We start from the raw sequence: 57,671 nt of genomic DNA on the forward strand, positions 1-57,671 counted from the left end.
TGCGTTCGGCTCGTGTAGCAGCTGTCGAGCCTGCGAGGCTGCGTTCGGCTGCGCAGCAGTCGTAAAACCAGGCACTGCGGTCTTCCAGACAAACCGTGTCAGCAGGATTTACGACTGCTGCGCAGCCGAACGCAGGCTTCGCCAGCTGCTACGGTTCTGCGGTCGCGCGCTCCCTTGTCACAGAACCCGATCACTTATCTGATGCGGCGCGGGGCAGCCCCTGATGCCAGTCAGTAAGGCATTTCAGATTCAGCACTGTCCCCCGTAGCAGTTGCCGAGCCTGCGAGGCTGCGTTCGGCTCGTGTAGCAGCTGTCGAGCCTGCGAGGCTGCGTTCGGCTGCGCAGCAGTCGTAAAACCAGGCACTGCGGTCTTCCAGACAAACCGTGTCAGCAGGATTTACGACTGCTGCGCAGCCGAACGCAGGCTTCGCCAGCTGCTACGGTTCTGCGGTCGCGCGCTCCCTTGTCACAGAACCCGGTCACTTATCTGAACGTCGTCGGGCATGCTGAAGCGTTCGCGGGGTGGGTACAGCTGCTCTTTTTCCAGAGCAATAACAGCAATCGAGGTTACAGATCGGCCCGATCGGCTTGGCCATCAGGTGCAGCCCCTGGGACGGGGCTTGGGGAGGTAAGAATGGCCGGTTCTCGCGTACTGTGCAGACCGTTGCGCAGGACGCGGGCCTTAACCCTGCTCGGCGTAAAGCCACTTTCGGTTGCGGTACAGATAGGCAATCAGGCGGAAATAGGTTTCCGGCATCCAGCGTTTGAGTCGCCACGCCCATTTGGCGTCAGGCTGGGTCATGACGTAGAGGCGGCCCTTTTCGAGCGCGTGAATTACATCATCGACTATGTGCTCGGAGGTGAATCGGGACTTTTTCAACTGGGCCAGCAGGCGCTTCTCCATGGCGCGCTCGCTCTGGAGCGAGTCGCCCAGCGAGGTCGCGAACACGGTCGGGCAAATCACCGTAACGCCGATATCAAAGCCGCTGAGTTCGGACTTGAGGGTCTCCGACAGGGACACGACGCCTGCCTTGGCCACGTTGTAGGGAGACATTTCAGGCCCGGACAAGGTACCGGCGCTCGAGGCGGTATTGATGATGCAACCGCCGCCCTGAGCCTTGAGCAAAGGCACGAATGCCCGGCAGCCATAAATCACACTCCACAGGTCGACGTTGATGACTTTTTCCCATTCTTCCAGGGGAAGGTCATCGATTGCGCCTGCTGACGCAATGCCGGCGTTGTTGAACACCAGGTCGACTCCGCCCCACAGTTGTTTGACGGTGTTGGCGGCCTCCTGCAAGGCCTCTTGCCGGGTGACATCCAACACCATGCTGAAGATCTCGGCGCCGTATTTGCGCAACTGCGCCTCGGCCTGGTCCAGTCTTGTCGCGTTGATGTCGGCGATCAGCAGTTTCCAGCCCCTGCTTGCGAGATGCATGCAGATGGCCAGGCCGAAACCGCTGGCGGCACCCGTCACAAAGGCACGTTTTGCCGGGTATTTCTGTTCGAGTTTCATGATTGCTCGCAATGCCGTTGTCGTTATTGAAATGAGCGGTCGTTGACGGGCGGGTACTCAGTGCACAGCCCTGGTCTTGCCCTGCCAATACGCTTTACGCAGTTCGGTTTTCAGTACCTTTCCCGCCGGGCTGCGCGGCAACTGCTCGGTGAAATCGACACTCTTCGGTGTCTTGACGCTCCCCAGCCTTTCCTTGACCAGCGCAATCAGGTCGTCTCCCGTGCAGCGCTTGCCAGGCTTGAGCTGGACAATCGCCTTCAGCGCTTCGCCCCATTTGTCGTCAGGAATACCGATCACAGAGCAATCCTGAACGGCGTCATGGGTTGTCAGTACCTGTTCGATCTCGTTCGGATAAACGTTGAACCCGCCGGTGATAATCATGTCCTTCTTGCGGTCGACAATCGTGATATAGCCGTCCTCGGCCATGACCCCGACGTCACCCGTGTGGTGCCAGCCCTGCTGACGGACTTCGGCAGTCGCCTGGGGATTCTTGTAATAGCCCGGCGTTACCAGATCGCCGCGAATGCAGACTTCCCCCGCCTCACCGCGCGCCACTTCCTCGCCTTCGTCATTCAGGATGGCCACGGTGTTGAATACACAAGGTCGGCCAATGGATTGCAGGCGTGCTTCATTGATAGTGCCGTGCGCGTCGATGTAGTCCCAAGGTGCCTTGGCGGTAATCGCGGCCGGTGCTTCGGACTGACCAAACGCCTCGGACATGACCGGGCCGAACACCTGCACGGCTTCCTTCAGCTTCTCCAGTGACGTCGGCGCAGCGCCGACCAGGAAATGCTTCAGCGAGCGGTAGTCCCGCTGGCGGATGTCAGGCAACGCCAGCAGCATGTACAGCACAGTCGGCGGCAGAAAAAGATGGGTGACCTTGTATTTCTCTATCGCATCGGCAACCGCTTCAGGGACTGCGCCGGCCATGATCGCGTTGGTCCCGCCGCGCGCGAAGTGCAGGCAACCGGTGAGTCCGGCGGTGTGCGTCATCGGCGCCACCACCAGATGGCAAGTGCTGTCGTGATAGGAAAAGTGCGCGTAGAAGTTGCTGAAGAAGGTATGGATGTTGCGATGGGTGATCATCACCCCCTTCGACTTTCCGGTCGTACCACCCGTGGGGTACAAGGCAAAGGTATCGTCCAGGCTGCCCGTTCCCATAGCGGGGGTATAGTTCGCCGGTGCCGCTTTCGACCACGTCTCCAGGGAAGTCCCCACGCCGCAATCGCCGTCAATGCAAACGAGTTCCCGAAGGGCGGGGCACCGCGCCTTCAGTTCAGCCGCCTCATTGGCGTAGGTGCTATGGAACAGCAGCAGCTCGCCCTCGAAGTCATTGAACAGGTCCGCATTGGCCGCCACCGTATTGCGCGGATTGACCGGCAGCCAGACACAACGCGCGCGAAACAGGCCCAACAGCGCCAGGAAGGCGACAGTGCAATTGGGCGCCAGAATGCCGACATGACCACCGCCGCTGAATCCGTTGTGGGCGATCGCCCCGGCAATGGCCTGCGTCACCGGTGCCGCCTGGGCATAGGTCAGTGCGCTGGCATCGTTGCCGACGTCGACGAAGGCCAGATTGTCCGGGTAAAAACGTACCGCGTTATCGAAGTGGTCGATGATCCGCATGGCCTATGCACTCCATTAAACAGGTTTCCACAACGACTGGCTTTTTGAGGCACAGCGTTATCCTCGGGGCTGCACCTGGCAGCCCGGAAATGTGGTTGATTGGCTCGTTGGGGGAATCAGTTGGCGCGCTGGTACGCGCGGCTCAGCCAGCGCATGGCCTTGAGCTTGAGCACGTTGGTTTCGCCATCCTCGATCATCGATGCCCGTGCGTCGCGCATGAGCTTCTCGATCGGGTACTCCTTGGTCAGGCCATTGCCACCGAAGAGCTGCAGCGCTTCACTGGCCACCTGGAACGCGGTCTCGGTGACATAGGTCTTGCTGGTGATCGAGGCCAGCAGGTGAGGGCCCTTGTCGCTGTAGTTGTAGGCGAACACGCGATGCGCGATAGCCCGAGAGAGCTCGACCTTCTGCCACAGGTCGAAGGTCCGCAGCTGCACGCTCTGATGGTTGATGATCGGTGTGCCGCCTTGCTTGCGCTCATGCACGTAGGCCAGCGCATGCTCGTAGGCCGCGCGGGCCACTCCGGTGAAGGTTGCCGCCATTTCCATGTTGCCGAAGGTCAGGGCGCCGAAGAAGCTGGTGATGGCCGCTTCACCCTCGGCGAGGGCATATTTCCTGGGCACACGGACTTCGTTGAAGTAGATCTCACCCTGCGGCAGGGCACGCTGGCCCAGTTTTTCCAGCGGCTTGCCCTTCGAGACGCCAGGCAGGTCGAGCGGGATGAGGATGGCGATGTGATTCAGCCCGGCGCCATTTTCCTGGGCCAGGCCATTGCCGTAGTCGCAAGGGATGTAGGCCAGCGCAGTCTGGGCCAGCGGCGCATAGGAAATCCACGCCGAGGACTGGCCGTGAATGATCACCTCATCGCCGATGACCCGCGCGTGAAGGTTGCCGCGCGATTGCCTGGCTCCGGGCTGGACCAGGTCTGCGTCCATGTCGACGATATCGCTGCCGCGGTCGGGCTGGGTCGCCAGCCAGCAGCCAGGGAGCGCGCCAAATCGCTCGATGAGTTCCGGATTCCCGCTATTGTGCGCCGCATACGCCGGGAATGAGGACGCCAGCGTGGCGATGGCCAGCCCCGAATCGCCCCAGCCCAGTTCTTCGAAGATGATCGGCATGATGCGGGATTTTTGCTGGCTATCCATCGCCGCCAGCGCGCCCAGATCGAGAAGCCCCGAATCGTGCACCTGGCGCATGTAGTCGAACAGGGGAGAGCCCGGCGCGACCACTTCCTCGGCAGTCATTTTGTCCAGCTTGGTGCCGATCGGGCGCATGACGTCCTTGGCGAAGTTGTGCGCCACTTCCTGAATGGCTCGTTCTTCTTCCGTCAAGTCGCTTTCCAGACCGCAAAGGCCCAGTACAGGCTCGACAATTCTCTCCAAATCAAACATCGACGATTCCTCTTGTTATTATCCCGTTGCGATACGGTGATGGATCCGGATTGATCGTCGCGAAACGACTGTCCGGCCCGTGAAGTAATTGGGAGGCGTCCCGGAAAATGTCGGCCTTCAGGTTCGCCAGCGCATTGATTGAGAGTAATCCGTTACGAAAACTCCGACTTATCGAATCGGGCACAGCGCTTGTCCCTGCGACCCTGATTTGAGGGAGCTCGATAGGCCAAGGTCAGGACGATGGGGTTACGGCTTCACTTCCTCGATCTCGCCTGGCCGCCAGGTCTTGTTGAACCACGGTTCCAGCGGGCCGTAGAGGCGCAGCAGGGTGTTCCAGCCTTTGCCCGGCGTGGTTTGTACCCAGTTGCTTTCCTTGCCGGGCGGCGCTTTGGGGCCGAAGTACAGGTCCACCGAGGTATCGGGGTTCATGACGATGCCTTTGCGCTGGCTGCCGATGCTGGGGAACTGCTGGTCGGTCTGCAGCATCGAGCGCGTCTGGTTGTCGTAGAGCACGATCGACCAGAAGCTCTTCGCCGGAATATTGGGCGGCAGGTGCAGCCGGTAGGTTTTGGCTCCGTCGAGGGGCTGCCCGTTGGCGTCCACGAATGCCGTTGCGTATTGCGATCCAACGCCCACCATTTTGACTGTCATCGCCGGTGTGTTGCCGGTGGCGTAGAAGTAAAAATACGTGCGTGCGTCGAGCAGGCGGATGCCGTCATGCTCGAAACGATGGCTGGCGCCGATGAACGGCGTACCCCAGGCGCTGTCCGGATAGAAATAGGAATCCTTGATGCGCGTGCGAAAGGTGAGGGTGCGCGCCGTGGCGCTGCCGACGGCTGCAGCCTCGGTGAGGATCTTTTTCATCCTCGCGTCAGGTGCGAACGGCTTGCCTTTCTCTATGCCGATGGCGGCCAGCAGGCCGAGCGTTTCAGGGTCCATCGCCGCGTTCGGTTCTTCCTGCACCACTTCGTTGACCTCGTCGAAGTAGGTGATGTCCAAGGCGTGGGTGGTATTGAATGCCTTGCCGGAGACATTGACGAAGGTCGTTGCCGGCGGGTTGGCGGCCTGCGCCAGCGGATAGATACGCAGGTGCTGCTTGATGTTCTCGACGCCAGGTTTCGTGTCGCCATTGACCTGAAACCCCCGGGTGAGGAATACGTTGCCGAAGGTTGGCGAGCGGTACACGAAGTAGCCTTGCGGAACAGGGCCATCGTATCCCGGCGGCAGCAGCAGATACTTGCCGCCCTTGCCCTTGTCGGGTCCGGCGTTGCCGAGGTCGCCGACGTAACGGAACCAGAAGTCGTCGACGATGCTCAGTGTGTTGGGTGGGCTTTCGATGACAATCGGCCCGTCCTTCAGATCGATCCACGCCCATCCGTAGATGTTCTCGCTGTTGCCTGTCAGGAACAGCGACCTGGCGTCCATCAGGTTTTCGAACAGCGCCACGGTCTGGTTGGCCGGTCCGAACCCGGTGATGCCCTTGCGTATCGCTGAAAGCGAAGCCGCCGGCATGGCCGTGAGGAATGCCTGCACGCCGCGCTGGAAGTCGAGGTTGTCGTAGACCTTCTGGACCGTCGCATCGTCCGGAAAACCATCGGTGAACCTGAGGGTGCCGAGCCGCGTCTCGAGGACATCGGGTGTCACGATCGAAGGCGGGATATCCGTTTTGTAGGTTTGGGCGAATGCCGACGAAACCATGGAGGCACCGAGCAGCATCAGGATCGCAAGTCTGTTGTTCATTAATATGTTCCTTACATTGTCCGCGCCAGGGGGTCACTGACCTCTTCGATTTCACCCGGTTTCCAGGTCTTGTCGAACCAGGCATCGAGCGGACCGTAGAGGCGAAAGAGGGTGTTCCAGCCTTTGCCGGGAAGGGTCTGCACCCAATTGCTTTCTTTGCCGGGCGGTGACTTGGGGCCGAAATACAGGTCGACCGAGGTATCGGGGTTGATCACGATGCCCTGCTTCTGGCTGCCGGTACTCGGGAACTGCTGGTCGGTCTGCAGCATCGAGCGCGTCTGATTGTCATACAGCACGACTGACCAGAAATTTTTCGCCGGGATGTTTGGCGGAAGATGCAGCCGGTAGGTCTTGCCCCCGTCGAGTGGCTGGCCTTTGGCGTCGACAAATGCCGCCGCGTATTGCGAGCCGACGCCGACCATCTTCTTCACCAGAGCGGGTGTATTGACAGTGGCATAGAAGAAGTAGAACAAACGGGCGTCGAACTGGCGGACGTCGTCTTGCAGGAATCGATAGTCACCGCCGGCGAACAGCTTGCGCCACGCACTGTTGGGGTAGTGATAGGTATCCTGCGAACGGGGCTTGGAGGCAATTGCACGGGCCGTAGCACTGCCGACCGACGCCGCTTCGGTGAGAATTTTCTTCATCCGCGCGTCGGGCGCGAATGGCTTGCCTTTTTCGATGCCGATGGCGGCGAGCAATCCGAGTGTCTCAGGATCGAGCGCCGCGTTCGGCTCCTCCTGCACCACCTGGTTGACCTCTTCGAAGAACGAGAAGTCCATCGAATGGATGGTGTTGATCGTTTTGCCGGAGATGTTGACGAAGGTCGTCGCCGGTGGATTGGCGGCCTGCGCCAGCGGATAGATGCGCAACTGCTTCTTGAAACTCTCGACCGCAGGTTTCGGGTCACCGTTCACCACAAAACCACGGCTGGCGAACCAGTTGTTGAAGGTGCGAGATTTGAATACGTGGTAACCCTGCGGCACTTCCCCCTCATAGTCTGGAGGAAGCAACAGGTACTTGCCGCCCTGGCCCTTGTCGGGCCCGGCGTTACCGAGGTCCGTAACGTAGCGGTACCAGAAATCATCGACGAAGCCGAGTGTATTGGGTGGGCTTTCGATCACGACCGGCCCGTTCTTCAGATCGATCCATCCCGACACGTAGACACTCTCGCTGTTGCCCGTCAGGAACAGCGATCTGGAGTCCATCAGCGTCTCGGTGATGAACAGCGTTCCGTTGTCTGGACCGAGCGACCTGATGCCTCTGCGCATTGCCACCTGCGATGCAGCGGGAATCGTCGAGATGAACGCCTGCACGCCGCGTTGGAAGTCGAGGTTGTCGTAGACCTTCTGCACGGTCGCCTCGTCCGGGAAACCATCGGTGAAACGCAGGGTGCCGAGCCGTGTCTCGAGGGTGTCGGGAGTCACGATCGCCGGCGGGATGTCGGTCTTGTAACTCTGGGCAACTGCCGTCGAAGCCACGAGTAAACCGAGCAGTATGAAGAGGGAAGATTCAAGTCTGCGTGAGATTCCTGTTCTTCCTGCACGGCTCATTTGGGGCAATGTCATTCTTGTTCTCCGTTGATGCGGGCGAAGTCATCCAGCCGATGTTGGCTGGCCTATTCTGAGAACTGCGCCGGGTCAATGGTTTGTTAATGCACGACAAACATTTGTGATTGGCTGTCACCTTGCCAGAGGCGCGGCCGAATGGACTCGGCGCCAGGCACTGGGCGACATCCCATACCAACGCTTGAACGCGTGGGACAACGAACTTTGTTCGGCATAACCGAGCAATAAGGCCACCTGAGAGACTCGCAGCATCGGATCACTGAGATACAAGGCAGCACGCTCGCGGCGGATATCGTCCACCTGTTTCTCGAATGCCAGCCCCTGGTCATCCAGGCGACGCTGCAGGGTACGTACGCTGACGAAGTAATGGCTGGCGATGGTGTCGAGCGTGCAACGGCCGGTCGGCAGCAGTTTGCGAATCAGCGCGTCCATCTGATGGTCGAGGTCGAGTCCGGACGCGTCTGCAATCCGCTCCAGATAGTCGGTGACGAGCGCCTTCATCTCTGGATCGTTTCCGTCCATCGGGCGCAGGGCATCACTGGCAGAAAATTCGATGCCAAAAGCAGCTTGCGAAAATTTCACCGGGCAGCCGAAAGTGCGGGAATAGAAGTCCTTCGACTGCAAGGGGGCATGGGTAAAAAAAATCGCCCGCGGCCGAGCATTGGCACCGGCCAGTACCTGAAAAATCTTCACGCCCGCCGTGAGGCACCATTGCTCGAATTGCCCCACGATGCCAATTCTGGGCACTTTGATCTGATAGGTCAGGCGCAGCCCGCTGGCGATGTTCCTGGATTGCAGTTCCACGGCCGGATTCAGCAGGCTGATGAAACGCGCAGCCGCCCCGATCGCCTCGCCCACGGTTGCGCAGTGGGTCAATGCCAGCATCACCGGGCCGAGCGGAGCGCGGCCTTGCATCGTACCGAGGCGAATGCCGAAGTCGGGGCATTCCAGGTCGTCGGCGCATGCCTCCATCAAGCGGATCAGCGCGGAGCCAGGGATCGCCGCGTCGCTTTGATCAAGACCGCGCAGCGGCAGTTGGAAGCGTTTCTCGTAACCCGCCACATCGCCACCCAGTTCCTCTATCAGGTTCGCGAAGCCCTGGAGCACCCAGCCGCGCATATACGGCGTCATACACTGCTCCTTGATCACGTGGCTGCCAGAAATGGCATTCAATCACAAATACTTGGCGTGTAATAACAAAATTGCCGCCTGAGTCGGTGCCTAAAATGGTCGCTGTCAGTCGAGGCGCCAGCGCTCGTTGCCGAGTGGGACCATCAGAGGTTTTTACATTGACGATAAGCAATGAGTGCAGCGATGCGATTGAAGCGCATCGGACCCTGAAAGACGGCTTTGCGCCGGACACTCCAAACCGTGGTTCATCGATCATTGGGGCCTATGCAATTGCGATTGCTGAAGCGCTAGAAAATCAAGGTGCTTGCGCGGATCAAGTGTTTCTCTCCTGCGGGGTGATGTTGCCTGCAACCACCGATCCGATGCTGCGCATCGATAATCAAACGATCGCAAAGCTGTATGTCGCGGCCGTGCAGGCCACAAAAGATCCGTGTTTCGGCCTGCGAGCCGGGGAAACCTTACGTCCCGCCAATCTCCATGCGATGGGCTTTGCTCTGCTGGCCAGCATTTCGATACGGGACTTCGCGCAGCGGTTGAGTTCGCTCTACCGGATCATTTCGCAGAATGCCAGCATCCGCGTAGAAGAACGAAACAACACCTTCCTGCTCATTACTTCAAGCGTACCGGGTGCGCAGGTGTGCCATGAAACACACGACGCCTACATATCCTTGATCTTTACCCTTCTGCGGACCATTTCCGGCAATCGGTTCCGGTTAAGGAAACTTGAGTTGATTCGACCTGCTTCTGAAAGCATGGCACAGGTCTTTTCCGAGTACTTCCAATGCGATGTCGAATTTGGCCGCCCGGAGATCGTGATGGCAATGGATCTCGAGCGGGTGGACAAGAGGCTTCCGGGTGCCAACGAGGAGCTTGCATTGAGCCATGACCGCACGGTGATGGAGTACCTTCAGCGAATTGAGCGAGGGGACATCGTCAATCGCGTCCGGGCAATTGTCAGTAGCGAGTTATCCTCGCGTACGCTGAACAAGGATCGAGTGGCTGAGCGGCTGCACATCAGTACCCGCGGCTTGCAATTGAAGCTCGCTGCCAGGGATACCAGTTTTCAGGAAATCCTCGACCATACACGGCGTACCCATGCTCTGGCATTCATGTCGCGCAGCTCGGTTTCGGTGACTGAGGCAGCCTTTTCGCTGGGCTTTTCCGAAGTCAGCAATTTTACCCGTGCATTCAAGCGATGGACCGGCATGGCACCGAGTCAATATCGCCAGAGCCTTGGGCTGGAGCGCTGATTGGCGATTCATCTGCGTAGCAGCTGCCGAGCCTGCGAGGCTGCGTTCGAGCCGGGGTCGCGCTCGACCGAAGTCCTCGCAAAGCCTGCGTCCGCGGTTTACTTGAAAGAACCCGTTGCCTGATTTCACGACTGCGTAGCAGCTGCCGAGCCTGCGAGGCTGCGTTCGAGCCGGGGTCGCGCTCGACCGAAGTCCTCGCAAAGCCTGCGTACGCGGTTTACCTGAAAGAACCCATTGCCTGATTTAACGACCGCTTCGCGGTCGAACGCAGCCTCGCAGGCTCGGCAGCTGCTACGATACCGCTACCGCTACCTACGCTCCTGGTTTTCAGGGGCGTACCTTCGCCTGCATCAAGGGTTTGCAGTGAAGAATACCGAAGAGCAGGGTCAGGACGAGGCTCGTTCCCAGCGATCCTGGGTAGCGCTTGACGTACTTGAACATGGCTATTGCCTCAAGCACATGGGCGGCCAGCAGTACGGCTGCAATCGTTTTCCAGAATGACCACGCATCGGGCAGCAAGCCCGCAGTGCTTGCGGCGCCGAGGACATAGACGCCGAGGCACAAGAATTTCAGTAATGCTGTCAAAGTGAGTTCCCCTTATTGCTCGTGGCCCGACCGGGCGGCAGACGCGCGACCTTCATTGCGCGCGTATCTGCGACTCAGTCAGGGGCTTCAGTATTTCTTCAGAATGTGCACGAATCCCGCGCTGCCCAGTCCGCCGTTGTGCTGCAACGCGACCCTTGCACCAGGAACCTGCCGTGACCCAGCCTGGCCGCGTAGTTGCCAGGTAAGTTCCGTCAGCTGAGCCAACCCCGTCGCACCCAGCGGATGCCCCTTCGCCAACAGGCCGCCCGACGGGTTGATCACCCATTGGCCGCCATAGGTGCCGCGACCAGACGCGACAAAATCGTTCAACTCTTCCTGCTGGCACAGCCCCAGCGCGACGTAGGTGGCCAATTCGTTACTGGCAAAGCAGTCGTGCAGCTCGATGACGTCGACATCCGTCGGACCAATGCCGGCATCTTCATAGGCTTTGTTGGCCGCATTGCGGCTCAGTGCCTGAAACATGACATCCATGACGCTGCCTTCGAAAAAGCTCCGCTGGTCACTGCTCCAGCCCTGGCCGGCGAGGCGAACGTCGGCGCGGATGCCATGAGCGCGGGCAAATTCCGCTGTGCAGACAATCACCGCGGCGGCGCCACAGCTCGGTGGGCAGGCGAAATTTTTCCGCAGTCCGCGAAAGATAGGTTTCGTCGCGAGGATTTCTTCGACCGTCAACGGCGTACGAAAGATGGCGTTCTCGTTGTTGGCGGCGTGCTTGCGCGAGTTGACGCACACCGCGGCCAAAGTCTCCTCGGTCACGCCCATCTCCAGCATGGCGTCGACCTGGGCCCCGAACATGCGGACTGCCGGCGGTGTATCGCGCTCCTCAAAGCTCAGGTTCATGATTCTGGCGATAGTTTCCGAGTGCCGCGCGAGTGGGCTGACCTTTTCAGGAAAGACCATATCGATCGCGCCTGCGGGCATCTGTTCGAATCCAAGCGCCAGTGCGCATTCGACTTGCTGCCCCCGGACGGCCTGGACCGCCAGGGCAAAAGCCGAGGAGCCACTGGCGCAATTGTTATTGACGTTGAAAATCGGGATGCCGCTGATATCCACCCGATAGAGCGCTGCCTGCCCTGCGCAGCTGTCCCCGTAGACATAGCCACAGAAGGCCTGCTCGATCAGCGCGTAGTCGATCCCGGCATCCTTGAGTGCCGCCCGCGCGGCTTGTTCTCCCATGACATCGTAGCTTTGCGATTGACCCGGCTTGCGGAAGGGCACCATGCCCACTCCGGCGATAACAATATCGGTACTCATAGCGACTCCCCTGCCAACAGGCTGGCAAGTATCCACAATGCCCAGGGTTTTTGATTGCAAGGGGAGCAACCTGATAACAAGTCAGGCACGCAGGGACAAATCCGCCTTGTTCAGGCGGCGCCAAGGCGTTCTGTATTCACTGCGAAGTTGCCAGCTCAACTGGATTGGGGGCGGGCGAGCACAGCAAAGCAAAGGGGGCAATGCTGCTGCTCCATCTTGTGCCAGGGACAAGACTTCTGCCTGCAAGGACAAGCCCATGGGCGGGCGGCGGGATAGGTTGACGGTGAACGAGAAAGCCCATTTGGCATGAGTGAGGAGAGTTACCGTGGATTTTACTGGAAAGGTTGTCATCGTTACGGGCGCTGCCAACGGCATTGGTCGTGCCAGCGCAGTCCAGTTTGCCCGCCTGGGTGCGAACCTGGTGCTGGCGGACGTCGATGAACAAGGGTTGCAGGAGACCCTGGAAGTGATTGGCGACAACGCGATCGTTGTTCCCACCAATGTCGCGGATGAAGCAGCCTGTCAGGCGATGGTGGACAGTGCAATCAGAACGTTCGGACGGGTTGACGTGCTGTTCAGCAATGCCGGCATCTGCGGGGTTCGCGGACGGACGGCCGACGTGTCCGTGGTCGAGTGGCGCCGTGTCATCGACATCAATCTGAACGGTGTGTTCTTCTGCGCCCGGGCAGCGATTCCGGCCATGCTGGCCAACGGCGGTGGGGTCATCATCAATACGGCTTCGGTGGATGGCCTGGTGGGCATGGCGACACTGCCGCACTACACGGCCGCCAAGCATGGCGTCATCGGGCTGACCAAGGCCTGCGCACTGGAACATGGACGGCAGAACATTCGCAGCGTCGCCATCGCCCCCGGTTATATCCGCACAGCCATGACCGAGGATAACCTCAGCAAGAACGAGCAGGTCATGTTAGAGGCCATGGTTCCGCAAGGAGGCCGTGCGGGTTCCCCGGAGGATGTCGCCAACCTGGTGACATGGCTGGCCTCGGACAAGGCCGCCTATATCAATGGTTCGTGCCATACCGTGGACGGAGGGCTGACCGCAGGCTTTGCGCTGCCGGATTGAGTTCGAAGGAGAGAAAATCAAGCTGCGCAAGCCGTTCCGGGGCTATTGTCTATTTGCGGGACTGTAGAGAGGCATCGCCAACGTGGATCGCATAGAGCCTGAACTGGTGCTCAAGACAACCCCTCCGCGCAGCCAGAGGGGAGCACAGTTGCGCAATCGACTGAGCATTGATGCCCCCGAGCTGGCGGACAAGGTGGCGATCAGCGTGCAGGGCCCGGCCGGCTTCGGCAAGACGATGCTGCTGGCGCAATGGCGCCGGGAGTTTTTGTCCCGCGGGGCAGTGGCTGCATGGCTGACCCTGGATGCGCGTGACGATGTCAGCCGTTTTGTCCAGGGGCTGGCGGCGGCCATGGCCCTGGGGAGTGGCCGGCAGTCCTTTGCGAGCGCCAGCGAAGGCATACCCGGCAATGGCCGCGACGAACTGGAAGGGCTGACCGACTGGCTGGCGCAAGTGACCGACCTTGGCGGCGAGGTGGTGCTGATCCTCGACGAGGCGGACGCGTTGCCCGAGCCCACCCTGCGCCATGGTCTGACTTACCTGCTGCACAATGCCCCGGCCAACCTGCGTATCCTCATGTCCTCGCGTCGGCGCTTGAGCCTGAATACCGCGGACCTCCTGGCCAGCGGGCGCTATGTGCGGATCGCGGTGGATGCCTTGCGATTCCGCGCCGAGGAGACCGTTGCGCTGCTCAGCAGCCGCTTCGGCGCGCGCATCGACGCCGATCTCTGCCTGCGCCTGCATGAAATCACCGAAGGTTGGCCGCTCGGGTTGCAACTAGCGATTGCGGCGATCGAGAAGAGTGCTCATTTGGTGACCGCCGTCGAGGAACTCTCGGGTTGTTCCGGTGATATCCAAGTTTATTTCGTCGATAAACTGGTCACCCGTCTATCTGCAGAGCAAGTCGATTTCGTTACCTGCATCTCCCTGCTGGAAATGATTAATCCCTCATTCTGTGCCGCTCTTACCGGCAATGAACGGGCAGGCGAACTACTGCATGGGTTGTGCGCCTCGACGCCGATCTTCGCCGAGGGGGTCGACAGCGAATGGGTGCGCATCCATCCCCTGGCCAGGGAATTTCTGCAGAGCCGTTTTCGCGACCTCCCGCAGGCGCAACGCCAGGCCCTCCATGAGCGGGCAGCGAGCTGGCTGGAAGCCCATGGCTTTTTCGAGGAGGCGGCGCGTCAATTCCTGCTGGCCGGGCAAGCCACCCAAGGCTACCTGATGATCGAACAATGTCTCTACGAGATCATGCTGCGTGGTCAATTCAGCCGGGTGCTGGAATGGATCGAAGAGTTGCCTTCCAGGGAAGTGGAGTCCCGTCCGCGTCTGTGCCTGGCGGCGGCCTGGGCCTTGGCGATGGGCGAGCGGCATGTGGAGGCGGCCAGGTTGATCGCCTGCATCGAACAGGACCCGGCTGCGGATGAGGAAACACGCTGCGAAGCGGCGGCGATAGCGGCCGCCGCAGCCTACTTTGCCGACCAGCCAGACGAGTCAATGGCACTGCTGGCCCCCTGGATGGACAAATTGTCTTCCGGTTCGATCAAGCTGCAAGCCATCGTCGCCAACCTGGTCGCCCGCATAACGCTGTTCCAGGGGCAACCAGAAAAAGCCCGGCGCATCTTTCAGCGCGCGCCGCACTATATATGGACTCGGGGGCTCGATGGAATCCGCGGGTATGGTGAGTGGGTCGTGGGCATGACCTACTTGTCCGAAGGGCGTATGCCACCGGCCGAGGCCGCTTTACGCAAGAGCTTGCTGCATGCCGAGCAGGACATCGGTCGGCGCAGTCCGGTGGCGGTGATGCTGGCCTGTGGTCTGGCCGCTGTGCTTCTCGAATGCAATAAGGTACAGGAGGCGACGACGGTGCTCGCCAATCGGCTGGATGTCGTCGAGCGCCTGGCGTCACCGGATGCGATTGTGATGGGCTTTCTAACTGCCTCACGTCTGGCTGTGCTGCAGGGGCAGACCCATCGTGGCTACGACTTGCTGGCGGCGTTGTTCGCCCTCGGCGAGGAGCGTGGCATCGCGCGTTTCTGCATGGAGGCCCTGGGTGAACAGATCCGCCTGCATGCGCTGCATGGCCGGGGCGATACTTGCCAGGCACTCTGGCGCCGGCTGGATGAGCTGATGCCAGACGTCGCTCGCCAGCAGCGCGGTCTGCTGGGACAGGAACTGGCCCTGTCGGCCGGGCTGAGCAACGCCTACGTCTACCTGGTCCAGCGCGACTGGCAGGCCATGCTCAGCGTGCTCGCCGTGGCTAACGAGATTGCCGAGCGTCTCCAGCGTGGCCGTGAGATCGTCCAGGTCAAGTTGCTCAAGGCATTGGCGCTCAAGGATTCGGGAGGGGACGGCCTGTCCTGCTTGCTCGAAGCGATCAGCCTGGCCGATACATACGGTCTGCAGCGCATCCTCCTGGACACCCATCCTGATCTCGTCACGTGGGCGCAGGAAGTCCGCCACAAGAATGCCCGGCCGCACACGCAGGCACCGAGCCCGTCCGCCCCGGTGCCACGACCTGAACCCGTGACAACGGGCGTTTCACCCAGCCGACTGCTGACGCCCAAAGAGCGCGAGGTATTGCAGTTGCTGGCACGCAACCTGACGAACAAACAGATAGCCCTGGCCCTGAATGTCGGCGATGAAACCGTGAAGTGGCATCTGAAAAACCTCTACGGAAAATTTCATGCAGGCACCCGCAGGCATGTCGTGGACCGCGCCTACATGCTGGGCATCCTCGAGGCGTCTGGTTGAGCGATGCCAGCTCGGGTTACCAGAGCTAGTCCTGAACTCCTGCCCATGGGGCATAGGTATCTACACATCTCGTAGCAGCTGCCGAGCCTGCGAGGCTGCGTTCGACCGCGGAGCGGTCGTTAAATCAGGTAACGGGTTCTTTCAAGTAAACCGTGTACTCAGGATTTGCGAGGACTTCGTCCTCGGACGCAGCCTCGCAGGGCTCGGCAGCTGCTACGGCATTGGAGCGGGCGAGGAAAAGTAGTGGGCTTGCGGCAGCGGGGCGTTTTAGCCTGGCAGGAGCACGTGGGCGCGCATGCGCGCGCCGCCGTGTCGAGGACAGTGTGTCGTTGCGCGAGGGGCTCCTGCACCGCTGATCAGAGCTTGGTGACCGTGGCACGAGCCAGGCCGCGCTCTTCACAGAAGCCCAGCAGGTAGCGGTGACCGAATGCCTTGGAAGCGGAAGCGAAGCCGACCTTGGCGGTGTCGCCGTCGAGCAGCTTGATCACCCCGGCCACTTGCAGTGCACCGGTGGCAATGTAGGCGGTGGTGCCAAAGACCTCGGCGCGCACGGCCGAGAGCTGCCCGCGACCGATCGCGGTGTCGACCGTACGCATCAAGGTCGTGCGCTCGCGTGGCGGCATCGCCGGGGTCGTCGCCTGGACGATGTCCTTGAGTACCTGGTCCTGGGTTTCGGGCGGGAGATGCTTGTATTCGGCTTGCCATTTCTGGTTGAGCGAATGCACCATTTTCATCGCGTCGTTGTCGTAGAAACCGACGCACGAGACGCAGGACCGTACGCGCGGATCATTCTCGAAATACACCGGCAGCGAGGTGCCGCCCCACGGCAAGGCGAATACCGGCTGGATGAAGTGGGGCGAAGGGATCATGAACGAGGCATCGACCGGGTGTGGCACCAGTTTCTTGTCCCACAGGTAGCAATGCTCGGCGCGGTACATCTCGAAGATCGAGGCGGTGGAGCCCACGGTCACACCGGCGCCGATGCCGCGCTGGCCGCGGCATAGCGCCGAGGTTTCCAGTGAGTCGATTCCGGGGTGTTCGAGCGCCAGTTCGGCGGCGATCTCGGAGAAGGTATTCATGTAGGCCAGCGATGGCGAGACCAGCAGGCCGGCTTGAGCGTAGAGCTCGCCAAACCGGTCGCGGACATTGCGCACGTAGGACTGTTCGCCGGTGGTGTCCAGGTGATGGCAGCCGGCCTTGAGCGCGGCTTCGACAGCGATGAGACCGAACTTGGCGAACGGCCCGACGGTGTTGCAAACGACCTTGGCACCCCTGAATGCCTGGGTCAGCGATTCGACTGTGTGGTCGGCCTCGATGATTTCGTAGGTGGCCGATTCCAGTCGCATCACCCGCTGCGCCATCATTTCACGTACGCGCCCGGCATTGCGCGCCACAGCGGTAAACGGAATGTTCTGATCGATCAGCCAATCCATGGTCAGCATGCCGGTGTAACCACTGGCGCCATAGACAACGACGGGATACTTAGCCATTTTCGTTTGTTCTCTTGATGTTGTTGTTGGGTATGCGAGACAGACGCGGTAATGCCCTGGTCAGCGCAGAGAAGTAGCGTTGTTCAAAATAGTGAGTTCGAACCCCTTGACGACCCCCCGCACCGGGGGGCATTGAAATGTCTGGATAATTCCGGGCACACCCATAGGACTGGACCTACCGCCCGGCAATGAGATGTCGAGAACTGATGCCGGAGCCGGCACCGGTGATGAGTAGCCCCCCCGTCCACGAGGGGGACGAGAGCAGTTTCAGTGGAAATGCCGGGTAACTCGCACGCTTTCCAGCAAGGGTGTGACGTCATGCACAGTGCCGGGCTGTTCCGGCGCGTGGGTGATTTTTTCGTCGAGGATGCTCATGTATTCGACCAGTGCCGACTGGGTCGAGCGGTCGGCGAAACAGCGCACGGTCGAGGTCATCTCGATGGCCAGCGCGTGGCGCAATCCAGTGTCTTGTCCGGCATGTACCGCATGCTTGACCGAGGCCACCGCGATCGGGCTGCGCCGGCTCATGCGTTCGGCGAAGGCCTGGACCTGTTCCTTGAACGACGCTTTGGCAAAGTGCTCGGTGATCAGGCCGTTATGTTTGGCCTGTTCCGCGTTCCACTGGTCGCAGCCGAGCATGAATTCCAGCGCCCGGGCCTTGCCGATCAGCCGTGGCAGGCGTTGCGTACCGCCGCCGCCGGGAATGATGCCGACCAAGGCTTCCGGCTGGCCGATGGTGAAACCGGCATCGCCGACCATGAAGCGGAAGTCAAAGCAGGCGGCCATTTCCGTGCCGCCGCCGTTGCAGTTGCCATTGATCGCGGCGATGGTGATCTTGCTGCTGTGCTCGATGGCAAAGTAGGCCGCCATCATCTGGAACCACAGGTACAGCGTCGAGCAGCGCCCGCGCAGCCGGCGAGTCAGCGCCAGCACGGCCCGTTCGCTGAACGGCAGCTTGTCCATCAGCCACAGGCAGAATGCGCTTTGCCATTCCATCAGCTGGCTGCCGATGCGCGTGCCGCAGATCCGGTCGAGCAGAAAGGCCCGATTGTCGGCACTGATCTTTTGCAGCTCGGCAATCGAGAAGTGGAAGATGAAGGTGTCTTCGAGGCCACCGGTCAACACCATCACTGCGATGCTGCTGTCCTGCTCGGCGGCCTTGAACACCTGGTGCAGTTCGGTGCAGATATCGACCGTCAGGAAGTTGGCCGGCGGGTTTGCCAGCTCGATCCATAGCGTGCGGTCGAGTTGGGTGGTTTTCAGGTAGTGCAGTTCCATGACGGTTTTTACCCCTATCGAGTACTGCTCAAATAACGCCAGAACAGCATTTCAAGCCCATGCCGAAAAGGTCAAGCGGGATTTCGGCCAGTGGGCTTGTGCTAAATGAGCAAAGTCACTCTTTACTCAGAATGTGAATGGCCACCGCCGCTTCCTCGATGCCCTGCAAGCCGCCACCGTTTTCCTGAATGGCGTGGCGTGCACCCTCTACCTGGCGTTTGCCGGCTTCGCCACGCAACTGGGTGACCAGTTCCCAGAGCTGGCCGATGCCGGTGGCGCCGAGGGGATGGCCTTTGGATTCCAGACCGCCCGAGGTGTTGACCGGAATTCGCCCGCCAAGGGTGAATTCGCCGCGTTCGGCTGCAGGTCCGCCCTGGCCGAGGGGAACGAAACCAAGGTTTTCGACCTGGATGATTTCACCCATCGCCGACGCATCGTGGACTTCGGCCACATGCATGTCCTGAGGGCCCAGGCCGGCCAGTTCATAGGCCTGGTTGGCGGCCAGCCGGCCGACGTTCAGCTCAGGTTGATCGAGGCGGCGATGGCTGAAGCTGCGCATGACGCTGGCGGCGACCTTGATGCAACGGCTCTTGTCGGCGCCGATGCGCTTGAGTCCTTCCTCGGTGCAGAGAATGGCCGCGGCGGCACCGTCCGACAGCGGGGCGCACATCGGCAAGGTGATCGGGTAGGTGATCGGCGGCGCGGCAAGGATCTCCTCGATGCTGAACGGCTTGCGAAATTGCGAGAACGGGTTGTGCACCGAGTGGGTGTGGTTCTTCGCCGATACCGCGGCAATCTGCCGTTGGGTGGTGCCATAGTTGCTCATGTGATAACGGCACATGGCGGCGTAGATGGCCATGAACTTGCTATAAGGCTTGTCCGATTCCGAACCGGCGGGGACTTCCACCCCTTCGCCCATCTGCAGCAGCGTCTGGTAGTTCTGTTCGACTCGCGAGACATCCCAGCCGCCTTCGAAAACCGAAAATGCCTTGAGTTTGTCGGCGATGTTCATCTTTTCCGCGCCGAGCGCCAGCGCGACATCGGTGGTGCCGGCCTTGAGGCTTTGCACCGCCAGATTGAACGCCGAACTGCCTGAGGCGCAGGCGTTCTCGATGTTGTAGATGGGGATGCCTTGGATGCCGATCTTGCTGAAGACCACCTGGCCCGGAATGGCGATCTGACCCTGCAGCGGGCCGTTGGTCATGCCGGCATAAAAGGCGATGCCCAGATCCTCGGTAGTGCAGCCGGCGTCCTGCAGCGCGCTGTTGAGAGCCTCGCGCGCCAAGTCTTCAAGACTGCGTTCGAGGTGGCGACCGAAGACGGTCATGGCGATGCCGGCGATATAGATAGTGCTCATAGGAAATCCTTGTGTTCAGTTGACCGGCCTGAGGTTTGAGCCTGAGGTGAGGTTGATGTCTGAGCCCGCGACGCGTTCGCCTGTGTCTGCGAGTGGCGCTCGACGAATTCGCCCACACAGGCCAATGCCTGCCGGGCCTCTGGCAGCCAATGCACGGCCTGCCAGACGTGGGGCATGTGTGGCCATATCTGCAGTTCGGCGTGGGTTCCGGCGTTATGCGCCTGGGCTGCGGCAATTTGCGATTGATGCAGCAAGACCTCGGTGCTACCCGCTTGCAACAACAGCGGCGGCAGCCCGTGCAGGCTGCCCGCACAAGGGGACACGGCGGCATCGTGCATGGCGACTTCGGCCACCACTGTGCGCTGCAGCAGATCGAGTGCCCCGGCGCCTATCATTGGGTCGTTTTCGGTGGCCCGCGGGTCCAGCTGGCGAATAGCGTCGACACAGGTGCCTGGCGAAAACATCACGGCACAAGCGGGCAAGGGCAGGCCGGCATCGCGAATTCGCTGCAAGGTGGCCAGCGCCAGCAACCCTCCGGCGGAGTCGCCGATCACGATGATGCGTGCAGGGTCCTGGCCCTGGTCGAGCAGCCAGCGATAGGCCGCAAAGCAGTCCTCGTGAGCGGCCGGCAGCGGATGCTCGGGCGCCAGTCGGTAATGCGGCATCAAGGCCCGGGCGCCAAGGGTCCGGCAGAGTCGCGCGGCGAGCCGGGCATGCAACCGCGGTGTGCGGAACATGAAGCCACCGCCATGCAGATAGAGGATGACGCGGTCCGAGCCAGGTGCGTCGATGCTGATCCAGTCGGCGGCAACCCCGTGGGCACTGATGGGTTCACGCTTGAAGCCTTTGCCACCGCCGCCCAGCCAGCGGTCCAGCCTGGTCAGTAGCGCCTGCACCCTGGCGAGCTCCATGGGTTTTGCCAGACGGGCCTTGACGATGTGCCGGTAGAACCACAGCAATAGCCGTGCCCGCAGACTCAAAGCGCGTGGCGCGTTCGGTTGCGGTGGTGTGCAAGTCAGAGTAGGGCTCACGCTAGGCTCCCACGTTGCGCACGGCTGGCCGGCGAGTTCTGGCCCCGGGTTTGTTCCTTGCCGCTTTCACCGGCACTGGCGACAGTTGATTCGGCTCATCGCCGAACTCGCGCTCGAGCTCGTCAAATGCCTGCTGTACCAGCCAGGCAAGGCGCTCAACATCGGGCACCACAGAGCGTATCGAGGTGAGCGACATGAAGGTTTCGTCGGCATAAGTCCAGATACCCACCATCAGCCGCGCACCCAGTGAAGGGCCCATCATCGGTACAAAGTAATCCAGTCGGCTGCCATTCAGGTGCAAGGGGTGCGGCACGCCGTATGGATTGGAAATCAGCAGATTGGCAGTCGCCGGCAGGCGCTCGCCGATATGCAACATGTCAGGAAAAGCGGCAATGCCCATCTTGATCATGGCGTAGAGCTTGGCTCCGGCCGGGCTCATCGCGCCTATTTCTCTTTTGGCGGTGCTCATTGCCCCATGGATGGTGGACAGTCGTGTGCGCACGTCGCTGCGGGGTGCCCCGAGCCTGACCAGGGCACCGGAAATCTGGTTCCCGGCACCGGCCGTCTTGAGGGCCATCGGCACCATGGCTACCAGCGGTTTGCTGGCCGTTATGTCCAGTTCGTCCAGATAGCGGGTGTAGGCGGCGTCGATCACCGTGGTCATGACATCGTTGAACGAACACCTTGTCATCCTGGCCAGCGCCTTGACGCGTGTCAGTGGCAAGCGCACCAATCCATAGGTGCGTTCACCCGAACCGTTGCGCTCCAGCCGGGTTTCAGGCGCGGCCAAGGGCAGGGCGATACCGCCTTTGCCGGTGATCAACCGCAGGTTCTGCCGTGAGTACGCTTTACCCATATCGGTCGCCGCGCCAACAGCACCGAACACAGTTCCCAGGGCCCGGCGCAGTGCCGATGGACGACGCGCCTTGCTTTCCTTGTCTGGCGAAACCTGTTGCATCCAGGTCGATACGCCTTGCCAGGGAGCCCTGAAGGTTTTTCTTTGCGCCGACTGCGACATGCTTTCACTCATCAGGCGGAATATGGCCATGCCATCCCACTGCGAATGATGGGCCACCAACAAGAAGGCAAAGCGCCCACCTTGCAGTCCCTCGATCCAGTGGCAACGCCACAATGGTAACGACCATGACAGCGGCTCCTGTATGGCTTGCGCAGCGGCATCGCGCAATTGCTGATCGTTGCCTGGCGCCGGCAGGCGTAGTTCGACCAGGTGTTGGGCGAGGTCAACCTCGACCTCCTGCCAATAGGGCAGCCCGCTCAGCCGCAACCGTGGTCGCAGGTTGAACGGTGCGCCGATGGCACGTTTTTTCATTGTCGCCAGTAGTCGACGGCTGTAATCAGCCCTGGCGCCTGGCGGCGGGGTAAAAACGTGGAGAAACCCTCCGTGCACCGGAATAGCCTTGGACTCCAGTGGAAACCACGACATATCGAGCAGCGTCATGTTCATCGGCATACCTTCATCAGTGGCGATCTTGCGCAAGCAGAGGATCGCCGGTTGTGATGCTCAGATCTTTCGAGCAGAGTTTTCCCAGTACTGCTGGCGCAAGTCTTTCTTCAGCACCTTGCCCACGGGACTGCGGGGCAGGCTGGTGATGAAGTCGACAGACTTGGGCGCCATGACACTGCCGAGCCTGGCTTTGCACAGCGCGATGAGTTCTTGCGCCGTGGTGCTGTGGTCCGGATTGAGCTCGACCACCGCCTTGACCGCTTCGCCCCATTTCTCATCGGGCACGCCGATTACCGCGCAGTCCTGCACCGCTGGATGGCTCCAGAGCACTTGCTCGACTTCGCTCGGATAGACGTTGAAGCCACCGGAAATGATCATGTCTTTCTTGCGATCGGTGAGGTGCAGATAGCCATCGGCGTCGATATGACCGACGTCTCCGGTGTGCAGCCAGCCGTCGATGATGGTTTCGGCGGTCTTCTCCGGCTGCTTGTAGTAACCCTTCATGATCAGGTCGCCATGCACGCAGATTTCGCCGGTAGCACCGCGCGGCAGAATCTGCCTGGCGTCGTTCATCACCTCGACGCGGATCAACGGATTGGGCCGACCGACCGAGGACAGACGTTCGTCGCCAGCGGGTTTGCCATCAACCAGATGCTCGTCCGGGCGAAGGTTGGAGATGCTGGCCGGGGCTTCGGTCTGGCCATAACCGCCGGCCATGATCGGACCGAATACCTCGATGGCCTTTTTCAGTTTCTCCACCGACATCGGCGCGGCGCCATACATCAGGTATTTGACCGAGGACAGGTCCACGGTCTCGATGCCGGGAATTTCCAGCAGCTTGTAAATCACTGTTGGCGGCAGGAAGAACTCGCTGACCTTGTGCTGCACGATGGCGCCGAGTATCAGTGCCGGATCGGGCTTGGTAATGACCACCACCGTGCCGCCCTGCGCCGTGCAGGGCACCGCCAGCAGGCCGGCGGTGTGGGTCATCGGAGCTGCCGCCAGGTTGACCGGCTTCTCGCCGTCGCGGTAGGCGCAGGCCAGCATGAAGTGGGCGATGAAGGTCTGCACGCTGCGGTGGGTGTTCATCACCCCTTTGGGCATGCCGGTAGTGCCGCCGGTGGGCGAGAGCATCACCACGTCGTCCATGGCATAAATCACTTCGGGGCGGGTCGAGGGTTGACCGGCGCACCAGTCCTTCAGCGACGGCGCATCGGCGCCATCGGCGTCGATGCAGATCCAGTCCTTGATCTTCGGCAGTTGAGGCCGCAGCTCGGCGATGATGGGCGCGAAGTCGTTCTGGTAGAACATGACTTCGCAATCGAACGCGTCGAGGATGTAGTGATTCTCCTGGGCCGAGTTGCGCGCATTGACCGGTATCCAGGTCATGTTGGCGCGCCACAGGCCCAGGGTGCAGGCCCAGGCGGTAACGTCGTTGGCCGACCAGATGGCGCCCTTGGTTTCCTTCGGCAAGCCCAGTGCGAGCAGCTTGTTGGCGACTCGACAGGAGAGCTCGCCGACTTCGTCGAAGGTATAGCAACGCTCGCCCTGGATGTAGGCGACACCGGCCGGGTTGATACCCCAGCCACGGTCGTAAAAATCAATTATTGCCATGAAAGTCTCCAGTGCCGGCGATCAGAGCGGGGTCACGGTGGCACGTGCCAGGCCGCGCTCTTCGAGGAAGCCCAGCAGGTAGCGGTGACCGAAGGCCTTGGAGCCGGAAGCGAAGCCGACCTTGTTGGTCTCGCCATCGATCAGCTTGATCGCGGCAGCGGTCTGCAAGGCGCCGGTGGCAATGTAGGCGGTGGTGCCATGCACGGTGGCGCGCACGGCCGAGAGCTGGCCGCGACCGATGGCGGTATCGACCATGCGTACGGTGGTGGTGCGCTCGCGTGGCGGCATGCTTGGGGTGGTCGAGTCGACGATTTGCTTGACCAGCGCATCCTGCTGCTCTTTGGACAGATGCTTGTACTCCGCCTCCCACTTCTGGCCCAGGGCATGCACCATCTTCATGACGTTGTTGTCATAAAAGCCGACGCAAGAAACGCAGGAACGCACCCGTGGATCGTTCTCGAAATACACCGGCAGCGAGGTGCCGCCCCAAGGCAGGGCGAAGACCGGCTGCAAGAACTCCGGCGAGGCAATGTTGAAGGAGGCATCGACGGCATGGGGTACCAGCTTTTTCTCCCACAGATAGCATTGCTCGGCGCGATACAGTTCGAAGATCGAGGCGGTCGAGCCGACGGTGACGCCGGCACCGGCATCCCGCGGGCCGCGGCACAGCGCCGAGGTTTCCAGGGCGTCGATGCCGGGGGTTTCCAGCGCCAGTTCGGCGGCGATTTCCGAGTAGGTGTACATGTAGGACATCGACGGCGAAACCAGCAGTCCGGCCTGGGCATAGAGATGGCCGAATTTGTCGCGCACAGCGCGCATGTATTGCTGTTCACCGGTGGTGTCGAGGTGATGACAGCCGGCCTTGAGCGCCGCTTCAACGGTGGTCAGGCCGAAGTTGACGAAAGGCCCGACGGTGTTGCAAACAACCTTGGCCCCGCGGAAGGCTTCGGTCAGCGCTTCGACCGTGTGTTCGGCCTCGATGACTTCATAGGTGGCGGACTCCAGGCGCACCACGCGCTGCGCCATCATTTCGTGTACGCGCCCGGCGTTGCGCGCCACGGCGGTGAAGGGAATGTTCTGATCAATCAGCCAGTCCATGGTCAGCATGCCGGTGTATCCGCTGGCGCCATAGACAACTACAGGGTATTTAGCCATTTTCGTTTGTTCTCTTGTTTTTGGAGAGTTGCTGGGTAGCTGCCGGGGTCAGTTCTGCGACCAGCCATCGGCATGCAGTTGTCTGCATGATTGTTCTTTCGGCCATCGACAACTCACGTAAATAGCGCTCATATTTGTCAAAATCTGCTCATTCCGAGATATCGATGAATCCGCAACAGCAAGTACACGCAGTACTGGGTTTACCGATGGTTGGCGGCATGCTGTGCCGTGAAATGCCCTTGTATGCCGAACGTTATTTTCTGCATGAGACCGATCGGGCCGTGCCGCCGGTCGGTGTCATGGCGTTGCTCACCCAGTTGGGTGGTTCGCGGGTGCAAGAGGGCGTGGAAGGTGAACTTCGCTCGACCTCACTGCCTTGCGTCTCGTTGTTGATGCCTGCTGGTTGCGCCACCCATTGGCACTATTCCGGCAGCGTGGATTTCGCGGTGTTCTACCTCCCCGAACGAACGGACGAGGTTTTCCAGCGTTTGCGCGAACTTTGCGTTGGCGCCCAGGCACCGTTACCCTTCAGTGATCCCCTGGTAAGCGCCGCTGCGCGGCAACTGATGGACGAACTGAATCTCGGGGCAAAGGCCGATCAGGGCTTCATGGCAAGGTTGGCCACGGTCATGCTCGAGCAAGTGAGCCGGGCACTGCGCGCTGATGCCAACAGCGGCATTCATCCGCCGCATATGCAGCTGGCGCGTTTGCAGGCAGTGCTGGCCTTCATCCGCGAAAATCTGGCGCAGGAACTGTCGATCAATCAGCTGGCGGAGCAGGCCGGGGTCAGCCCGGCGCATTTCCGGCGGCTGTTCCAGGAGGCCATGGGCCTGCCGCCCCATCGTTACGTGATGAATGCGCGGCTGGAACGTGCACGCGATCTACTCATACAAACCGACCTGCCGATTCTGCATATCGCCCTGGAGTGTGGCTTCAGCACCCAGAGTCACCTGACGGCGGCATTCAAGACGGCGCATGCAACTACGCCGGCTCAGTATCGAGCTCAGGCAGGCGGCGGCAGGGGAAGAGCATGAATCCGTAGCAGCTGCCGAGCCTGCGAGGCTGCGTTCGACTGCGAAGCAGTCGTCAAATCAGACAACGGGTTCTTTCAGGCCAACCGCGGACGCAGGCTTTGCGAGGACTTCGTCCTCGAACGCAGACTCGCAGGCCGCGGCAGCTGCTACGAGAGCTATGCCCCTTGGAACAATTTCAGTGCAATGAAGCGAAACTCACTGCCGGTTTGAAGCAAGTGTATTGATTGACCTGACATTCATTCGCAGCCTTGCGCTGCGACTCGAACCAGACCTCGTCCAGGCGTAAAACGACGCCGATCATCGCAGTCAGCGATGCAACTACAGATAGCATTATTATTGTTTTCATCCGATCACCTGCTTTTTTGGGTACTCGATGCCGGCCCTATCGCCATAGTTGAAGAATGACGTTGTCCGGGTTTTTCAGCCCCCCCCACGCTGAGGGGGACATCGGATTCAGGGGGCGGGTTATCCATGAGTACATGGCCAGGGAGTCAGCCAACACACTCCTTGCCAAATATCGCGCGAGCAATGACCAGGCGTTGCGGTTCGGCTAGTGCTTGAGCAAGGCGGTGGCCCGCAGGTAGTGCCAGGCGGCCCAGGGGTAGAACAGGCCAGACAGCAGCAGTGCGTTGCGCAAGCCGGTCGTGGCATCGCCGTTGGCCAGCAGGTCACTGGCCAGGCCGACCAGTTGCGGACCGATGACCAGGGCGCCGATATTGGCGACAAGCACGCCGATGCCGATGGTGGTCGCGCGCATGCGTGGTGGCGTGATGTTTTGCATGATGGCCCAACCCACGGCCACCGGCGCGTAGATGAAGAAGCCGGGGATCACCAACAGCCACAAGGCAGTGACATAGTTGCCGCTCAGCAACACGGCGACCATGCATGGCCAGACCAGCATCTGCATCACCGCGCCCACCAGCACCCGACGCGAAGGATGGCGGCGCGCTACCCGGTCGGAAACCCAGCCGACGACTATGGCTCCAATCATGCCGGCGACGCCGATCACCAGGCCCAGTGCCGGGCCGAGCTGCGCTTCGCTGATATGGAAGTTGCGGATCAGGTAAGCCGGCACCCACAACGCCAGCACGGTGCCGCTGGTGGTGGTCAGAATGAGTGAAGCGATGAGATGCACCAGGCCACGATTACCGAGCACAAAACGCATCACTTCAGCGAAGGGCGGTGCAACTGCATCGGCTTTCGATTGATGGGTCGGGTCGGTCTGGCCGCGCACCGGTTCCCTGGTTGACACCATGAGCAGCAGCGCCAGCACGATGCCGGGTGCGCCGAGCACGATGAACGCCCAGCGCCAACCCCACTCACCGGCGATCAGCCCGCTCAAGGTAAAGGCCAGCACCATGCCGAGGCTGCCGCCGCTGGCAAACAGGCCGACCGCCTTGCCGCGCTCGCTCGGCGGGAACAGGTCGGCAATCAACGATTGCGCCGGCGGCGTCGAACCGGCTTCACCGACTCCGACGAAGATCCGCGCCAGCGCCAGTTGCAGTGCATTGTTGGCCATGCCGCAGAACATGGTGCACAGCGACCAGATGAACAGCGATGCAGCGACCACGTTGCGGCGGTTGGAACGGTCGGCGAGCATCGCCACTGGAATCGCCAGCGTGGCGTAGAACAGCCCGAAGACGGTGCCAGACAGAAAGCCCATCATGCTGTCGGACACGCCCAGGTCGCGCTTGATCGGCTCCACCAGTATGCCCATCACATAGCGGTCGAGGACGCTGAAGGTATAGGTCAACCACAACAGCCCAAGCAGGTAATACCGCCCTGGCACTGGCGATGTCATATCCGTGAGCTCAATAGTGCTGGTTCCCGTCTTCATTTTATTGTTCTCCGAGAGTTAGTGGAATTTCTGCACCAGCAACACGAACCCGACCAGGAACAGCGCTTCGCTGCCCAGCAGCAGCGCTGCGCGCGGGCCGACCTTGCGCACATCCAGCAGTGAGGTTTTCAGGCCCACGGCCGCGATGGCGATCACCAGGCAGGCGCGTGAAACCTCGTTCATCGCCGCGCTGAGAGACGGCGGTATCCAGCCCAGGCTGCCGACCACGACCAGGATGACGAAGCCGATCAGGAAGGGCGGCAGCAGCGGATCGTTGCATTGACGCTCGGCATTCTTGCTGCGCCGCCGCACGGCAATGGTGAGAGCCATCACCACCGGCAGCAGCAACGCCACCCGCAGCATCTTGGTCAGCACGGCATAGTCGCCGACCTCATGGGAAATGCTGTAGCCAGCGCCGACTACCTGCGCCACATCGTGGATAGTGCCGCCGAGAAAAATTCCGGCGGCGTCCGGCGCCAGGCCGAGGAGCTTGACGATGACCGGGTAGAGAATCATCGCCAGGGTCGAGAGCACCGTGACCCCGGCGATGGTGAAGATCAGTTCGCGCTCCGATTTTTCGTCGCGAGGCAGCACGGCGGCGATGGCGATTGCCGCCGAGGCACCGCAGATCGCCGTGGCGCCGCCGGTGAGGATGCCGAGCCGGCGGTCCAGGCCGAACACCCGGCTCATCAGCACACCAAAGCCGATGGTCACCAATACTCCGGCGACGATCAGGCCGCCGTTGTACCAGCCCAGACCACCCAGCTGTTCCAGGGTGATGCGGGCACCGAGCAACGCCACGCCCAGGCGCAGGATGCGCCGCGCGGCAAAGTCGATGCCAGGTTTGGCGCTGCCCTGGACGGTGACCGTATGCAATGCCATGCCCAACAGCAGGGCGTACAGCAGCGCCGGGCCGCCGCGGGCGTCGGCAATGAAGGTCGAGGCGATGGCGACGACGATGCTGAGCAGGATGCCGGGCCAGTTGCCACGCACGCCAATCAGCCACGCTTCGCTGAGTGCGCGCGGGTAGGTGAATAGATTCATGGTATGTACTCTGTGCTGGATACTGTGCAACGTTGCCCTTGGCCGGCCTGCCGTGGCACAGCGCAAATAGGCCTTAACGCACCGGCTTGAGCCCGGCCAGGCGGATGGTCAGGCGATCGAGCAATCGGTCAGGTATGAAATTTCGCAAGTACCACAGGCCGACCAGCGGGTAACGCGGCTTGGGCTGTGGCGCCTCCAGTGCATGGCGGATGGCATCGATCACTACCTGCATCGGCTTGGCGTTCTTCAATTCCTTGGCGACGAAGGCCGGCATGCCGGCCATGGCGTCTGCGTAGTCGGTATGGGCGTAGCGACCGTCGACCTGTTGCTGCGGGCTCTTGTCCCAGATCGGGGTCTTGATCGCTCCGGGTTCCAGGACGCTGACCGTAATGCCATAGATCGACAGCTCGCGGCGCATGCCATCGGAGAGGGCTTCGACCGCATGCTTGGTCATCGCGTAGAGCGTCACCAGCGGGAAAGCTACGCCACCACTGATGGAGCTGAGATTGACCACGCGCCCCGGGGGCTGCCTGGCACCGGCCCGCGCGCCAAGCAGCGGCAGGAACGCCTGGGTCACGGCCAGCAAACCGAAGACGTTGATCTCGAAGGCTTGCCGGACCTCATCCAATGAGGTGTGCATCATCGGCCCCGACGGGGCTACGCCGGCGTTGTTGATCAGCCCGGCCAGACCTTCCTCACCCACTGCCGCCTGTACCTGGGCCACTGCTGCAGGCAAGGCGCCGGTGTCGGTGACATCAAACAGCAACGGGGTAAAGGCTTCACCCAGTTGTTCGCGCACGCGCGCGCCATCGGCTTCCTTGCGTACGCTGCCAAACACGCGATAGCCGCGTGCGATCAGCATTTGCGCCGTGGCAAAACCGATGCCGGTGGAGACGCCCGTGATTACGACTGTCTTGCTCATGGTTGTTTCCTCTGGCCGGGAGGCGGCGCTGACACTGTCGCCGCGCGCGCCTGGGCCTTCTTGTTGTTTTTCAGTTCACTGCCGATTTCCCTACTCAGATCCTGCAGGGGTCCGAGAAAGCGCTTTACCACCTCGGCTTCGCTCAACGCCGAGCGGAAATGCCGCATGCTGATTGCACCGATGATCCGTCGACCCTCCCATAGGGGGACGGCGATACCCCGTCCACGGTCGCCCTGGATCGAGCCGGTAGTCGAATAACCCTTGGCCTTGACCTCGGCCAGCAGGGCATCGACCGAAGCCTGATCGCGCACCTGCCCATCCTCCACGTCGGGGATTCCCAGCAGCGGGGCGAGCATCAGGCGCTGCTCGGCACGCGGACAATAGGCCAGATAAGCCTTGCCCACCGCCGAGACCACCAGCGAAAAACGGTAGTGATAGCCCGACAGATAATCCGGCGCGATCGAGCTCAGGTTGGCGGTCGTGTAGCGCATCCACAGGGTCATGTCCTGGGGAGTCGCCAGGTACAACGGCCATTTGTACTGCCGGGTGAAGCGATCCATCAGCGGTTGTGCCACGTCCACCAGCAAATCGCGCGGGTGATAACCCGAAGTCAAAGCCAGCACCCGAGCGGCAAGGCGATAACCGGCCGTGCGCGACACCTGGGTGACGTAGCCGTCAGCCATCAGCGCCTGCAACAGGCGAACCAGGGTCGGCTTGGGCAGGCCGGTGTCGCGGTGCAGATCCTCGATCGTTGTCAGCGGACGACGATTGAGGACCTCGAGTATCCGCAGGGCTCGACTGATCGGCTCTATTGCGGCTGAATCGGGCGTTTTCCCGCGCTCGTCGTCCATCTTGATCATCCGCCTCAGGCCGTGGGACGTTCGCCGATAATCGACACACGTTGACCGTAACGGCGGTTCGGGAAGTAGTCCCATACCGCATGGTGCTGGGTGCAGCGGTTGTCCCAGAAGGTCAGCATGTTTGGCGTCCAGTCGACCCGGCATTGCAACTCGGGCATCGTCGCGCAGTGCTCGTAGAGCATGTTCAGCAGCGCATCGCTTTCATGGGGTGAGAGCTGCGGTATGCGCAGGGTGAAGCCCTTGTTGACGTAGAGCGCCTTGCGACCGTTGCCCGGATGGCGTATCACCACCGGATGTTCACTTTGCGGCCAGCCACCTTCAGGTACCTGGACGTCATAGAAACCGGTGTAGGGCTTGCCGCCGCTGTGGATTGCGGTCAGCCCTTCGAGGTAACCCTTCATCGTTGGCGATAGAGTCTCGTAGGCCAGGTGCATGTTGAGGAACATGGTGTTGCCACCACCACCCTCTGGCGGCTGGGTGATGTACAGCATCGAACCCATCGGTGGCTGGGCGTCGCAGGTGACGTCGGTATGCCAGCCTTCACCGGCGACGTTCTTGCTGGCCTCGTCGGCCTTGACCTGGAGAATCTCCGGGTCGTCGCCCGCGCCGTACAACTCATTCATGGCCACCGCCGCCTGATCGCCCGCGGCTTTGGCTTTCGCCTTGGCTGCGTGGATGGGGTGCGAGTGCAGCTTGCCGAACATACGGCCGAAACGCTTGTGATCTTCGTCGGACAACTGCTGGTCGCGGAAGTAGATGACGTGGTGCTCGTTCAGCGCGGTATTGATTTCGGCAAACAAGACCGGGCTGATCTGCTCGGACAGGTCGACTCCTAGAATTTCCGCGCCGATCGAGGGGTTGACCGCCTTGACCGTGATCAGTTTGTAATCGGGGCGCTGACGCTGGTTCCAGGCCCTGATGGCATTCAGTGCATGTTGATCCATGATTGTTTCCTCGAACGCTGTGCTTGTTTTTATGGGTTTGAGTTTGGGTCGCGGATCTTCGATGAACAAGGAGAAATCCCGAACATTCCGTATTGCGGAACGCATGAGTGCGCCCGGGGCGCAGGGGAATCCACCTGTGTTGCGCGGGCTTGGGCGGTCGATCCGCTGATCGTTTGGTTCACCAGGCTCTGCGGTCTTGTGGGAGCGAGCCTGCTCGCGAAGGCTCCCCGCGCGGTAGCCGGCGAAAAGATCGCAGCCTGCGGCAGCTCCTACGCTGACCGCATACACCTGCGATGTTGTGGGTGCCTGCAATCCCCTGTAGGAGCTCCCGCAGGCTGCGATCCTTTGATCTTGATTTTGTGGGAGCGAGCCTGCTCGCGATACGGCGGTACAGGCGCGAAAGATTCAGAGCTCAAACGAAAAAGCGCAGAGCAAAAAGGTTTACCTTACATTCGAAAAATCATATATTCGAAAAATCGTATGTGAGCCGGGATTTAATGATGGACGCATCAACTGTGCTTCCTGAAGAAATCCAGACACCGAGAACTGCAATGGCTGAACACCTGACCCCGACCACCGTTTTCAAATGCCTGGCCGACGACAACCGGGTACGCATGATGCTGCTCATCACCTTTGAGGGAGAGCTCTGCGTCTGTGAACTGACCTGTGCGCTGAATGAGAGCCAGCCCAAGGTCTCCCGACACTTGGCCCAGCTTCGCAATTGCGGCTTGCTGATGGATCGTCGGCAAGGCCAATGGGTTTATTATCGACTGCATCCGGACCTGCCGGATTGGGTGCGAGGCGTTCTAAGCACCACGCTGCAAGCCAACAAACACTGGCTAAGCCCTGATGCGAAACGCCTTGATGAAATGGGCGACCGGCCGCAGCGTGCCACTGCTTGCTGTTGAACCCTAATCAAGGGTTCACGGGCGATTCAGCATCCAATCCCATCGAATACATCGGCCAGTTTGCCCCCCGGTCGAACTCCCACTGAAAACAGATACAGAGCACAACAACATGGCTATCAAGGTTGGCATCAATGGTTTTGGTCGGATCGGGCGTCTTGCGCTGCGTGCAGCCTGGGGCTGGCCGGAGTTTGAGTTCGTGCAGATCAACGATCCTGCAGGCGACGCGCCGACCCATGCGCACCTGCTGAACTTCGACTCGGTGCATGGCCGCTGGCAGCATGAGGCCGGCGCCGAGGATGGGTGCATTGTCATCGACGGCAAACGGGTCAAGATCAGTGCCAATAAAGCGCTTGCCGATACCGATTGGTCGGGTTGCGATCTGGTGATCGAAGCCAGCGGCAAGATGAAGACCGTTGCCGTGCTCCAGAGCTACCTCGATCAGGGTGTCAAGCGGGTGGTGGTCAGTGCCCCGGTGAAAGAGGCGGGCGCGTTGAACATCGTCATGGGGGTTAATCACCAGCTGTTCGATCCCGCTGTGCATTCGATAGTCACCGCCGCGTCGTGCACCACCAACTGCCTGGCGCCGGTGGTCAAGGTGATTCACGAGAAGCTCGGTATCCGCCACGGCGCGATCACCACCATTCATGACCTGACCAACACCCAGAGCATCCTCGATCAGCCCCACAAGGATTTGCGGCGTGCCCGAGCTTGCGGGATGAGCCTGATTCCGACCAGCACCGGCTCCGCTACCGCCATTGCGGAAATTTTTCCGGAACTGCGCGGACGCCTGAATGGCCATGCGGTACGGGTGCCACTGGCCAACGCTTCGCTGACCGATTGTGTGTTCGAGGTCGAGCGCGTCACCACCGTCGAGGAAGTCAATCAACTGCTCAAGAGCGCCTCGGAAAACGAACTCAAGGACATCCTTGGCTACGAGGAGCGACCACTGGTCTCGATCGATTACCGTACCGACCCACGCTCGGCGATCATCGATGCGCTGTCGACCATGGTCATTAGCGGGACCCTGGTCAAACTCTATGCCTGGTACGACAACGAATGGGCCTACGCCAACCGTACCGTTGAACTGGCCAGAATGGTCGGTCTGGCAGTCGAAGGCGGCGATCAATAAGGTGCTGTCAGTCCTCGCTCCAGAAGTGCGGCAGTACCTGCTTGTCACCGGCAATTACTGGGCCTTCACCCTCACCGACGGTGCCTTGCGCATGTTGGTGGTGCTGCACTTTCACGCCCTGGGCTACAGCCCGCTGCAAATCGCCGCGCTGTTTCTGTTCTATGAACTGTTTGGGGTGATCACCAATCTGCTGGGCGGTTATCTCGGTGCCCGGCTTGGCTTGAACCGGACCATGAACATCGGCCTGGCCATTCAGGTGGTGGCCTTGCTGATGCTGACGGTTCCGGCGGCCTGGCTGAGCATCCCCTGGGTGATGGGCGCCCAGGCGTTGTCGGGGATCGCCAAAGACCTGAACAAGATGAGCGCCAAAAGCTCGATCAAGCTGCTGGTGCCGGATGGCCAACAGGGCAAGCTCTATCAATGGGTGGCGATCCTCACCGGTTCGAAAAATGCCCTCAAGGGTGTCGGCTTCTTTCTCGGTGGGGCCTTGCTGGCGCTGCTGGGCTTCAAGGGCGCGGTGCTGGCCATGGCCGCCGTTCTGGCGTTGGTCTGGATCAGCAGCCTGGTATTACTGAAGAAGGATCTCGGGAAGGCGAAGGCCAAACCGAAGTTTCGCGACATTCTCTCAAAAAGCCGGGCAATCAATATTCTCTCGGCGGCGCGGATGTTTCTGTTCGGTGCCCGCGATGTCTGGTTCGTGGTGGCCTTGCCGGTTTACCTGAGCACGGCTTTTGGCTGGGACTTCTGGAAGGTCGGCGGGTTTCTGGCGCTGTGGGTGATTGGCTACGGCATCGTGCAATCCTTCGCGCCGCGGATCACTGGCAAGCGGCGAGGGCATCTACCAGATGGTCGCGCCGCTTTTATCTGGGCGCTGGCGCTGGCCGGGCTGCCAGCGGCGATCGCCCTGGGGTTGGATACGGGACTGTCCCAGCCGGTGGTGCTTATTGGTGGATTGCTGGTCTTTGGCGCGCTGTTCGCGGTGAACTCTTCGTTGCACAGCTACCTGATCGTTTCCTACGCCAAGGAAGACGGAGTGTCGCTGGACGTGGGTTTTTACTACATGTCCAACGCCATGGGGCGGTTGATCGGCACAGTTCTCTCCGGTTGGATTTACCAGGTGTATGGCCTGGTGGCGTGCTTGTGGATATCGAGCGTTTTTGTGTTGCTGGCAGCGCTGATATCCATGGCGTTGCCCAGGCATCCCGAGTAGCTCCACGAAAGTGACTCGCGGTCCTCCAACCAAAGACCGAGAGTCAGCCACTGCGCGCCCTGACTCAACTTGATTGAGCGCTGTCATCCTCCACGCTTTCGTCCAGAGCGTCGGGTGGCTCTGGCGCCTCGGTGGTCACGCTGAACTCGCTCACTTCGATGGCGCCCAGCCCATGGCCGAGCAGGTGGAAGGAGAAGGCCTTGCGCGATTGCGGGTTGTCGAAAGCGAAATCCATTTCCAGCGGTTGGTCGGGCGTCAGGACGATTTCCGCCGGGAAGTCCAGCGCCACGTCTTGCTCGAGCTCCTTGGCCTTGAGCAGCAGGTAGGCATTCTGTTGAGTGCCTACCGAGCGAACCTTGATCCGCACCCGTGTATGGGAGCCCTTGGGCATCTCCAGGTATTGCGCGCCAATCAGGTTATCGGCCCAGTCATCCTTGATCCGCTCGTGGAGGGGGATCTGGTCAGTGCTGCCAAACTGATAGCGCTGGTTCAACTGGGTCCGCAGCAGCGAATGATCCAGCGCCGCGGCGCGTGCGCTGATCTGGCGCGCGCGCTGAGTGCCGGACTGGCCGAGGAACGCCGTGCGCTCGCCGAGAAAACCCTCACTGGCGTAGTGCCGACAGCGCTGTTGGAAGTCGCATTCGGTGAAGGTCCCCTGGCCATCGTGGTAGCGCAGCATGCCATTGGTAAATGACATGATTTCCCGACCCTGCGCATAGTCGCGAAACAGGGAGCGGCCGCTCAGGGTTGGAGGCACCGCAAAGTCGAAATAGTCGAGGACCGAGGCACTCAGGTCGACATGGCCGTAGACCCCGGACTTGATCCTGGGCAACCGGGCTTGCTCCGGCGCCAGCAGCAGGTTGAAACCCCAGGCCGATGCCAGGCGCACGTCGTCGATTCCGTGGGACTCGTCGGAGGTGATGATCACCAGCGTATCCTGCAAGATACCCTGGCGCTCCAGCCCCGAGAGGAACTGCTCGAGGGCGTCGTCCAGATAGCTCACCGCCGCCTGCTTGGGCGTGGCATGGCGTTGCAGATAGTCTTCGGGGGCGGAATAGGGCTGATGGGTACCCACCGTCAACAAGGTGAGCATCCAGGGTTGGTCATGCTGCTGCAGTTGCTCGACGTAATTCAGCGCTCCTTCGAAAAACCCCTTGTCGTCCATGCCCCAGGGGAAATCCAGGTAACCAGGATTGCTGAACCACTCCAGACCCAGGGTGGTGTCGAAGCCAATGTGCGGCATGATTTTGTCTTTGGCCATGAAACGCAGGCCCGCACCCTGCAAATAATGGGTGGCAAAGCCGTGCTGGCGCAACTGGGCCGGCAGGCACGCCTGGTTGCGCTGGCTCAGGTTGAGCATCTCGACGCCCTTGGGGGTACCGTTGTCGAGCTTGTCGTAGTCGCCGCACAACATGGAGTAGAGGCCGCGAATGGTCTGGTGGCTGTGCAGAACGTAGTCGGGAGTGTTCATCCCGCGTTCGGCCCAGCGGCTGAGGTGCGGCATCAGGTTTTCCGTATAACCGCTATTCAAGGCCTGGCGGTCGGCCCCGACATAGGCGCCTGGAATGCCCTCCAGGGCGACGATCAGCACATTACGTGCGCGCCCGGGGGCTTGCAGCAACTTTTGTCCATTGAGGTCAAGCTGGGTGAGGCCGGCCATCTGCGGCGGGAGGTCAACCTCAGGCTCGCCGAACCATTCCCGGGCGCGGGTCTGGCCTTCCCCGAGGCCGGCCATCAGCAGTTGGTGCGGCAGGTTGAACTGGCGCCATTGATCCGCTTCGCTGGGATGCAGGTATTGCCCGCCACCATGGGCCAGCAAGAGCAGCAGCGGCACGCTCCAGGCATGCCGAGGCAGGGCCGCAGCCTTGTGGCGGCTGGCGCCCCACTGGGTCCCTGCACAGATCAGCAGAGCCAGCAGCAGCGCGCCGGCGAGCCATGGATGCCCAAGGCCGTCGCCGCCGGTGGAGTTCTCCAGAAACTGCGGATCGATCAGGTAGTTAACGTCGGCCAGGGTCGGTAGCCGGCCGACCGCACTGACCAGCTCGGTTGCCGCCAGGCTCAGCAGGCACCAGACCATCAGCACCGGCAACGCCAGCCACCAGGGGCGCCGGTACAGCAGCACGATCAACAAGCCGGCAATGCCGAGGTCCGACAGGTAGCCCAACGGATGGTTCCAGCCCAGGGCCAGGCGGGTGCCCAGTGGCACCAGCAGTACCAGTGCGGTCAGGCTCACGAGAAAAGCCAGGGGATGTCGCAACCAGCGCCGGGTAACATTCACAAAAAACCTGCTCTTCATTAAAATGTAATACAGATGTGTCGGATATTATCAAAGGAGGGGAACCGCGGCAGAGGTTAAGCGTGTGCAGATGCGTAGGCTCGCGACCCGTTCGACAGCGGCCAATCCATAATCCGGCCAGCTCCTTGCGACGCGAATCGATCGGGTTGACCGGCTTCAGGAGGTCTTCAATGTCCTATTATCCTTCTTCGCAAACGGGCCTGAGAGACAGGCGGGCCGCAGGCCAAAGCCTGGTACCGGGACTGCTCGGATACCGTCGCAGAGCCGATGTCATCGTCCTCGGCTTACCCCGCGGCGGTGTTCCGGTCGCTTATGAAATCGCCACCGCCCTGGAGGTTCGCCTGGACTTGATGCTGGTCCGCAAGCTCGGCGTTCCTTCTCATCAGGAGTACGCCATGGGGGCCATCGCCAGTGGCGGCATACGGGTACTCAATGAGGAAGCGCTGCTGGCTCACCACGTTGATCAACGTACGCTCGAAGAGGTTGTCACGCGGGAAGCCCGGGAGCTGCTGCGTCGCGAGAGCGTTTACCGCGCTGCGCGTCCACCGCTGCAGCTGCAGGACCAGGTGGTGATCCTGGTCGACGACGGGCTGGCCACCGGCTCGACGATGCTGGCAGCGATACAGGCTGTGCGCCAGCAACAGCCATCACGCATCGTCGTCGCCGTACCGGTGGCGCCGCCTGAAGCCGTGGCGGCGCTACGCCGTAAAGTGGATGAGCTGGTGTGCCCGCTCATCCCCGAATGGATGATGTCGATCGGCCACTGGTACCTGGACTTTACCCAGACCACGGACAAAGAGGTCATTGATCTGCTGCAGCGCGCCTGGCAACGAGAATCGCAGGCGGGGCAGGAAGTCCCTTGAGGTAGATCCAATGCTGAATTCACAGAGTCGAATACTGGATCTGGCCGACGTCGAGTTGGCCGCTGATTTACGTTTACCGGCAAACCCCACCGGATTGGTGGTGTTCGTCCATGGGAGTGGCAGCAGTCGTTCGAGCCCACGTAACCAGCAGGTTGCACAGTCTCTGGGCGGACGAGGGCTGGGCACGCTGCTGTTCGATCTGCTCACGGAGCCGGAACAACACGTGGACTACCTGACCGGGGAGTTGCGCTTTGATATCGCGCTGCTCTCCAGACGACTGGTAGCTGTGATCGACTGGATAGGGCGCAGCGCTGAGTTGCAATCGTTGCGCATCGGACTGTTCGGCGCGAGCACCGGGGCCGCCGCGGCGTTGTTGGCAGCGGCGTTGCGCCCGGACGTGGTGCACGCGGTGGTCAGCCGAGGAGGGCGGACCGACCTGGCCGGCACTGCGCTGGGCCTGGTGAAGGCACCCACCTTGCAAATCGTCGGAGACCAGGACCCGACGGTGCTCGGCCTGAACCGCCAAAGCGCCGATGCCCTGCAGTGTGAGCAGCGGCTGGACGTCATCGCCGGCGCCACCCACCTGTTTGAAGAACCAGGGACCCTTGAGGCAGTTGCCAGACTGGCGGGCGACTGGTTTGAGGTGCATCTGCACTCACCGGTAAAAAAAGCGCCGGCGCAATGAAGTCCTGATCCGTTGCCGGGTGTCACACACCAAACGGAAAGGTTTCGTCTTCCGGTTCCAGCTCCTGGCTTTTCGGCAGGTGCAGTGCCGTCACCGCGTGTGTCTGTTCAATCCACACCATGGCGTCGAATTGCTCGGCCAGTACCGCCTCGAAGTAGTGACTGCTGCGCTCGCTTTGCGGCCGGTAAATCACCCCGATGGCCCGCTCCAGCAAAGGCTCGGACAAGGCCAGGCGCAAGTTTTCGCGCCGGGGATCGCGCCAGTCGGTCAATGACGCGGGAATGCCCGCCTGGACGAACTGATGCTCCCAACTGTCCTCACGCGAGGGCAGGACGGTCTTGATGCGCATCTCGCCATCCCAGTCATCGGCCGCCGCTACCTGGCCACGGTCGGTGCTCATGCCAATCAGCACGACGTCGCGCCCGTAGGCGCTGCGGCACAGCTGACCGATATTGAACTGGCCCTTCCAGCCCATTTCCGTGGCGGCGGCATTGCCGATATGCGAGTTGTGCGCCCACACCACTGCCTTGGCCTGAGGCCCTCGATGCTCGATCAATGTACGCAAGGTGTCGAACATGTGCCGGTCACGCAGGTTCCAGGAGGCGGTCGAGCCCTGGTATATGGCTCGGTAGTATTGCTCGGCGGCCCGCACGACCTGGGCGTTTTGCGTGGCATTGAAGATGGCTTCGTCGTTCTGGCCGGCCAGCTGCTGCGCCAGCATCACATCGAGCTGCTCGACCACCGCCTGCTCACAGGGCATCGCGCCGCCGCGTTCGACAAAGTGGCCGTACAGCGCCGGATCATCCTGCCAGGGCGTCAGACAGCCATAGCGCTGTCGTGCTTCGTGGGCAAGTTGAGGGTCGCCCTGGTCGAGGTAGTTCAAGACCTCGCGAATGGAGTTGTGCAGGCTATAAACGTCCAGCCCGCGAAACTCGACACGCCGCTCGGGCGCTGTCTGGTGGTTGTGCCGATGAAGCCAGTGAGTGAACGCTCTGACATCGGTATTGCGCCACATCCAGGTCGGGAATCGGCTGAAGATGTGGCGTTTCCAGGCCGTGGGTGCCAGCCCGCGGACATAACGATCAACCTGACCCGCATCCGGCCAGTCCGCCTCGACGGCAACGATATTGAACCCATGCTGCTCGATCAGTCGCCGGGTAATGGCGGCCCGGGCGCAATAGAACTCGGCGGTACCATGGCTGGCCTCACCGATCATCACCACCCGCGCATCGGCATAACGGTCGAACATTGCGCCGAAAGCCTCTGAATTGCGTTCCGGCAGCGGCTCGGCGTATTGGCGCAATAGGGGCACAATGGCGGCCGCCGCACTGGCGCGGGAACCATAGAGTTTTTTCAAAAAGTCCTGGCAAGAGTTCATGAGCGTCATCCCCGTGAAAGGGCTAGCCAACCTCACCGCGTGAATCGTACCTGCGCCTGAATGCTGGCGGGTCAGTTCAGTTATATCAACAATTGGCATACCCGCGCTGCGGATGGGCTGGGCGGTAGGTGGGTTATCGAAAGAAGGGCAGGCCCGCGTGTTTTTTGTTGCTTGAATTGTCCATGGTCTGTATTTGTCTGCGCCTGGACCAAGGCAGACCCCATGAAAAAGATCGTTACCCTTTTCTCAGCGCTCGTCATCGCAGGCGCGCTCGCCGGTTGCATCAGCCGACCGATTGCAATCACGCCGCAAACCGAGCAACGCTTGCAATCGCAGGCACCGATCCGTTTTCTGCTGACCTTCGACGACGGCCCAAGCGCCTCCGGGTTTTACAATCCGACTCAATCGATTCTCGACGACCTTGCCGCCAATCCGTTGCAATCGGGCATCAAGGCGGTATTTTTTGTCCAGACGCGGGCGTCGCGCGCCGGTGGCAGCGAACTGGGCGGCGCCATCATGCGCCGCGAACAGGCTGAAGGCCATGTGCTGGGCTTGCACACGGCCACGCCCGGGCACACCAATCATCGTTCACTGAGCCCGCGGCAGCTGGAGCACTCGCTGACCAATGGCAGCGCGGACATTGCCGTGATCACCGGCGCGGCGCCGACGCTGGTGCGCCCCCCATTCTGGAATTACGACCAGCGCACCTTCGCCGCGTATCAGCGCCACGGCCTGCATGTCTTGTTGACTGATCTGAGCGCCAATGACGGCAAGATCTGGGGCTACAACTTCAGTCTGCGCAGACGTTCGAACATGCTCAGGCAATTATCCGAGGTCCGCGAGCGAATCGCTGCGGGTGAGTTGCCGACGGTCGATGCCGTCATTCCGGTGGTGGTGACCTTTCACGATCTCAATCGCTACACTTCACGGCATATGCAGGAGTATCTGCAGATCCTGCTCGAGAGTGCCCGCGAGACAGGCCTGAGCACAGCCGCCAAGCCGTTTTACGACGATCGATCGGCATTGCAGCGTGCTGCCATGGCCCGCACGGTCCGCGACAGTTCCGAACCCGTGCAGTTGCCGGGATTCTGGAACTGGCTGTGGAAGCGCAATTCGGATTAATGATCCAGGCCGATATGGAGAACCGTTGGGAGCGGCGTCGGCACTGCATCCGCCAGCGTTGCTATAGTGGTCAGGCACGGGCGCGAGCCAGGCGTCCGACCCTCTGGAGGTCTTGTCATGCAGATTACCCCCTATCTGTTCTTCGCCGGACGTTGTGAAGAAGCGCTGAAATTCTACGAGTCCGCCGTGGGCGCCAAAACCGAATTCGTCTTCCGTTCCCGCGAAGCGCCCGACGGGCAGCAGATGCCCGATCCCGACAACATCATGCACGCAAGCTTGCGTCTCGGCGATAGCCTGTTGTATGCCTCCGATGGTTGTGACGACAACAGTGCCAAGACCCGAGTATTCCTGTCGATTGCGGTAAAGGACACCACCGAGGGGCAGCGGGTATTTGATGCGTTGGCGGTGGGTGGCACCGTCAGCATGCCGTTCGGCAAAACCTTCTGGGCCGAAGGTTTTGGCATGCTGGTCGATCAGTTCGGCATCAGCTGGATGGTCAACTGCGAGTCGGCAAAACCCTGACAGTCCTCTTCCGGTCTGCTGTCGATCACATCCCGCTGGCGAGCAGTTTCAAGTACTCCGGGCTTTGCGAGATCGAGTTGTGGTCGGCGCCGGCAATCACCTTGAGCGAGGCCACGCCAGGGAGGAACTGCGAATAGAGTTTGTCGGTATTGGCCCGCGGGATGATTTCGTCGTGTTCGGCTACGATCAACAGCGTCGGGACGCTGATGCGCGGGGCGTACTTCGCGGATTCGTACCTGTCCTTGAGCAGCCACCTCACTGGAAACAACGGCATTTTTATCGCAGCCAGATCTTCCAGGCTGCTGTATGGCGTAATCAGGATCAGCCGCGAGGCCGGGCGCTGGCTCGCCAAATGGACGGCGATGCCGGTGCCCAGGCTGCGGCCGACAACCACTATATTGGGATGCTCGGCGTGGACCCGGTCGAACAAAGCCAGGGCATCACGCAGGAGTGCCTCTTCGGAGGGAGCTCCGGAGCTGCCGCCGAAACCTCGGTAGTGCAGCAGGTAGATCGCCTGATTCGGCAAGGCTCGGGAAAACCCGGGCAGGTTCTGCGACACATCCTCGGCATTCCCGCCGAAATAGATCAACGCATCCGGACCGTCGTGAAGCCTGGCTGAAACCAGCACCTGGGCGTCGGCTACCGGCAGGGTGAGAATCGATGCCGAAATGTCCGGGTTGCGAGGTTGCGGAAAGTAGATGAGCGCACGCTGAAACACCAACAAGGCAGCACAGAGCCCGAGGTACAAGGCTGCAATCGCTGCGAGAAGCAAGACGACGGTTCGTGGCATGGGACTGACTTCCTTCCGGGAGATGCATTCAAGGCGTAATTCACAGTAAAAGCTGGCGCTGGCAGCGCAAGTGTAGTGTTATCTTCATGCCCCCAGGATTGCCTCCCTTTAGTGTTGGCAGGGCCATGGCGCAGGGTAGGGCGCCCATCGCTTTACCCTGATATTAATTTTTTTCTTGCGGTTCTTGACATGTCCTGCGAACAAGTCCAGAATTGCGTCCATTCCTGATACAGGAACTAGAAAAACCCCTTAGATTTCAAAGGGTTGAGAGCTAGATTAGAGTCTCGTTTTCAGCTCTAATGTGTACACGTTTGATGTAGATGGAAATGACATCGAACGTTTGAGGCCGAGTAGCAAAATGGTTATGCAGCGGATTGCAAATCCGCCTACGCCGGTTCGATTCCGACCTCGGCCTCCATCATAAACAGGCTCCGTAGATCTATGATTTACGGAGCTTTTTTATTTAAGCTTGAATGCAGGATTTTGTCTGGTATTTGACGTCGACAAACTTGCTTCAAAGGGAAGGGATGTATATATTTCTTCCTTTGCTGCACAAGCGCTAAAGCTACTTAATCGTTATTTAAAGTGCTGCAGACCGCTTACCGCGCTACCGCCCGAATGGCGAAACTGGTAGACGCATGGGACTTAAAATCCCCCGGCTGTAAAGCCGTGCCGGTTCGATTCCGGCTTCGGGCACCATACAAATCCTGAGAAATCAGGTACTTAGAGAGGTCTCCACGGAGGCCTTTTTTTGTGCCTGCGTTTTTTCAAGGTCATGGAAACCTCATGGAAACTTTGCGGGGCAATCTTGGCTAAGGTCTATCCATACTACGGATGGTCATGCGGATGGAGCGTGCTTGAGATCTGATTTGAAGAGGAGGGACGACCCAGGCTGTGTGAAAACGCGCTAAATACGTCGAAAGCTGAGAGGCGCGAGGATTGCCTGTGCAATCAGCGGGCGGAAGCGCGAATTACCTTAGTCAGCTACATAGACGTTCGTAATGCCGTTTGGGCGCGTCAGCGGCCCAAACGGCTACTAACTGGCGAGCCAAGCGGCTGGATTCACGCCCTGATCGCCTCAAGCAGTCCTGCGATGCCGAAGATGCTCATCATTCGTTTGAGGTTGTAGGCTAGCACATGAAGGCTCATTTCGGTACTTACCCGCGGTAAGTGTTTTGGTCAGGAAGTGGGTGGCTCCCATCCAATATTTGAGCGTTCCAAAAGGATGCTGAACGGTCTGGCGACGAACCCTCATCATCGCTGGATCATGCTCCAGCCGAACCTGCATCGCGTAGATTACCGCCTCATGTTCCCAGCGCTTCACACGGCGCTCCTTACCCGTCGTACATTGCTTTTGCATTGAGCAGGACTGACAGCCCGAGAAGTAGTAACAATGCAATAACATGCCGTCTTCCATCGACGAATGCCGCCTGGTTAGTAACTGCCCCGCAGGGCATCGATACTCGTCCGACGCAATAAGATAGATGAAATCCTGCTTGCCGAATCTGCCTAAGGCTTTGCTTCCAGATGTCAGGGGTTTCGGTACGAAGGTAGTGATGCCGGCTTGCTCGCACGCAAGGATTTCCAGACCTTTGTAGTAGCCTCGGTCGGCCCCACCACCGTTAGCGATTCAGCCTCGATTTCTTCACGCGCTTGGTTCGCCATATTGCTCAGTTGCCCACGATCATTACCAACGTTGGTCACCTCATGGGCAATGATCAGATGGTGTTTGTCGTCGACAGCTGTTTGTACGTTGTAGCCAACCGTTCCGGTGCCTCGGCCGCTCGTGGCCATTGAGCGTGCATCTGGGTCTGTGAGGGAGATCTGCTGGTCTGGACTTTCGTGGAGCTGCGCCTCGATTTCCTTGAGTTTCTGCATCTGCTTTTTCAGTGTTTCGATCTTTTCCTTAAGCCGCTCTGCTTTGGCCTCGGCCACTTCGGGCGTTGCCCGATCCGCAGAATCCATCGCCGTCAGATATCGATCAATGCTCTGCTCGATCTGCTGCATGCGTGCCTTCACCTTGCCCTGAGTGAAGTTGCGGTTGCGATTATTGACGGCTTTGAATTTGCTGCCGTCGATGGCGATGATCGATTGGGAGAAGAGATTGAGGTTGCGATAAAGAACTACGAACTGGCGGCATACGCTGCGAATGGCTTTGCCGTTGTCTTTGCGAAAGTCGGCAATGGTTTTGAAGTCCGGATCCAAACGCCCCGTTAGCCACATCAACTCGACGTTGCGCTCGGCCTCACGCTCAAGCCTGCGGCTGGACTGAATCCGATTGAGGTAGCCGTAGATATAGATCTTCAGCAAGACCGCTGGGTGGTAGGCCGGACGCCCAGTTGCGGCAGGATCGACGCCCTCAAAACCAAGTGCGCCCAGGTCGAGTTCATCGACGAAAACATCGACCACGCGCACTGGATTTTCTTCGGCTACGTAATCGTCCGGACACTCCGGCAGCAAGGTGACTTGCGTCCGAGTCTCGCCTTCAATAACTCGCTTCATGATCGCCCCCGCTACGATCTCGACGATCAGAAGATTAGACAATTGCGGGTGTTTTCACACAGCCTGGACCCAAAGCGGTCATTGTCCGATCGGAGACGGCCCACTCAAAATCTTTGCTGGGCATACGCCCACTCCGGTTCAACCCTGCTCTTCAGCTGACGACGAACTGTCCCGGCCGAAGTCTTCACTTTGTGCAGCTTTATACAAACGCTTGAACAGCTTCCGTTCAACGTCGATCAGTGGCAGGCAATTGTGAATTTGCGCGAACGCTGCAAGAAAGCCACTGGCGGCGTGCTGACAGCAGAGAGAATGTCGACCACTTGGCTCTCTGTATTGGCAAGAAAGTCCTCGACGTTCATTTCGCCGGGGTTGTGTGCGCTCATGAAGTAGCTCATACCGTACACTGACCCGTGGATGATCTCCGAAGAGATGGCGTATATCAGTCCATAAGCGCCGAGCAAGGCCCCTCCAGCTGACCGGACTGCTTTCCTTATGCGATCAATCTTCGATGGCGCATCCAGCATGCTCCATGAGCCCTGTCCTTTACCAGCGAACTCAGGAAACATCAGCGCTGCCGATGCCTTCGGATCAGGGTCGGTGCTCAATGTGAATGCGAACTCGCCGGTGCTAATCACGCGGTTCATATGCTTCCAAGCGGCATAGTCTTTATGCTTCAAAGCGCGTTGCGATACTTCGACCGGCTGAATTACGAAGAAAGCAGCATTGATAAACCCCTCTATCACACCGCGGGCAATCGGGTGCGCTTAATGAGAATGCTGGAGTCATCTTGTTAGTTTCTCTATTTCTAATCGCTTTAGTGCGAGTTTTTTTGTTGGTTGTTTCCGCTGATTTGATCAGCTTCCCTTTTACTCGTTCAAAGTCCCTGCGGGCTTCCCGTCGCCGGCTGCCGATCACCTCGAGCAGCACATCTCCCTCGACGAACTCTTGGATGGGTAATTGCACAGACTTGCCCACCCATTTGCATTCGACTTGACCAGTCGTTTGCATTCCCACTGACCACTTGTTTGCATTCGAGCTGACCAGCGATAGATGACGTATCACCTCAACCAAAAAAGCATTGCGATCTCTACCGCGCCGCATTGTGTGCCTGAAAAATGATGAGCCTGAGCGCTTGCCGAAGGGCACCCAAGTCAGTCAGAGCAAGGAGGTGGTGGGCGATCCATCAGTGTTAAAAATCTCGCTTCCCCACTCTCATCGCTGAAACTCAGAAGTACGTAGAAGCCAATCTTTATGTTCGACCGGAATCCGCTCATCAGGTAAGAGTTACAGCTCGTAAAAAGAACCGCAGCCTCCGGGAACGAATGGGAGCGGTTGTGCAGAAACGCGATACCTTGCCAGCCCTACTGCCAGAATCATGTTGCCGAATTGGAGCGGGCGCTTTCGAGCCCCAACGTTGTGCCACTTGGGCAGGCGAAGAAAATCAGTAGTGAGCAGTCAACTGCATTCGTCTTGATTTACCGCTATAGATCAGAGCCGAATTTATCGCTAGACAGCCTTTAGCCCAGTTCTTAGCGTTGATACAAAGGTCGCCAATGAAGGATCTTTCTCAGCATTTTGCTTATGCCTGCCGATGAAAATCCACTCATCTTCTGCCCAAAAAATTCGAATTGTTTTGGGTGATTTGCAGTCGAATACAACTTGATAGATTCTCGTTTCCCGCTGCTGGACGACGACGCATTGCTCAAGGCAAACCAACAGTCGTTGCCCCGGCTCCAGGGTCGGAGCATTGAGCGGGAGGCGCTTCTCAATTTCTGTTTTCCGCATGATGACTGTCGTCCTTAAAATTCAGAAACCGTACGCGTTGAATCAAAAGCAAGGGAGATCCACTGCTGCGAGGTACGCATCTGGAGCCTTTGCGCATGACGCCATATGTGCTCTTCAAGGTGGTAATCATCACGGTCAAGTAAGCCATTTCGGAGCCTGTGCAGGCAATCACCTTCAAGGTCTGGAATTGATAGCTCGCTACTTATTGTGAGAGCCCTTTGGTTCCACTTGTTCTCGATCTGGCCGGCAAATCCTGTTATCGCGGGAAACTGGCCGCATGGCCCCGTGCGCCTTCAAAGCCACGGCATTGGGCGGACCGACTCGGACCCACATGGCTGAGGTGCTTCGACAGTCCTGCTCATGACTAGCCTCCAAGGGGTCATATGTGCATAATATTATCATGCAGTGATAATGGAAAGGCAATCTACTCGCCCTTGCTTCAGGCAGGGGCGAGGTCTTTTGATCGATTGCCGGGAGGCAAAATCATGCATGAGAACAGCAATACGTGAGCGCTTGGAGACCCGCATGAAACGTGAGGACGTAAAAACCAAACACGCTGAAGGCATTCAGTTCGACACCCATTTGATTGCCAACCCGGCCAACACCCAGGAGTGGATCGCCTTCTTTAAAAAGGATGCAGGAAGAAGCTTCTTCCTGGTCAATGACAACGAAGAAATCGAACCCTTTCGCTACCTTGATGATTTGATTCATGAGCTGCGAGAAATCGGTATCAAGGTTGCTGAAATTCATTTTTGAGTTCTTTTCCTTGGAGTGTCGCCATGTCTGTCAAAATCGAGCATCTGTCTAGCCAGAGTGAAGATCTATGGTCCGTGTGTGTCGGTACCAGGCGCATTCAATTCCGCAATGAGCAGGGTGCAAAAGATTACGCGGCAAAGCTAAAAGAGCGTATTGAAGCTCCGCACTCATACCCTCGTGCGTTGCCGTTCGCCTACAAGCGCGGTTGCAGTAAGTAATAATGGTTAATGACTTTCTATTAACGCTAAAGTTACGGCAACAAAATATTGTTTCTTCCTTAGAGTGCTGTGGAGCTTAGCAAGGTTGAATTAATTTTCATGCTACGTTTCTGTAATTGAACAGCACTCGGCAAATGAGCACCCGCCCAACCAGTCCCTAATGTTCATAATGAGGATAAAGGTTCCACTATGAAGCCTGCACTAATTGCTATGTCACGCGCTGCGGGCAAGTTGGCTGCGGAGGTTCTAAGCATGATTGCGCCTCACGTCAGACCCGGGGTTTCGACCAATGAGCTTGATAAGCTCTGCCATGACTATATTGTCAACGTGCAGAAAGCCACTCCAGCCAATATCGGTTATCACGGTTTCCCCAAAACCTTGTGCACCTCCATCAATCATGTCGTATGCCACGGAATCCCGTCAGATAAAGAGCTCTCGGATGGCGATATCCTCAATATTGATGTCTCGGTGCTCAAGGATGGTTGGTTCGGTGATACAAGCCGCATGTTTTTTGTCGGCGAGCCAAGCGCAGAGGCTCGTCGGCTGGTGGACACGACCTATGAGGCGATGTGGGCCGGCATTCATGCAGTAGGCCTCTCCGGTGCCACGCTCGGAGATGTCGGTCACGCCATTCAAACCGTGGCGCACCGTGAAGGGTATAGCGTAGTGCGTGACTACTGTGGACATGGCATTGGCATGGTTTACCACGATGAGCCACAGGTCCGTCATTATGGTAACCCTGGTGAAGGTATGAGACTGAAACCAGGCATGATCTTCACCATCGAGCCAATGCTCAATGCTGGAAAGCACGGTGTAAGAACGCTGGGGGATGGCTGGACCGTGATCACCAAAGATCTTTCTCTCTCGGCCCAGTGGGAGCATATGGTCTTGGTCACCAGCGATAGCTTTGAGGTTTTGACTGCGTGGCCGGATCAGCCCGTGGAGTATAAGAAGATTTAATCCAGCAGACTGTCCTACTGGTAGGTCAGGGTGGAGCACACGTAGAGAATCGCCAGCTCGTACTGAGCTGGCGACGCGGACGGAGCGCGTGTTTCTTGACTCTCTATCTAGTCACGCAAGTAGGCCACCAAGGCGTCAGCGAAGGACTCAGTTGTACCGGTCCCTCCCATATCCGGTGTCACCTGGTTACGCGAACTTCCCAAAACAGCGCGGATAGCGGTACGAACGCGTGTCCCCTTGTCCACCATACCCAGATAATCAAGCATGTCCGCGGCAGCCAGCAACAATGCACAGGGGTTCGCGATGTTCTTGCCGGCGATGTCCGGTGCCGAGCCGTGGACCGCTTCGAAGATGGCCGCATCGGCGCCGATGTTGGACCCGGGCGCCAAGCCCAATCCACCCACCAGGCCTGCGCACAAGTCTGAAAGGATGTCGCCAAACAGGTTAGTGGTGACAATGACATCGAACTGATGGGGATTCATCACCAGCTGCATACAGGCGTTATCGACGATCATCTCGTGGAATTCGATTTCCGGATAACCCGCGGCGACCTCACGCGCCACCTCAAGGAACAAACCGGAGCAAGACTTGATGATATTGGCCTTGTGCACCGCGGTAACTTTCTTACGGCCTTTGCTACGAGCCAGTTCGAACGCGTACTGCACGATGCGTTCGGAGGCTGTGCGTGTGACCCGAATGCTCGCCAGAGCGACTTCGCCGTCCTCCGAAATACTTTGTCCTTCTGGTAGGTACGCCCCTTCGGTATTTTCGCGCACCGTGATGATATCGATATCTTCGAAGCGCGAACGGGTCCCTGGGAAACTGATCGCTGGTCGGACATTGGCATAGAGATCGAAGTGGCGGCGAAGGTGGACGTTGATCGATGAGAAGCCGCGGCCAATCGGCGTTGTCAGAGGGCCTTTGAGTGCGACACCATGTTTGGCGATCGTCTCTATGGACGCGGGTGGCATCAGTTGCCCATGCTGCTGCAAGGCCTCCAAACCGGCCTCAACGAAGTCGTACTGAAGATTGCAGTCAAGGGCATCGAGTACGCGTAGCGTCGCTTGCATGATCTCAGGGCCGATGCCGTCACCCTTGATGATTGCGATAGTTTTGCTCATGGTCTCTTCCTTAACAGCGCTTTGTCAGCCGCTGTATTAATTGGGTCATTGAGACTGGTGTCACGAGTCTGCTGATTGGCATTGACTGTCTGGCGGCTTTCACCGCGCCAGTGTGCTGTGTTTCATCCTCCGCGCCGTGACTGCGCAGGTCATCGCGGATCAATAGACGGGCGACCTGAGTGGGAGTCAGTTCTCGCGCCGCACAAAACTACTCAAGGATGCGGCTGTAACGGCCGAGCTACCGGATCAAGGATGCTGTCATTTGCTCCATCGAAGATGCGAACAACATTAACATATAATGTTAATCGCATGTGCTGACAAGGAGCGTTTTCATCCTGAGACGGTAAGGTGTTTGAATGTCTGTGCGTTACATGTTGAGGTAGCTTTTGGGCAGGAATAGAAGAGGACAAGTTGTGGCTCGGATCATTCTTGAAGTCGTACTGCCAAGCCAAAATCGACGGGCTCGCGAATGACCAAAAGCGCCCATGATCATCAGATCGATATCGTGTTCGGTCTGATAGGACTGTAAGGCGAGCTCTACTCTCCCGCCACAGATGGCTGTCCGCACGTCACACCCGGCTGATTGCAGAATGGCTCCTGCCGCATCGAGTCGTTCCAGATTCTTCGACGTGTTGGCTGCGACCATGACCAGGTGCACGGGCAGCTTTCTGAGAACTGGACTCGCTGCCAGCATTTCCACCCCCATGTGCGTGTCCTCGCTCCCGTCATAAGCAAACATCAGGCTTCGTGGTGGGTTGAAGGAACAAGGTGTGACCAGGATCGGCTTGTGCAAAGCATGGATGATGGTTTCGAGCTGGTTGAGTCGGGGACAGAACGAGCTTTGTTTTCCCATGACCAGCCAGCGCATGTCAGTTTCCATCTCGAGTAACCGACCCAACAGTTCTCCGTCGCTTTGACGAAGCTCTGGCTGCATCACGCCATCAGCAATCGCTCTTTCTCGAGCGTTTTGCAGCATTATCAAGCCTTGCTTCAACGCCTGCTCATGGCGCTTTTCGTCCAGCGACATAGCTTCTAGCACGTGCGCCAGGCTGCCGGGCCGTATCTCTACGCCAGCGGGGCGGTCTACAACATTCAGGAGGGTTAACGGCAATACAAAGTTGAGACTGGCCCAAGCGGCGTAGTCGCAGACGGCCGGAGATGTAGTTGAACTGTCGATACAGGCCAATATGTGGGTCATCACAACCCTCATCTCGATGATCTTGAAGAGCCGGTCACCACGCGGGGTATAAACGAAAAAAACCGCTCGGCGAAGGCACCGCTTTTAGCGTTCGAACGAGTGGGATCCGTCGCTGGACATCGGGCACGTCATATATCGACACGATCAACGTAGTGAAACTCCAGTATAGCAACGCCTGGAAAGCTGCTTGCAGGCAAGCTGCTCACTTTCGCATGACGCGGCGGACAAAAAGCCTGGCGTCATCAACGGCAGGCACGATCGCCAGCGTCACCAGAACCATCGCGAGCGGTACCGTTGAGATATAACCAATGTGCTTGAACCCAAAGGCACCCACCACGCCGCCAAAAAAGAAATTCAGCGCAAGCAGTATCAGTATTTTGAGTCGGGTCCGATTGGCGAGAACTTTTGGATGCTTCGATGTGTTGACGGCATTCCAATAAAAGAGTTTTCCAAACTCAATACCGATATCCGTGATGATGCCGGTGATGTGCGTCGTTCGGATTTCGGCTTTGGAAATTTTGGTGATCACCGCGTTTTGTAGCCCCATGATGAAGCACAGCAGCATCACGGTGACGGACACGAATAGACCATCCACGGTGGATAGCCGAGCTCCTAGAAAGCCAAAGCAGATGAGCAAAAAGGCTTCGAACAAGAGTGGCACTGCAAACTCGCTGTGCATGCGTCTGCGGCGGGAATAATTGACCATGACCGCCGAGCACGCTGCTCCAATCAGAAAGGACAACAGAGCGCCGGTGCCACTGAGCACCAGGTCGTAGGCTCCCAGCACACTGTTGTCTGCCATCGAGGAGACGATGCCCGTCATGTGTGAGGTGTACTGATGCACCGCCAGGAAACCACCGGCGTTGATTGCCCCCGCTACGAAGGCCAAGGCAAATCCAAGATGTCGGTTTGCGTCTGTGGTACGCCGTCGCCCAGTGAGGCTCCTAACATATTTGATCGGCATTCATTCACCCCTGTCCCAAGCGTATGAGGAGCAAGAAAGCCAACCGATTATGCACATCTGATATCACCAGGTCCTCGCGATTTAGGCTGGTCTGCTCGTTGAGTGTTAAAGCCGCTGACTGTCGTTTTTTCTGATCGGTGATCAGGATTGCCTGGGATGGCAACTCTGTGTGGTGATTACCTGCTGGGGGAGCAGACGGGGATCCCGAAAGCTTCACCCCGCGATCAGCCAAGAGCGGATGATCTTGCAAATGGCGGGCTGTCGATATTCAGGACGTGCTGCGGCTGGATGATCCCCGAGTGCGACAGCTGTCAACCTTGTAAAAGGTCGTGCAGCTGCGGCACATCAGCATGATTGACGTCAGCTTAGAGCGGGTAGTGCGTCGGGTAATGCAGCTTCGCAACGCCGGTGTCGATAGCGGCCTTGGCCACTGCGCCGGCTATTGCTCCGAGCAGGCGAGCATCGAGCGCTTTGGGAAGAATGTAATCGCGCCCAAACTCAAGCTTATCGACGTTGAACGCTTGCAGCACTTCCACAGGGGTTGGCTCTTTGGCCAATTGGCGCAGTGCTTCCACCGCCGCAATTTTCATCGCTTCGTTGATCCGGGTTGCCCGAACATCCAAGGTCCCGCGGAAGATGAACGGAAAGCCCAGAACGTTATTAACCTGGTTCGGGTAGTCAGAACGACCGGTCGCCATGATCAGGTCATCACGTGTGGCCATGGCCAGCTCGTAGCTGATTTCAGGATCGGGGTTTGAGCAGGCAAACACGATCGGATTGGGAGCCATCGCTGCCAGCGCTTCAGCCGGAAGAAGGTTGGCTCCGGACAGACCAACAAACACGTCAGCACCGCTCATGGCTTCCATCAACGTACGCGGGCCACCGTCGTTTACGAATTGTGCTTTGTATTGGTTGAGATCTTCTCGTGCGGAGTGGATGACGCCGGTGCGATCGACCATGTACAGATTGCTTTTTTGAGCGCCGAGACTGAGCAGCAGGCGCATGCAGGCAGTGGCTGCGGCACCCGCGCCAAGGCAAACAATTCTCGCGCTCTCCAGGGTTTTGCCCTGAATCTCCAGTGCGTTGAGCATACCGGCGGCAGTGACGATGGCAGTACCGTGTTGGTCGTCATGGAAGACCGGGATGCTGCACTGTTCGATCAGTGCTTCTTCGATTTCAAAGCACTCAGGGGCTTTGATGTCTTCCAGGTTGATGCCACCAAAGGTGTCGGCAATGCGCACGACTGTATCGATAAAGGCCTGGGAACTCTCAGCATTGACTTCGATATCGATCGAGTCAATGCCGGCAAAACGTTTGAACAGCAACGCTTTACCTTCCATGACCGGCTTACTGGCCAAGGGGCCTAGATTGCCGAGGCCCAGAATGGCAGTGCCGTTGGTGATCACGGCCACCAGATTCCCTTTTCCAGTAAAGCGATAGGCGTTCTCCGGATCCTTCGCGATTTCGCGAACGGGCTCGGCTACGCCTGGGCTGTACGCCAGTGCGAGTTGGGCGGCTGTGTCGGCGGGCTTGGTCAGCTCAATGCTGATTTTCCCTGGGGTTGGGAATTCGTGGTAATCCAGTGCAGCCTTCTTGAAGTCGGTAGTCATGCGATCCCCTAATTGGACGTTGATTATAATGTAATGTTAACACTATTATAATGCAAGGCAACGAGATCCTGACCCACAGACCAGGGTCAAATTGCCGGCTTGAACGCTGCTGATGAAGGGGTTTGTCAGCCAGCGGACCAACTCTATTGGCCTTAGACTTCAGGGCGGGCCTGTATCTGTTGGTCAATAGAGATCCTCCTATGCTTGAACCCGTCTTAGGCCACCTCGTGTGGCCATTTTTTTGCGCGCTCGAATGTCCCAAGCGGTGTCACGCCCTAAGCGCGGCACATTAGGATTCAGAGTTTTCTCATGGCCTCTTGGATCTGATCCGCGTATTTCGACAATTGCGTGAGCTCATGACCCAGTTGCATAGGGCTTCTGCGTGGGTCATTCGCCCGTGAATCAATACCAGCGCAGCATTTACAGCCATTATTCGCGTTCCTCAGTAGATCCTGGAACGTACCTGTTGAAATCAATAAGGTCCTGCACTGTTTGAATGGCAATACCCGTACGACTCGACAGGTAAGCAGGCAGAAACCGGCCAGGAGCTGGCCCCTCAACATCAATACCGTGGTCTGCCCCCGATTGTTCCAGTCGAACACCCTGATTCAAGGGGGGGACGGGTATGCTTATCGCTTCACTTGGGGGCCTGCTTTATGAGCGACGGCGAAAAGGAAGAACAGAGGATGTCTGACTGTGCGTACTGTGACCTAACGATGGATTTCGTTCCCGATGACGCGAGGCATCGGTTCGAGGTTCAGTGCGAGCATTGTCAAATAATCAACGTAGTGACTTGGGAAGTTTGGGCGCAGGGTCGCTGGTACACTGCGATCAAGCACGATTGAAACTCAATAAATGAGGGTTGGTCGGCCGGTGGCTTGAGCGGATTTTCGACCACCGCCGGCCTTTGGGTAATACGGCTCAATCAACGCCAGTAAACCGCTACAGGACACTATCTGATCCATCTCGGCGAGGAACCGTTCGCGGCGTGTCTGCTTGCGCTTGCCGGCGTATTCAAAGTCGGAAAGCTCTCTGGCTCAAGGGCGGCTCGGATCAGGTGGTGAGGGTATATTTCAGCACCTTCGAGGATGTGGCTCATAGAATCCCTAGAGTTTCAGCGACCAGAATTCCAGATCGAATTTCTTCCCATAAGCCTTTTGCCCAGGCACCACCTCAGTCATTCGGAAGTTGAGGCGCCCATAAAGCGCCCTTGCGTCGACAAGGCAGCTATAGGTTTCTAGCTGCACCTGCTTAAACGAGTGCTGGCGAGCATGATCAAGAGCGAGTTTCATCATCGCAGAACCAGCACCTTTACCCCTATACTGCGGCAGGACTAGCACGAAGTTAAGAAATGCCACGCTGTCAGCTCTGTCCGATATCGCTATCGACGCTACGCGTTTGTCCCCTACCAATCCAACCCAGATGCGATTGAATGGACTTAGTAATTCAAGAAAGGTGCGCATCTTTTCGGCGATGCCATCCTGAAAGCGCCTGTCAAAACCGAACTCTGTGGCATAGACGTCACCATTCGCAGCAATAATCCACTCGTGATCGTCCTGTTGTGCTACTCGCACCGTCAATTCTGTAGCCATCACTCGAAACCTCCGCTTTGTCTATGCTGGCTTTATCTATTTTACACTGCATGCCATCTCAACCGCGCGATACATTATGAAAGGTGTCACGGTCAATTCGAATGCAAATAACTGGTCAAGTCGAATACAAACAGGTGGTCAAATCGATGCAATTACACAACGTAGAGACTGTGGCTTATGATGAGTGTTCCTGACTTTAGGTGTCACTTTGGTAAGGCCGATCAGTGCTGCTGCGGGGTGAATGATTGATCTCTGCATGAGGGACGCAGGTCGAATGTAGAGTTCTGAATGGGCCTGAACGGGCGGCTCGAGAGCGCAAAATCAAGACGCCGAGTAACGCAGACAAAATTGAACCCATCAGTACCCCGATTTTCACGTCGGTCATCACAAGGGAAGGCGATGAATCGGTCTGGGCACCAATGAGCAGGCTCGCTGAAAAACCAATGCCGCCAAGTACCGCAACCCCGTAAAGCTGCATCCAGCTGCTTCTCTCGGGGAGCTTGGCGAGCCCAAGCGCGATTACGCGACCAGCTACAGCGAAGATACCCAGTTGCTTCCCGATCAACAGACCTGTCGCGACACCCAACGTGACCGGGGCTGAGAGATCTTGCAGTGACATGTCAATGAGGGACACGCCGGCGTTGGCAAAACCGAAAATCGGCAATATCAGAAATGTTACATAAGGGCTGAGCTTTTCTTCAACGGTTCGCAACAGAGAGCTGGATCTTTTGTCGGGGTTACCTAGCGGTAAAAACAACGCCAATACGAGTCCGGCGAGTGTCGGGTTCCAGCCGGATAACTCGATGGCAATCCACAAAAAGACCCCTGTCACTGCGTACGGGCGCAAGCGTGCTATCTCCCTTTGCTGTTCAGCGCTACAAGCAGGCTCAACAGCAACAATGAGGCGAGCAGCATCGGAACAAAAAAATGCTGGGTGTGAAAAAAGGCAACGATCATGACCCCGCCAAGATCATCCAGAATGGCGACGGCGGTTAGGAATACTTTTAGCGAAGCTGGAACCCTGTCACCGAGTAACGACAGGACGGCCAGCGCAAATGCAATGTCAGTGGCCGTGGGTATAGCCATCAATATTGGGGTTTCGTCTTGGGGTTGATTAAACGCCCAGAGAATAAGCGCCGGCAGGATCATGCCACCCATCGCCGCAAAGCCCGGCAATGCACGCTGCTCCCACGTGGCTAGATGCCCGACCAACCATTCACGCTTGATTTGCAGTCCGATGACCAAGAAGAACAACGTCATCAGGCCGTCATTGACACAGTGGGCTAACGACAGACCCAGGCGGATGCGGTGTAGCAGTTCAAAATAGCTGGGAGCGAAGGGAGAGTTGGCCAAGACAAAGACGATGAGAGAGGTGCCCAGCAGTGCCACACCGCCGGCCGCTTCGATCGAGAGCCCGGGAGGAATGGTGGCACCTGACACGTCTTTTGATTTTTCCACCCTGGGACTCCAGTATCGAGCGTGATAAAAACTTGGTCAGCTAGCGTCAATTAAATAGGCAACAGCTCAGTGATGTTCTGAGTTGTCGTTAGATGTCTTTCATTAAGGGGCTTGGTGTTCTGCTCCTATTGGTCAGACGTCGAGCCTGTCCAGCGGAGGGAAAAGTCCAGATCAGCGTTGATCAGTGGTCTGGGTTGGGAGCGTGGTGAATTCGCGGAAAGGTATGCGGTGCGTCGATTCTTTCTTTAAGTGTGGCCGCATAGTCCTTCGCCCCTTGCTCAGTACGAAATTGAATGCTGCGGCTACCTAAACAAACAGACCAAAGCTCTTTGCTTTGACCGGACAGATGCTCAATCTACTGACATGATCAAACTCCCTGAGTGTAACTATCAGAAGTGAACCTCGGCGGACTTGATACCCAGCTCGCGAAGCTCATGGATCAGCTCATCGAGGCGTCCAAATGACTCAATCTCCTCGTTGTCATTGACCAGAAAATAGCTTCTTCCTTCATCCTTTTTGAAAAGAATGATCCACTCGAGCGTGTTGGTCGGGTTGGCTATCACATGCGTGTCGAAGTGCATGCCTTCACCGTGTTTGGTTTTGACGTCTTCGCGTTTCATGCGGGGGCTCCGGGCATATGGTTTAGCTCTCTCAG

The 57,671-nt window shown here is 58.9% G+C and carries 45 protein-coding genes, 2 tRNA genes and 4 pseudogenes; 16 read left to right on the forward strand and 35 right to left on the reverse strand.

The genetic code is table 11. The annotated features are described in order from the left end of the window. Positions 1-682: 682 nt before the first annotated feature. The 6 genes from F8N21_RS05910 to F8N21_RS05935 all read right to left on the reverse strand — a co-directional run bounded on the left by F8N21_RS05910 (position 683) and on the right by F8N21_RS05935 (position 8,972). Positions 683-1,516, reverse strand: a complete 834-nt coding sequence (locus F8N21_RS05910) for an SDR family NAD(P)-dependent oxidoreductase (protein ID WP_150641243.1) — start codon at positions 1,514-1,516, stop codon at positions 683-685. 57 nt (positions 1,517-1,573) lie between these two features. Beyond that, complete coding sequence (locus F8N21_RS05915; RefSeq protein WP_150641244.1) at positions 1,574-3,142, reverse strand: AMP-binding protein; 1,569 nt, start codon at positions 3,140-3,142, stop codon at positions 1,574-1,576. A 116-nt stretch (positions 3,143-3,258) separates the two neighbouring features. Further along, positions 3,259-4,533, reverse strand: a complete 1,275-nt coding sequence (locus F8N21_RS05920) for an acyl-CoA dehydrogenase family protein (RefSeq protein ID WP_150641245.1) — start codon at positions 4,531-4,533, stop codon at positions 3,259-3,261. 246 nt (positions 4,534-4,779) lie between these two features. After that, positions 4,780-6,273 (reverse strand): DUF1254 domain-containing protein, encoded by a 1,494-nt coding sequence (locus F8N21_RS05925; protein WP_150641246.1) that lies wholly within the window; start codon positions 6,271-6,273, stop codon positions 4,780-4,782. An 11-nt stretch (positions 6,274-6,284) separates the two neighbouring features. After that, positions 6,285-7,841: a DUF1254 domain-containing protein gene (locus F8N21_RS05930; RefSeq protein ID WP_224788166.1), complete on the reverse strand. Its 1,557-nt coding sequence runs from the start codon at positions 7,839-7,841 to the stop codon at positions 6,285-6,287. A 114-nt stretch (positions 7,842-7,955) separates the two neighbouring features. Further along, entirely contained in the window at positions 7,956-8,972 is a 1,017-nt protein-coding gene (locus F8N21_RS05935; protein WP_150641247.1) for an AraC family transcriptional regulator, read from the reverse strand. Between the two features lie 158 nt (positions 8,973-9,130). Here F8N21_RS05935 and F8N21_RS05940 point away from each other — a divergent pair, with 158 nt between their 5' ends. Beyond that, the gene (locus F8N21_RS05940; protein WP_191624217.1) at positions 9,131-10,222 is read left to right on the forward strand and encodes an AraC family transcriptional regulator; all 1,092 of its coding nucleotides are present in this window, start codon (positions 9,131-9,133) and stop codon (positions 10,220-10,222) included. A gap of 327 nt (positions 10,223-10,549) precedes the next feature. On the opposite strand, the gene F8N21_RS05945 is transcribed toward F8N21_RS05940, so the two are convergent. Together F8N21_RS05945 and F8N21_RS05950 are read right to left on the reverse strand one after the other, a co-directional pair. Beyond that, positions 10,550-10,807, reverse strand: a complete 258-nt coding sequence (locus F8N21_RS05945) for a hypothetical protein (RefSeq protein ID WP_150641249.1) — start codon at positions 10,805-10,807, stop codon at positions 10,550-10,552. An 87-nt stretch (positions 10,808-10,894) separates the two neighbouring features. Then, on the reverse strand, positions 10,895-12,082 hold the full coding sequence (locus tag F8N21_RS05950) for a thiolase C-terminal domain-containing protein (RefSeq protein ID WP_150641250.1): 1,188 nt from the start codon (positions 12,080-12,082) through the stop codon (positions 10,895-10,897). A gap of 325 nt (positions 12,083-12,407) precedes the next feature. On the opposite strand from F8N21_RS05950, the gene F8N21_RS05955 reads away from it, so the two are divergent. Together F8N21_RS05955 and F8N21_RS05960 are read left to right on the forward strand one after the other, a co-directional pair. Further along, positions 12,408-13,166, forward strand: a complete 759-nt coding sequence (locus F8N21_RS05955) for an SDR family NAD(P)-dependent oxidoreductase (protein WP_224788167.1) — start codon at positions 12,408-12,410, stop codon at positions 13,164-13,166. 148 nt (positions 13,167-13,314) lie between these two features. Continuing rightward, positions 13,315-15,918 (forward strand): helix-turn-helix transcriptional regulator, encoded by a 2,604-nt coding sequence (locus F8N21_RS05960; RefSeq protein WP_224788168.1) that lies wholly within the window; start codon positions 13,315-13,317, stop codon positions 15,916-15,918. 356 nt (positions 15,919-16,274) lie between these two features. On the opposite strand, the gene F8N21_RS05965 is transcribed toward F8N21_RS05960, so the two are convergent. The 7 genes from F8N21_RS05965 to F8N21_RS05995 all read right to left on the reverse strand — a co-directional run bounded on the left by F8N21_RS05965 (position 16,275) and on the right by F8N21_RS05995 (position 25,308). Further along, positions 16,275-17,408: a saccharopine dehydrogenase family protein gene (locus F8N21_RS05965; protein WP_150641253.1), complete on the reverse strand. Its 1,134-nt coding sequence runs from the start codon at positions 17,406-17,408 to the stop codon at positions 16,275-16,277. A 267-nt stretch (positions 17,409-17,675) separates the two neighbouring features. Beyond that, on the reverse strand, positions 17,676-18,686 hold the full coding sequence (locus F8N21_RS05970) for an enoyl-CoA hydratase/isomerase family protein (RefSeq protein WP_150641254.1): 1,011 nt from the start codon (positions 18,684-18,686) through the stop codon (positions 17,676-17,678). A 115-nt stretch (positions 18,687-18,801) separates the two neighbouring features. Then, positions 18,802-20,043: a thiolase family protein gene (locus F8N21_RS05975; protein ID WP_150641255.1), complete on the reverse strand. Its 1,242-nt coding sequence runs from the start codon at positions 20,041-20,043 to the stop codon at positions 18,802-18,804. Next, entirely contained in the window at positions 20,040-21,074 is a 1,035-nt protein-coding gene (locus F8N21_RS05980) for an alpha/beta hydrolase (protein ID WP_150641256.1), read from the reverse strand. The genes F8N21_RS05975 and F8N21_RS05980 overlap by 4 nt, the downstream gene beginning before the upstream one ends. A 1-nt stretch (position 21,075) precedes the next feature. Then, the gene (locus tag F8N21_RS05985) at positions 21,076-22,539 is read right to left on the reverse strand and encodes a wax ester/triacylglycerol synthase domain-containing protein (protein WP_191624219.1); all 1,464 of its coding nucleotides are present in this window, start codon (positions 22,537-22,539) and stop codon (positions 21,076-21,078) included. A 57-nt stretch (positions 22,540-22,596) separates the two neighbouring features. After that, entirely contained in the window at positions 22,597-24,153 is a 1,557-nt protein-coding gene (locus F8N21_RS05990; RefSeq protein WP_150641258.1) for a class I adenylate-forming enzyme family protein, read from the reverse strand. A 21-nt stretch (positions 24,154-24,174) separates the two neighbouring features. Further along, positions 24,175-25,308, reverse strand: a complete 1,134-nt coding sequence (locus F8N21_RS05995; protein ID WP_150641259.1) for a saccharopine dehydrogenase family protein — start codon at positions 25,306-25,308, stop codon at positions 24,175-24,177. A 164-nt stretch (positions 25,309-25,472) separates the two neighbouring features. Between F8N21_RS05995 and F8N21_RS06000 the strand changes: the two genes are divergently transcribed. Continuing rightward, positions 25,473-26,342, forward strand: coding sequence for an AraC family transcriptional regulator (locus F8N21_RS06000; RefSeq protein WP_150641260.1), 870 nt, complete (start codon positions 25,473-25,475; stop codon positions 26,340-26,342). 175 nt (positions 26,343-26,517) lie between these two features. On the opposite strand, the gene F8N21_RS30395 is transcribed toward F8N21_RS06000, so the two are convergent. The 6 genes from F8N21_RS30395 to F8N21_RS06030 all read right to left on the reverse strand — a co-directional run bounded on the left by F8N21_RS30395 (position 26,518) and on the right by F8N21_RS06030 (position 31,949). Further along, positions 26,518-26,688 (reverse strand): hypothetical protein, encoded by a 171-nt coding sequence (locus tag F8N21_RS30395; RefSeq protein WP_191624221.1) that lies wholly within the window; start codon positions 26,686-26,688, stop codon positions 26,518-26,520. A gap of 204 nt (positions 26,689-26,892) precedes the next feature. Further along, the gene (locus F8N21_RS06010) at positions 26,893-28,179 is read right to left on the reverse strand and encodes a spinster family MFS transporter (RefSeq protein WP_150641261.1); all 1,287 of its coding nucleotides are present in this window, start codon (positions 28,177-28,179) and stop codon (positions 26,893-26,895) included. A gap of 18 nt (positions 28,180-28,197) precedes the next feature. Next, positions 28,198-29,223: a YeiH family protein gene (locus F8N21_RS06015; protein WP_150641262.1), complete on the reverse strand. Its 1,026-nt coding sequence runs from the start codon at positions 29,221-29,223 to the stop codon at positions 28,198-28,200. A gap of 73 nt (positions 29,224-29,296) precedes the next feature. Beyond that, positions 29,297-30,145, reverse strand: coding sequence for an SDR family NAD(P)-dependent oxidoreductase (locus F8N21_RS06020; protein ID WP_150641263.1), 849 nt, complete (start codon positions 30,143-30,145; stop codon positions 29,297-29,299). Next, positions 30,142-30,996, reverse strand: a complete 855-nt coding sequence (locus tag F8N21_RS06025) for a helix-turn-helix domain-containing protein (RefSeq protein ID WP_191624223.1) — start codon at positions 30,994-30,996, stop codon at positions 30,142-30,144. Before F8N21_RS06025 ends, F8N21_RS06020 begins: the two co-directional genes overlap by 4 nt. Before the next feature lie 14 nt (positions 30,997-31,010). Beyond that, entirely contained in the window at positions 31,011-31,949 is a 939-nt protein-coding gene (locus tag F8N21_RS06030) for a TauD/TfdA dioxygenase family protein (protein WP_150641265.1), read from the reverse strand. A gap of 551 nt (positions 31,950-32,500) precedes the next feature. On the opposite strand from F8N21_RS06030, the gene F8N21_RS06035 reads away from it, so the two are divergent. The 3 genes from F8N21_RS06035 (at position 32,501) to arsJ (ending at position 35,196) form a co-directional block, all read left to right on the forward strand. Continuing rightward, positions 32,501-32,857: a metalloregulator ArsR/SmtB family transcription factor gene (locus F8N21_RS06035; RefSeq protein ID WP_150641340.1), complete on the forward strand. Its 357-nt coding sequence runs from the start codon at positions 32,501-32,503 to the stop codon at positions 32,855-32,857. A 109-nt stretch (positions 32,858-32,966) separates the two neighbouring features. After that, entirely contained in the window at positions 32,967-33,986 is a 1,020-nt protein-coding gene (locus F8N21_RS06040; RefSeq protein WP_150641266.1) for an ArsJ-associated glyceraldehyde-3-phosphate dehydrogenase, read from the forward strand. Further along, positions 33,979-35,196, forward strand: a complete 1,218-nt coding sequence (gene arsJ / locus F8N21_RS06045; RefSeq protein WP_412071621.1) for an organoarsenical effux MFS transporter ArsJ — start codon at positions 33,979-33,981, stop codon at positions 35,194-35,196. Before F8N21_RS06040 ends, arsJ begins: the two co-directional genes overlap by 8 nt. A 64-nt stretch (positions 35,197-35,260) precedes the next feature. On the opposite strand, the gene F8N21_RS06050 is transcribed toward arsJ, so the two are convergent. Beyond that, positions 35,261-37,492, reverse strand: coding sequence for an LTA synthase family protein (locus F8N21_RS06050; RefSeq protein WP_191624225.1), 2,232 nt, complete (start codon positions 37,490-37,492; stop codon positions 35,261-35,263). Between the two features lie 170 nt (positions 37,493-37,662). On the opposite strand from F8N21_RS06050, the gene F8N21_RS06055 reads away from it, so the two are divergent. Both F8N21_RS06055 and F8N21_RS06060 read left to right on the forward strand, forming a co-directional pair. Next, positions 37,663-38,355: a phosphoribosyltransferase gene (locus F8N21_RS06055; RefSeq protein WP_150641268.1), complete on the forward strand. Its 693-nt coding sequence runs from the start codon at positions 37,663-37,665 to the stop codon at positions 38,353-38,355. A gap of 10 nt (positions 38,356-38,365) precedes the next feature. Next, entirely contained in the window at positions 38,366-39,040 is a 675-nt protein-coding gene (locus F8N21_RS06060; protein WP_150641269.1) for a dienelactone hydrolase family protein, read from the forward strand. A 22-nt stretch (positions 39,041-39,062) separates the two neighbouring features. Here the strand turns inward: F8N21_RS06060 and F8N21_RS06065 are convergent, their stop codons facing one another. Continuing rightward, the gene (locus F8N21_RS06065; protein ID WP_150641270.1) at positions 39,063-40,418 is read right to left on the reverse strand and encodes an erythromycin esterase family protein; all 1,356 of its coding nucleotides are present in this window, start codon (positions 40,416-40,418) and stop codon (positions 39,063-39,065) included. A 222-nt stretch (positions 40,419-40,640) separates the two neighbouring features. On the opposite strand from F8N21_RS06065, the gene F8N21_RS06070 reads away from it, so the two are divergent. Together F8N21_RS06070 and F8N21_RS06075 are read left to right on the forward strand one after the other, a co-directional pair. Beyond that, the gene (locus F8N21_RS06070; RefSeq protein WP_150641271.1) at positions 40,641-41,540 is read left to right on the forward strand and encodes a polysaccharide deacetylase family protein; all 900 of its coding nucleotides are present in this window, start codon (positions 40,641-40,643) and stop codon (positions 41,538-41,540) included. 117 nt (positions 41,541-41,657) lie between these two features. Continuing rightward, positions 41,658-42,062 carry a VOC family protein gene (locus tag F8N21_RS06075; RefSeq protein ID WP_150641272.1) on the forward strand — a complete coding sequence of 135 codons (405 nt, stop codon included), beginning with the start codon at positions 41,658-41,660 and terminating at the stop codon, positions 42,060-42,062. Positions 42,063-42,087: 25 nt separating this feature from the next. On the opposite strand, the gene F8N21_RS06080 is transcribed toward F8N21_RS06075, so the two are convergent. Beyond that, the gene (locus tag F8N21_RS06080) at positions 42,088-42,852 is read right to left on the reverse strand and encodes an alpha/beta hydrolase (protein WP_150641273.1); all 765 of its coding nucleotides are present in this window, start codon (positions 42,850-42,852) and stop codon (positions 42,088-42,090) included. Between the two features lie 344 nt (positions 42,853-43,196). Here F8N21_RS06080 and F8N21_RS06085 point away from each other — a divergent pair. After that, a tRNA-Cys gene (locus tag F8N21_RS06085) sits at positions 43,197-43,270 on the forward strand. A gap of 194 nt (positions 43,271-43,464) precedes the next feature. Then, positions 43,465-43,551 (forward strand) — tRNA-Leu (locus F8N21_RS06090). A 363-nt stretch (positions 43,552-43,914) separates the two neighbouring features. Here F8N21_RS06090 and F8N21_RS06095 read toward each other — a convergent pair. After that, positions 43,915-45,354: pseudogene (locus F8N21_RS06095) on the reverse strand (IS1182 family transposase). 236 nt (positions 45,355-45,590) lie between these two features. Next, entirely contained in the window at positions 45,591-46,097 is a 507-nt protein-coding gene (locus tag F8N21_RS06100) for a DUF5677 domain-containing protein (RefSeq protein ID WP_224788169.1), read from the reverse strand. A gap of 115 nt (positions 46,098-46,212) precedes the next feature. Between F8N21_RS06100 and F8N21_RS30760 the strand changes: the two are divergent. After that, positions 46,213-46,305: pseudogene (locus F8N21_RS30760) on the forward strand (peptidase S24); the annotation flags it as partial. 555 nt (positions 46,306-46,860) lie between these two features. On the opposite strand, the gene F8N21_RS06115 reads toward F8N21_RS30760, so the two are convergent. Next, on the reverse strand, positions 46,861-47,139 hold the full coding sequence (locus F8N21_RS06115; protein ID WP_150641275.1) for a hypothetical protein: 279 nt from the start codon (positions 47,137-47,139) through the stop codon (positions 46,861-46,863). Between the two features lie 525 nt (positions 47,140-47,664). On the opposite strand from F8N21_RS06115, the gene F8N21_RS06120 reads away from it, so the two are divergent. Continuing rightward, positions 47,665-47,895 carry a hypothetical protein gene (locus F8N21_RS06120; RefSeq protein ID WP_150641276.1) on the forward strand — a complete coding sequence of 77 codons (231 nt, stop codon included), beginning with the start codon at positions 47,665-47,667 and terminating at the stop codon, positions 47,893-47,895. A gap of 407 nt (positions 47,896-48,302) precedes the next feature. Beyond that, positions 48,303-49,073: a type I methionyl aminopeptidase gene (gene map, locus F8N21_RS06125; protein ID WP_150641277.1), complete on the forward strand. Its 771-nt coding sequence runs from the start codon at positions 48,303-48,305 to the stop codon at positions 49,071-49,073. Between the two features lie 107 nt (positions 49,074-49,180). On the opposite strand, the gene F8N21_RS06130 is transcribed toward map, so the two are convergent. The 8 genes and pseudogenes from F8N21_RS06130 to F8N21_RS06165 all read right to left on the reverse strand — a co-directional run bounded on the left by F8N21_RS06130 (position 49,181) and on the right by F8N21_RS06165 (position 57,636). Beyond that, the gene (locus F8N21_RS06130) at positions 49,181-50,194 is read right to left on the reverse strand and encodes an isocitrate dehydrogenase (protein WP_150641278.1); all 1,014 of its coding nucleotides are present in this window, start codon (positions 50,192-50,194) and stop codon (positions 49,181-49,183) included. A 367-nt stretch (positions 50,195-50,561) separates the two neighbouring features. Then, a complete protein-coding gene (locus F8N21_RS06135; protein WP_150641279.1) occupies positions 50,562-51,392 on the reverse strand; it encodes a universal stress protein in 831 nt (276 codons plus the stop codon). Between the two features lie 202 nt (positions 51,393-51,594). Then, a complete protein-coding gene (locus F8N21_RS06140; protein ID WP_318184103.1) occupies positions 51,595-52,281 on the reverse strand; it encodes a YoaK family protein in 687 nt (228 codons plus the stop codon). A 440-nt stretch (positions 52,282-52,721) separates the two neighbouring features. Beyond that, positions 52,722-53,966, reverse strand: coding sequence for a malic enzyme-like NAD(P)-binding protein (locus F8N21_RS06145; RefSeq protein WP_150641281.1), 1,245 nt, complete (start codon positions 53,964-53,966; stop codon positions 52,722-52,724). A gap of 890 nt (positions 53,967-54,856) precedes the next feature. Continuing rightward, a pseudogene (locus F8N21_RS06150) lies at positions 54,857-54,991 on the reverse strand (IS5/IS1182 family transposase); the annotation flags it as partial. A gap of 81 nt (positions 54,992-55,072) precedes the next feature. Then, a complete protein-coding gene (locus tag F8N21_RS06155; RefSeq protein WP_224788170.1) occupies positions 55,073-55,558 on the reverse strand; it encodes a GNAT family N-acetyltransferase in 486 nt (161 codons plus the stop codon). A 298-nt stretch (positions 55,559-55,856) separates the two neighbouring features. Continuing rightward, a pseudogene (gene nhaA, locus F8N21_RS31410) lies at positions 55,857-57,016 on the reverse strand (Na+/H+ antiporter NhaA); the annotation flags it as partial. A 389-nt stretch (positions 57,017-57,405) separates the two neighbouring features. Further along, positions 57,406-57,636: a hypothetical protein gene (locus tag F8N21_RS06165; protein WP_150641282.1), complete on the reverse strand. Its 231-nt coding sequence runs from the start codon at positions 57,634-57,636 to the stop codon at positions 57,406-57,408. Positions 57,637-57,671: the final 35 nt, after the last annotated feature.

This window comes from Pseudomonas fluorescens (assembly GCF_902497895.1).
GTDB lineage: Bacteria > Pseudomonadota > Gammaproteobacteria > Pseudomonadales > Pseudomonadaceae > Aquipseudomonas > Aquipseudomonas fluorescens_BP.

Coding starts and splice junctions, on each gene's coding strand:
- F8N21_RS06035 (WP_150641340.1), top strand. CDS start 32,501: ATGGCTGAACACCTGACCCCGACCACCGTTTTCAAATGCCTGGCCGAC.
- F8N21_RS06130 (WP_150641278.1), bottom strand. CDS start 50,194: ATGAGCAAAACTATCGCAATCATCAAGGGTGACGGCATCGGCCCTGAG.
- F8N21_RS06020 (WP_150641263.1), bottom strand. CDS start 30,145: ATGAGCAAGACAGTCGTAATCACGGGCGTCTCCACCGGCATCGGTTTT.
- F8N21_RS05970 (WP_150641254.1), bottom strand. CDS start 18,686: ATGGAACTGCACTACCTGAAAACCACCCAACTCGACCGCACGCTATGG.
- F8N21_RS30395 (WP_191624221.1), bottom strand. CDS start 26,688: ATGAAAACAATAATAATGCTATCTGTAGTTGCATCGCTGACTGCGATG.
- F8N21_RS06015 (WP_150641262.1), bottom strand. CDS start 29,223: ATGAATCTATTCACCTACCCGCGCGCACTCAGCGAAGCGTGGCTGATT.
- F8N21_RS06040 (WP_150641266.1), top strand. CDS start 32,967: ATGGCTATCAAGGTTGGCATCAATGGTTTTGGTCGGATCGGGCGTCTT.
- F8N21_RS06025 (WP_191624223.1), bottom strand. CDS start 30,996: ATGGACGACGAGCGCGGGAAAACGCCCGATTCAGCCGCAATAGAGCCG.
- F8N21_RS05935 (WP_150641247.1), bottom strand. CDS start 8,972: ATGACGCCGTATATGCGCGGCTGGGTGCTCCAGGGCTTCGCGAACCTG.
- F8N21_RS05950 (WP_150641250.1), bottom strand. CDS start 12,082: ATGAGTACCGATATTGTTATCGCCGGAGTGGGCATGGTGCCCTTCCGC.
- F8N21_RS06115 (WP_150641275.1), bottom strand. CDS start 47,139: ATGCGGAAAACAGAAATTGAGAAGCGCCTCCCGCTCAATGCTCCGACC.
- F8N21_RS06000 (WP_150641260.1), top strand. CDS start 25,473: ATGAATCCGCAACAGCAAGTACACGCAGTACTGGGTTTACCGATGGTT.
- F8N21_RS06060 (WP_150641269.1), top strand. CDS start 38,366: ATGCTGAATTCACAGAGTCGAATACTGGATCTGGCCGACGTCGAGTTG.
- F8N21_RS06165 (WP_150641282.1), bottom strand. CDS start 57,636: ATGAAACGCGAAGACGTCAAAACCAAACACGGTGAAGGCATGCACTTC.
- F8N21_RS06145 (WP_150641281.1), bottom strand. CDS start 53,966: ATGACTACCGACTTCAAGAAGGCTGCACTGGATTACCACGAATTCCCA.
- F8N21_RS06070 (WP_150641271.1), top strand. CDS start 40,641: ATGAAAAAGATCGTTACCCTTTTCTCAGCGCTCGTCATCGCAGGCGCG.
- F8N21_RS06120 (WP_150641276.1), top strand. CDS start 47,665: ATGAAACGTGAGGACGTAAAAACCAAACACGCTGAAGGCATTCAGTTC.
- F8N21_RS05985 (WP_191624219.1), bottom strand. CDS start 22,539: ATGAACATGACGCTGCTCGATATGTCGTGGTTTCCACTGGAGTCCAAG.
- F8N21_RS05930 (WP_224788166.1), bottom strand. CDS start 7,841: ATGACATTGCCCCAAATGAGCCGTGCAGGAAGAACAGGAATCTCACGC.
- F8N21_RS05910 (WP_150641243.1), bottom strand. CDS start 1,516: ATGAAACTCGAACAGAAATACCCGGCAAAACGTGCCTTTGTGACGGGT.
- F8N21_RS06030 (WP_150641265.1), bottom strand. CDS start 31,949: ATGGATCAACATGCACTGAATGCCATCAGGGCCTGGAACCAGCGTCAG.
- F8N21_RS05975 (WP_150641255.1), bottom strand. CDS start 20,043: ATGAGCACTATCTATATCGCCGGCATCGCCATGACCGTCTTCGGTCGC.
- F8N21_RS06065 (WP_150641270.1), bottom strand. CDS start 40,418: ATGAACTCTTGCCAGGACTTTTTGAAAAAACTCTATGGTTCCCGCGCC.
- map (WP_150641277.1), top strand. CDS start 48,303: ATGAAGCCTGCACTAATTGCTATGTCACGCGCTGCGGGCAAGTTGGCT.
- F8N21_RS06050 (WP_191624225.1), bottom strand. CDS start 37,492: ATGAAGAGCAGGTTTTTTGTGAATGTTACCCGGCGCTGGTTGCGACAT.
- F8N21_RS06155 (WP_224788170.1), bottom strand. CDS start 55,558: ATGGCTACAGAATTGACGGTGCGAGTAGCACAACAGGACGATCACGAG.
- F8N21_RS05990 (WP_150641258.1), bottom strand. CDS start 24,153: ATGGCAATAATTGATTTTTACGACCGTGGCTGGGGTATCAACCCGGCC.
- F8N21_RS05920 (WP_150641245.1), bottom strand. CDS start 4,533: ATGTTTGATTTGGAGAGAATTGTCGAGCCTGTACTGGGCCTTTGCGGT.
- F8N21_RS06075 (WP_150641272.1), top strand. CDS start 41,658: ATGCAGATTACCCCCTATCTGTTCTTCGCCGGACGTTGTGAAGAAGCG.
- F8N21_RS06080 (WP_150641273.1), bottom strand. CDS start 42,852: ATGCCACGAACCGTCGTCTTGCTTCTCGCAGCGATTGCAGCCTTGTAC.
- F8N21_RS06055 (WP_150641268.1), top strand. CDS start 37,663: ATGTCCTATTATCCTTCTTCGCAAACGGGCCTGAGAGACAGGCGGGCC.
- F8N21_RS05915 (WP_150641244.1), bottom strand. CDS start 3,142: ATGCGGATCATCGACCACTTCGATAACGCGGTACGTTTTTACCCGGAC.
- F8N21_RS05965 (WP_150641253.1), bottom strand. CDS start 17,408: ATGGCTAAGTATCCCGTCGTTGTCTATGGCGCCAGTGGTTACACCGGC.
- F8N21_RS05925 (WP_150641246.1), bottom strand. CDS start 6,273: ATGAACAACAGACTTGCGATCCTGATGCTGCTCGGTGCCTCCATGGTT.
- F8N21_RS05995 (WP_150641259.1), bottom strand. CDS start 25,308: ATGGCTAAATACCCTGTAGTTGTCTATGGCGCCAGCGGATACACCGGC.
- F8N21_RS06010 (WP_150641261.1), bottom strand. CDS start 28,179: ATGAAGACGGGAACCAGCACTATTGAGCTCACGGATATGACATCGCCA.
- F8N21_RS06135 (WP_150641279.1), bottom strand. CDS start 51,392: ATGACCCACATATTGGCCTGTATCGACAGTTCAACTACATCTCCGGCC.